This window comes from Bacillus sp. MM09(2025) (genome assembly GCF_050496725.1).
GTDB classification, from domain to species: domain Bacteria; phylum Bacillota; class Bacilli; order Bacillales; family Bacillaceae; genus Bacillus; species Bacillus pumilus.
Window position 1 is genome coordinate 1,727,048 of sequence record NZ_JBNWEN010000004.1, and the last position, 57,671, is coordinate 1,784,718.

33 protein-coding genes (2 of these 33 running past the window's edge) are annotated in these 57,671 nt (G+C 44.4%); 20 read left to right on the forward strand and 13 right to left on the reverse strand.

The features are described from left to right. From ACQYAC_RS15130 to ACQYAC_RS15150, 5 genes are all read left to right on the forward strand, one after another. On the forward strand, positions 1-3,454 hold the 3' end of the coding sequence (locus tag ACQYAC_RS15130) for an amino acid adenylation domain-containing protein (protein WP_429943585.1). Its footprint begins 7,241 nt before the window's first position; 3,454 of the gene's 10,695 nt are visible here — the last part of the coding sequence; the start codon falls outside the window, past its left edge; the stop codon is at positions 3,452-3,454. 44 nt (positions 3,455-3,498) lie between these two features. Beyond that, complete coding sequence (locus ACQYAC_RS15135; RefSeq protein ID WP_429943586.1) at positions 3,499-7,332, forward strand: non-ribosomal peptide synthetase; 3,834 nt, start codon at positions 3,499-3,501, stop codon at positions 7,330-7,332. A gap of 63 nt (positions 7,333-7,395) precedes the next feature. After that, entirely contained in the window at positions 7,396-17,526 is a 10,131-nt protein-coding gene (locus tag ACQYAC_RS15140; RefSeq protein WP_429943587.1) for an amino acid adenylation domain-containing protein, read from the forward strand. Positions 17,527-17,539: 13 nt separating this feature from the next. Then, positions 17,540-25,735: an amino acid adenylation domain-containing protein gene (locus tag ACQYAC_RS15145; RefSeq protein ID WP_429943588.1), complete on the forward strand. Its 8,196-nt coding sequence runs from the start codon at positions 17,540-17,542 to the stop codon at positions 25,733-25,735. Positions 25,736-25,741: 6 nt separating this feature from the next. Beyond that, positions 25,742-26,482 carry a thioesterase II family protein gene (locus ACQYAC_RS15150; protein WP_429943589.1) on the forward strand — a complete coding sequence of 247 codons (741 nt, stop codon included), beginning with the start codon at positions 25,742-25,744 and terminating at the stop codon, positions 26,480-26,482. A 35-nt stretch (positions 26,483-26,517) separates the two neighbouring features. On the opposite strand, the gene ACQYAC_RS15155 is transcribed toward ACQYAC_RS15150, so the two are convergent. Next, positions 26,518-27,432 (reverse strand): DMT family transporter, encoded by a 915-nt coding sequence (locus ACQYAC_RS15155; RefSeq protein ID WP_429943590.1) that lies wholly within the window; start codon positions 27,430-27,432, stop codon positions 26,518-26,520. Between the two features lie 130 nt (positions 27,433-27,562). Here ACQYAC_RS15155 and ACQYAC_RS15160 point away from each other — a divergent pair, with 130 nt between their 5' ends. Continuing rightward, complete coding sequence (locus tag ACQYAC_RS15160; protein ID WP_429943591.1) at positions 27,563-28,900, forward strand: PLP-dependent aminotransferase family protein; 1,338 nt, start codon at positions 27,563-27,565, stop codon at positions 28,898-28,900. On the opposite strand, the gene ACQYAC_RS15165 is transcribed toward ACQYAC_RS15160, so the two are convergent. Continuing rightward, positions 28,897-29,589, reverse strand: a complete 693-nt coding sequence (locus tag ACQYAC_RS15165; protein WP_429943592.1) for a 4'-phosphopantetheinyl transferase family protein — start codon at positions 29,587-29,589, stop codon at positions 28,897-28,899. The two genes, ACQYAC_RS15160 and ACQYAC_RS15165, sit on opposite strands and share 4 nt — an antisense overlap. A gap of 196 nt (positions 29,590-29,785) precedes the next feature. Continuing rightward, the gene (locus ACQYAC_RS15170; protein WP_429943593.1) at positions 29,786-30,430 is read right to left on the reverse strand and encodes a YczE/YyaS/YitT family protein; all 645 of its coding nucleotides are present in this window, start codon (positions 30,428-30,430) and stop codon (positions 29,786-29,788) included. 546 nt (positions 30,431-30,976) lie between these two features. On the opposite strand from ACQYAC_RS15170, the gene ACQYAC_RS15175 reads away from it, so the two are divergent. The 3 genes from ACQYAC_RS15175 (at position 30,977) to ACQYAC_RS15185 (ending at position 35,536) form a co-directional block, all read left to right on the forward strand. Then, positions 30,977-34,579 carry an isopeptide-forming domain-containing fimbrial protein gene (locus ACQYAC_RS15175; protein ID WP_429943594.1) on the forward strand — a complete coding sequence of 1,201 codons (3,603 nt, stop codon included), beginning with the start codon at positions 30,977-30,979 and terminating at the stop codon, positions 34,577-34,579. A gap of 6 nt (positions 34,580-34,585) precedes the next feature. After that, a complete protein-coding gene (locus ACQYAC_RS15180; protein WP_429943595.1) occupies positions 34,586-35,146 on the forward strand; it encodes a class D sortase in 561 nt (186 codons plus the stop codon). 105 nt (positions 35,147-35,251) lie between these two features. After that, positions 35,252-35,536, forward strand: coding sequence for an AbrB/MazE/SpoVT family DNA-binding domain-containing protein (locus ACQYAC_RS15185; protein ID WP_429943596.1), 285 nt, complete (start codon positions 35,252-35,254; stop codon positions 35,534-35,536). Positions 35,537-35,576: 40 nt separating this feature from the next. Here ACQYAC_RS15185 and ACQYAC_RS15190 read toward each other — a convergent pair whose 3' ends face one another. Genes ACQYAC_RS15190 through tcyA form a run of 3 tightly spaced genes read right to left on the reverse strand, consistent with a single transcriptional unit; the run spans position 35,577 to position 37,827 of the window. Further along, positions 35,577-36,320, reverse strand: a complete 744-nt coding sequence (locus tag ACQYAC_RS15190) for an amino acid ABC transporter ATP-binding protein (protein WP_429943597.1) — start codon at positions 36,318-36,320, stop codon at positions 35,577-35,579. A gap of 12 nt (positions 36,321-36,332) precedes the next feature. Beyond that, positions 36,333-37,025, reverse strand: a complete 693-nt coding sequence (locus ACQYAC_RS15195; protein ID WP_034325166.1) for an amino acid ABC transporter permease — start codon at positions 37,023-37,025, stop codon at positions 36,333-36,335. Beyond that, the gene (tcyA, locus tag ACQYAC_RS15200) at positions 37,012-37,827 is read right to left on the reverse strand and encodes a cystine ABC transporter substrate-binding lipoprotein TcyA (RefSeq protein WP_061406740.1); all 816 of its coding nucleotides are present in this window, start codon (positions 37,825-37,827) and stop codon (positions 37,012-37,014) included. The genes ACQYAC_RS15195 and tcyA overlap by 14 nt, the downstream gene beginning before the upstream one ends. A gap of 325 nt (positions 37,828-38,152) precedes the next feature. Here tcyA and ACQYAC_RS15205 point away from each other — a divergent pair, with 325 nt between their 5' ends. Beyond that, the gene (locus ACQYAC_RS15205) at positions 38,153-39,586 is read left to right on the forward strand and encodes an amino acid permease (protein ID WP_373466153.1); all 1,434 of its coding nucleotides are present in this window, start codon (positions 38,153-38,155) and stop codon (positions 39,584-39,586) included. A gap of 45 nt (positions 39,587-39,631) precedes the next feature. On the opposite strand, the gene ACQYAC_RS15210 is transcribed toward ACQYAC_RS15205, so the two are convergent. Next, positions 39,632-41,125 (reverse strand): peptide MFS transporter, encoded by a 1,494-nt coding sequence (locus tag ACQYAC_RS15210; protein WP_429943598.1) that lies wholly within the window; start codon positions 41,123-41,125, stop codon positions 39,632-39,634. A gap of 263 nt (positions 41,126-41,388) precedes the next feature. Between ACQYAC_RS15210 and ACQYAC_RS15215 the strand changes: the two genes are divergently transcribed. The 8 genes from ACQYAC_RS15215 to ACQYAC_RS15250 all read left to right on the forward strand — a co-directional run bounded on the left by ACQYAC_RS15215 (position 41,389) and on the right by ACQYAC_RS15250 (position 50,011). Then, a complete protein-coding gene (locus ACQYAC_RS15215) occupies positions 41,389-43,173 on the forward strand; it encodes a right-handed parallel beta-helix repeat-containing protein (RefSeq protein ID WP_429943599.1) in 1,785 nt (594 codons plus the stop codon). Between the two features lie 200 nt (positions 43,174-43,373). After that, entirely contained in the window at positions 43,374-44,699 is a 1,326-nt protein-coding gene (locus ACQYAC_RS15220) for an LLM class flavin-dependent oxidoreductase (protein ID WP_429943600.1), read from the forward strand. A gap of 17 nt (positions 44,700-44,716) precedes the next feature. Next, the gene (locus tag ACQYAC_RS15225) at positions 44,717-45,220 is read left to right on the forward strand and encodes a GNAT family N-acetyltransferase (RefSeq protein WP_268467728.1); all 504 of its coding nucleotides are present in this window, start codon (positions 44,717-44,719) and stop codon (positions 45,218-45,220) included. A gap of 22 nt (positions 45,221-45,242) precedes the next feature. Then, the gene (locus tag ACQYAC_RS15230; protein WP_429943601.1) at positions 45,243-46,037 is read left to right on the forward strand and encodes a transporter substrate-binding domain-containing protein; all 795 of its coding nucleotides are present in this window, start codon (positions 45,243-45,245) and stop codon (positions 46,035-46,037) included. A 24-nt stretch (positions 46,038-46,061) separates the two neighbouring features. Further along, positions 46,062-46,736 (forward strand): amino acid ABC transporter permease, encoded by a 675-nt coding sequence (locus ACQYAC_RS15235; RefSeq protein ID WP_003214174.1) that lies wholly within the window; start codon positions 46,062-46,064, stop codon positions 46,734-46,736. Between the two features lie 12 nt (positions 46,737-46,748). After that, positions 46,749-47,495, forward strand: a complete 747-nt coding sequence (locus ACQYAC_RS15240; RefSeq protein ID WP_012008912.1) for an amino acid ABC transporter ATP-binding protein — start codon at positions 46,749-46,751, stop codon at positions 47,493-47,495. Positions 47,496-47,528: 33 nt separating this feature from the next. Beyond that, a complete protein-coding gene (locus ACQYAC_RS15245; RefSeq protein WP_429943602.1) occupies positions 47,529-48,686 on the forward strand; it encodes an amidohydrolase in 1,158 nt (385 codons plus the stop codon). After that, positions 48,677-50,011 (forward strand): MmgE/PrpD family protein, encoded by a 1,335-nt coding sequence (locus tag ACQYAC_RS15250; protein WP_429943603.1) that lies wholly within the window; start codon positions 48,677-48,679, stop codon positions 50,009-50,011. The genes ACQYAC_RS15245 and ACQYAC_RS15250 overlap by 10 nt, the downstream gene beginning before the upstream one ends. 56 nt (positions 50,012-50,067) lie before the next feature. Here ACQYAC_RS15250 and ACQYAC_RS15255 read toward each other — a convergent pair whose 3' ends face one another. The 5 genes from ACQYAC_RS15255 to ACQYAC_RS15275 form a co-directional block, all read right to left on the reverse strand. Further along, positions 50,068-50,913: a GAF domain-containing protein gene (locus ACQYAC_RS15255; RefSeq protein ID WP_268497225.1), complete on the reverse strand. Its 846-nt coding sequence runs from the start codon at positions 50,911-50,913 to the stop codon at positions 50,068-50,070. A 164-nt stretch (positions 50,914-51,077) separates the two neighbouring features. Further along, positions 51,078-52,454 carry an aspartate kinase gene (locus ACQYAC_RS15260; protein ID WP_429943604.1) on the reverse strand — a complete coding sequence of 459 codons (1,377 nt, stop codon included), beginning with the start codon at positions 52,452-52,454 and terminating at the stop codon, positions 51,078-51,080. Positions 52,455-52,628: 174 nt separating this feature from the next. Continuing rightward, positions 52,629-54,062 (reverse strand): MDR family MFS transporter, encoded by a 1,434-nt coding sequence (locus ACQYAC_RS15265; protein ID WP_050945497.1) that lies wholly within the window; start codon positions 54,060-54,062, stop codon positions 52,629-52,631. A gap of 16 nt (positions 54,063-54,078) precedes the next feature. Beyond that, entirely contained in the window at positions 54,079-54,945 is an 867-nt protein-coding gene (locus ACQYAC_RS15270) for a TetR/AcrR family transcriptional regulator (RefSeq protein ID WP_429943605.1), read from the reverse strand. A 138-nt stretch (positions 54,946-55,083) separates the two neighbouring features. Beyond that, complete coding sequence (locus ACQYAC_RS15275) at positions 55,084-55,458, reverse strand: hypothetical protein (RefSeq protein ID WP_429943606.1); 375 nt, start codon at positions 55,456-55,458, stop codon at positions 55,084-55,086. 124 nt (positions 55,459-55,582) lie between these two features. Here ACQYAC_RS15275 and ACQYAC_RS15280 point away from each other — a divergent pair, with 124 nt between their 5' ends. Then, positions 55,583-55,894: an ArsR/SmtB family transcription factor gene (locus ACQYAC_RS15280; RefSeq protein ID WP_058015328.1), complete on the forward strand. Its 312-nt coding sequence runs from the start codon at positions 55,583-55,585 to the stop codon at positions 55,892-55,894. 30 nt (positions 55,895-55,924) lie between these two features. Here the strand turns inward: ACQYAC_RS15280 and ACQYAC_RS15285 are convergent, their stop codons facing one another. Continuing rightward, a complete protein-coding gene (locus tag ACQYAC_RS15285; RefSeq protein WP_429943607.1) occupies positions 55,925-57,349 on the reverse strand; it encodes a PLP-dependent aminotransferase family protein in 1,425 nt (474 codons plus the stop codon). Positions 57,350-57,457: 108 nt separating this feature from the next. On the opposite strand from ACQYAC_RS15285, the gene gabT reads away from it, so the two are divergent. Further along, a protein-coding gene (gene gabT / locus ACQYAC_RS15290) for a 4-aminobutyrate--2-oxoglutarate transaminase (protein ID WP_429943608.1) crosses the window boundary here: on the forward strand, positions 57,458-57,671 show its start. Its footprint extends 1,103 nt past the window's final position; 214 of the gene's 1,317 nt are visible here — the first part of the coding sequence; it begins with the start codon at positions 57,458-57,460; the stop codon falls past the right edge of the window.

A 57,671-nucleotide genomic window follows, 5' to 3' on the forward strand; every position in this document is an offset into this window, starting at 1 on the left:
TCCATTGTTTAGTGTCATGCTGACAACGGATGACCGTGATATGACGTTACCGAATCTAAATGGACTCAAGCTTTCGCAAAAACAGCAAGAGACAGCTCATGCAAAATTTGATGTAACGCTCGGTGTATTTGAAGAACAAGATCAAGTGGGCGTACGCTTTGAGTATGCAACGGCGCTGTTTAAAAAGAAGACCATTCAGCGTTGGAGTCGATATTTTGAACAAATCATAGACGAGATGCTGGTGAAGCTAAATGAACCAATTTCATCGCTTTCGATCTTAAATGAAGAGGAAAAACAAGAGCTGATCAATGAATGGTCAGGCCCTGTGCTAAATGTCCTGTCAGATCAAACGGTTCATGCACTGATTGAGGCTAAGGCATACGAGACACCGCACCAAAAAGCGGCAACCTTCCGCGGAACGAGCTGGACGTATGAAGAGCTGAACAATCGGGCAAATACAGTCGCTTCAAAACTCATCTCAAACGGCATAAAACGAGGAGACCGCGTCGGTATTCTGACCCGCCCATCGCTTGATATGACGGCAGCTGTCCTTGGCGTTCTCAAGGCAGGTGCGGCATTCGTTCCAGTTGATGCGGATTATCCGGACCAGCGTATTGCCTATATGCTGGAAGACTGCGGGGCAGAGGTTCTTCTGATGCAAAAAGGGCTGGCTGCACCAACTTCCTTCACAGGTCATGTCCTATTGATAGAAGATGCGGTAGAAGGCGAAGCGCAAGACATTCAGGTTCATGTCAAACCAACTGATCTCGCTTATATGATTTACACGTCTGGAACAACAGGACAGCCGAAGGGTGTCATGGTTGAGCACCAGTCCCTTGTGAATCTTGCGTTCTGGCACAATGATGCCTTCCAAGTGACCAATGCGGATCGAACCGCCAAATATGCCGGCTTTGGCTTTGATGCCTCCATTTGGGAAATGTTCCCGACATGGATCGCCGGCGCAGAGCTGCGCATCATTGATGAAGCGATTCGTCTCGATATGATCAAGCTCAATGCGTATTTCAATGACGAAAATATCACCATTGCATTCCTGCCGACCCAGCTATGCGAGCAGTTTATGTCGATGGACAATCACTCCTTGCGTTACTTACTAACAGGCGGAGACAAGCTGAAACAGGTAAAGCCTGTTCCATATCAACTCGTGAATAACTATGGTCCAACAGAAAACACAGTCGTGGCGACAAGCGGGATCATCAACCCAGATCAAGGCACGCTTCCAATTGGAACAGCGATTGCCAATACCCGTTTTTACATTATGGGTTCGTTATATGACCTCTCGCCGCCAGGCGTACCGGGTGAGCTCGTGATTGCGGGGAAAGGACTGGCAAGAGGGTACTGGAATCTTCCAGAGGAAACAGAGAAAAGCTTTGTCCCAGATCCATTTTATCCAGGTGAGCGTATGTACCTGACAGGCGATTTAGTGAAATGGACAGAGGATGGCGAGCTGATCTATCTCGGCAGAAAAGACCATCAGGTCAACATTCGAGGCTTCCGGATTGAGCTGTCAGAAATTGAAGCGCAGCTTCTTGCACTTTCGGAAGTCAAAGAAGCAGTCGTGACAACGGTCAAAGATGCCAGCGATCAAGACGCGCTTGCCGCATATGTCATCACAGATGAAGAAACGACTGACCTGAAAGAAAGTCTAAAACGCACGCTGCCAGACTATATGGTGCCTTCATGGATTATCAAGTTAGACCAACTGCCGATGACGGCAAATGGCAAAGTCGATCTAAAAGCATTGCCAGCACCCGATATGGAAGCGAACCAAACGGCATACGAAGCGCCAAGAGATGAAGTGGAAACACTTTTATGCGGCATTTGGGAAGACGTGCTTGGCGTCAGCCAAGTCGGCATTCACGATCACTTCTTCTTCCTTGGAGGAGATTCAATTAAAGGCATCCAAATGGCAAGCAGACTCACACAAGCAGGCTGGAAGCTTGATATGAAGCTATTATTCCAGTATCCAACCATTGCTGAGCTGCGCCCATATATCGAAGAAGCTGATCAACTAACAGCCGACCAATCACCTGTCGAAGGGGAAGTCATGTTAACACCGATACAGCGCTGGTTCTTTGAACGGAACTTTACAAGTCGGTACCATTGGAATCTTTCGATGATGCTTCATGCGCCAAATGGGTTTGACCTTTCGATGACAGAACAAGTGATGCAGAAATTACTTTCACATCATGATGCACTGCGTATGGTATACAGGCAAGAAAATGGTAGCATCCTGCAATACAACCAGCGGGAGCTTACAGAGCCGATTGCGATAATTTCTCATGATGTCTCTAAAGAGAACGACGTGAAAAAAGCCATTTCCACCTATGCCAACGAGTATCAGCGTCAGTTGAACCTCGAAACAGGTCCGCTCATGAAAGTGATCTGTTTCCGTGCAAAAGATGGCGATCATTTACTCATCGTGACACACCATCTTGTCATTGACGGTGTCTCATGCCGAATTTTACTAGAGGACTTTATGTCTCTTTATCAACAGGCAGCCCAAGGACAAACGCTCGTCCTGCCGCCCAAAACCCACTCCTTTAAAGAATGGGCAGAGGCGATCGAACGATACGCACAGTCCAAGCCGTTAAAAAGCCAAAGTGAGTACTGGAATGAGATTGACAGGACGCCAATCACCACTTTACCTGTTGATCTTGAAGTAACGAAAAGAAAAGTTGCGCAAACAAAGGCAGTACAGATGCAGCTTTCAGAGTCCGAAACCGAGCATCTTTTGACCGACATTCATCTACCGTACACAACGGAAATGAACGATATTCTTCTATGTGCGCTCGGTCTTGCTGTTCAGGAGTGGACAGGTGAGTCCCATGTACATGTGCAGCTTGAAGGCCATGGAAGAGAGGATATTTTATCAGGACTGGATGTCTCCCGCACGGTTGGATGGTTTACGAGTATGTATCCAGTCGTACTGAAAGCAAAGCCGGATCAGACCATAGCTGAGACTATTAAAGGAACGAAAGAGATGATGCGGCGTGTCCCGAATAAAGGGATCGGCTACGGGATTTTAAAATACCTCACAGCCACTGAATCGTCAGGACAGCATGTACAACCTGAAATCAGCTTGAACTATCTGGGGCAGATTGATCAAGAAGTGACGACAGAACTCTTTAGACCGTCCGCCTATGATATGGGACGACAAGCAAGCCCTGATTCAGAAGCTGTCTATAAGCTGAATCTCAGTGGTCTTGTTCAACACAAACGATTCATGATGTCGTGTTCCTATTGTACAGATGAATATGAAGAACAAACGATACAGCAGTTCATGGCATTGTTGAAAGAAAAAATCCAATCCATCATGACTCATTGTTTAGCGCAGCACGAACGAGAATTTACGCCAAGTGATTTCTCTGCTGGTGACCTTGAAATGGATGAAATGGATGACATTTTTGACATGCTTGAGGAGAAATTGACTTAGCAACATGAGATCAGACATAAAAACGGGAAGGGAGGATGAAATAGATGAGTTCATTTAAAAGGGATCAAGTTCAAGACATGTATTATCTGTCACCGATGCAAGAAGGCATGCTGTTTCATACCCTCCATCACCAAGAAAAGGGCTTTTATGTAGAGCAAATGGATATGAACGTAAAAGGCACACTGCGTCATGACTTACTTGAGAAAAGCATGAATGTCATCGTGGAGCGGTACGATATTTTTCGTACCGTATTTCTCCACGAAAAAGTGAAGCGCCCTGTCCAAGTTGTGCTGAAGAAACGTCCTTTTACGCTTGATGTGGTGGACATGCAGAAGCTTTCTGAAGATGAACAGCTTGTACGTATTGAGACATTTAAACAACAGGATCAGCTGAGAGGATTTGACCTTTCGAAGGATGCGCTCATGCGGGCAACTGTTTTCCAAACGGGCCCTGCCAGCTATCGCTGGATATGGAGCTATCACCATATCCTTCTTGATGGCTGGTGCTTTGGGCTTGTGGTGCAGGAGCTATTTGCGATTTATCATGCCCTTTTGCATGATATCCCTTACAAGCTGGAACCGGTTAAACCGTACAAAGAATATATTCAATGGCTGGAAAAACAAGATAAACAAGCATCACTTCAATACTGGCAGCAATCTTTAGCTGGGTTTGATGGACAATCTACCTTTAAAGAACAGAGAAAGCAAACGAATGAACACGAATTAGGCGAATTGGAATGGTCGATGAGCAAGGGAGAAACGGCTGCTTTATCAGAGTTAGCGTTCCAGCAAAATGCGACGTTAAGCAGTGTCCTTCTATCAGTCTGGTCAATTTTATTGAGCAGATATCAGCGTTCAAATGATGTGCTGTTTGGCACGGTTGTGTCGGGGCGTCCGACAGATTTGGCTGGTGTTGACAGAATGGTTGGCTTGTTCATTAATGTCATCCCAAGAAGAATTCAGCTGACAGATGACATGACATTCCGTTCTCTTCTGTCAGAAACGCAGCAGCAGTCTCTTGCGGCCGAGCCGCACCAATACATTCCAATTTATGATATTCAGGCAAAGACAGGTCATCAGCCACTCATGGATCATATTGTCGTGTTTGAAAATGTCCCAGCCGCAAAGAAGGAAGAGCAAGAGGAGCGGTTAGGATTTACTGTGGAAAACATGAATGTGTATGAAAAATCGAACTATGATCTCAATTTGCTGGCATCACCAGGAGAACAATTGCAATTGAAGCTGGCCTTTAATCAAAAAGCATTTGATCCTCAATTTGTTCAACGGTTAAAGGAACAGCTGAGTCTATTGATGAAGGAGGCGGTCAAACATCCTGATCAATCGGTTCATACACTTACACTTGTCACAAAACAGGAAAAGCAGCTGATTCTTGAGGAATGGAATGCGCCCGAGCTTGAGCATGACCAGCTGTATTTGTCGAAATGGTTTGAGCATAATGTCCGCAAACAGCCGAATGCGGTCGCATTATCAGCAGGTGAGCACACGATGACATATGCGGAGCTGAATGAACAAGCCAACCGATTGGCAAGACATTTGCAAAAAAATGGGGTCACGCATCAAACGGTCATCGCCATTTTAGCGGGCCGCACGCCTGAACTGATTGTCAGTCTGCTTGCTGTCTTAAAAGCAGGTGCAATCTATGTGCCAATTGATCCCGATTATCCAGAAAGCCGCATTCAATACATGCTTAAAGACAGCGCAGCAACGCATCTACTGACTCACTCATCCTTTATCGGTCAAGTGAAGGCACTTGCGTTTGATGGAACGTATCTGTTTGCAGATGATCAAGAAATTTCACTGATGAGCTCAGAGAATCTGCCGCTTGAAGCAGGCTTACACGATACGGCTTACATCATGTATACGTCTGGTACAACAGGTCAGCCAAAAGGCATTATGACGACCCATTCGAATATTGCCCGGGTGGTCAAAAATACAAACTACTTAACCATTTCAGAAACAGATACACTGCTGTCACTATCCAACAGCGTATTTGATGGCTTTACATTTGATGTGTATGGCGCACTTTTAAACGGAGCGAAGCTTGTCTTGCCGAAAAAAGAGACCATTTTAAACATGGGCGAGCTGACGGGATTGATTAAAAGGGAAAATATTTCTGTCATGTTTGTTCCGACAGCATTATTTAATCTCCTCGTTGATGAAGAAACCGACTGGATGCGCAGTGTGCGCAAGGTGCTGTTTGGCGGAGAGCGGGCATCAGTCCAGCATGTGAGGAAAGCCTTTGCTGTTATGGGGAAAGGCAGACTCATCAATGTCTACGGCCCAACCGAATCAACAGTATTCGCCACTTATTATCCAGTCGATGAGGCTCTGCCGATGGAAGCGCGTTCGATTCCAATCGGAAAGCCGCTCAACCAGACGGGTGCTTATATATTGAGTCAGCACGGACAGCTTCAGCCGATTGGAATGGTCGGAGAGCTTTGTCTGAGCGGCAAAGGGCTTGCGAAAGGGTATTTGAATCGTCCTGATCTGACGAAACAAGCCTTTATCACGCATCCATTCGCTACGGGAGAAAGGCTGTATCGTACAGGAGACTTGGCTTATTTTCGAGCGGACGGTTTGATTGAGTATGCGGGCAGAGTGGATGATCAGGTGAAAATTCGCGGTCATCGAATTGAGCTGACAGAAATTGAAGCCCACCTTCTCATGCATCCAGGTGTAAAACAAGCGGTCCTTATAGCTGATCAGCATAACACGCAGCATACAAGGCTGCTCGCCTATATGACGTGTGAGGAGGAGTGGAAGGATAAACTCAATGTGATCAGGTCAGGGCTAAAGGAAAAACTTCCGGCTTACATGCAGCCTCATGAACTGATCAGACTTGAGAAAATGCCACTTACGCCAAATGGAAAGGTTGATAAACGTCAGCTGCCAAAGCCAGAGGTGCCTCAAGGAAACCGTCATGTGAAGCTTCCGGTAAATGAGGTAGAACAAAAGCTGCTTGTGATGTGGCGGGAAGTGCTTGAAAGAGAAGATATCAGCACAGATGACCATTTCTTTGAGCTTGGCGGGCATTCATTAAAAGCGATGTCGCTTTTATCTAAGGTGACAAAGGAATTTGATGTTCAGGTGCCTATTCACTTGCTGTTTGAGACACCTACCATTGAAGCAGTCAGCCGTTATATTCAACAGCAGGATCAGGAAGCTGCAGGCTATCTTGTATTCAATGAATCTCAAACGCCAACAGTCTTTGCTCTACCACCATTACCGGGCTATGGCTTTATCTATCAGGAAGCCGCAAAAACGCTCGATGGTATTCGTTTGATCGCCTTTGACTTTATTGAAGCTGATCACCGAATCACGCAATACGTTCAGCATATCCAGCACCTTCAGCCTGAAGGACCACTGACTTTGATGGGTTACTCTGGCGGGTGCTACCTAGCATTTGAGCTTGTTCAATCGCTCGAACAAGCAGGGCGGACCGTCGAAAAGGTCATCATGATCGATTCGTATAAGAAAATAGGAGAAAGTGATTTAGAAGGACGATCCATTGATGACGATATCGCCGCGATCGTCCATCAGTCGAAGCAAAGTGAACTTGCCCAAGCGGAGCTCATTCAAGACGAGCTTGCTCAAAAAACGAGGGCTTACTATGAGGCTTTTGTTAAGGGGGTGAACCAAGGAGAGATACACGCAGACATTGACTTTATCCAATCCGAAGAGCATATTGCGATACCAGAATGGATGGATAAATGGGAAACTGCGACGACCGGCGCTTATCGAGAATTTCAAGGCTTTGGTCAGCACGCCGACATGTTCAAAAACAAAGAATGTGCCGTCCGAAATGCACAGCTCATTAAAGAAATAGTCCATCATAAAAATAGAGAAACAGTCTTGTAAACTTTAGATGAGGCAGGGGTGCACACTGGCAGCCCTGCCTGACAAAAAAGGGAAGGAACTCATATGAAACCATCAACCATCAATCAATCGAATGTACATGAATCAATGGATACGATTTTACAAGATGTACAGAATACCATTTTACAAACCAACGAAATCGAACGCTTCGCTGTTTTTTCTCGTGAAAAAACCATTCGACCTCGGCCATATCACCTCTCTCATTTATTTCTAGACCATCACATGGAGCAGGAGGCCGCAGCTGAATGGATACAAACGCAAATGGCTTCACCTGCTTTAGCAGACATGCCCCCAGCCATTTCCTATGGAGGGGATATAGATGTTCGTGCAGGAGCTCAAACCTTGCAGGACGCTCTAACTGAGGCAGCCAAATCAACAAATGGGCTGACTTATATCATCAATAGTGAAAATGAGCTCACGCAATCCTACGCGCAGTTGAAGGAGGATGCCGAGCGGGTGCTGACGGGTTTAAGAGCACTAGGCCTTGAGCCGGGAGATCCTGTGTTCTTTCAATTTTCATCGAATCATGCGATGGTCACGGCTTTTTGGGCATGTGTATTAGGCGGATTTGTCCCAACACTTGTATCGGCAGCCCCGACCTATCGGGAAATGAATGCCTCAGTGAAGAAGCTTCATCACGCTTGGAACCTGCTGGACCATCCGCTCATTCTCACGGATGACTCGCTGATTGATGAGGTGCAAGGCTTAGCTTTACTGTGGCATACAGATCAATTACGTGTTGCAGCCGTTGAACCAATGCTTACTTTAGAAAGAGATCTAGAAGCACATCCAGTCACGCCTGATGATTCTGTCTTTTTTATCTTAACGTCTGGAAGTACGGGGATGCCCAAATGCGTAGAGCATTCTCATAGAAGTGTGCTGGCGAATGTCAAAGGAACGGTGGCAACCAATGGGTTTACACAAGAAGATGTCTCGTTAGACTGGATGCCATTAGATCATATTGGCGGCATTGTCATGTTCCATCTTGTCAATGTGTACACAGGCTGTGAGCAGATTCGGGCAAGAACAGATGACTTCATCGCTCAGCCGCTGCGCTGGCTTGACTGGATGGACCGTTATCGTGCAACGAAGACATGGGCACCTAACTTCGCATTTGCGATGATCAATGATTATGAGAAAGAAATCTCTTCAGGGTCTTGGGATCTTTCTTCCATGTCGTGCATGATCAATGGGGCAGAAGCGGTCGTACCGAAGACGATCCACCGGTTTTTACACTTGCTCGCTCCGCACGGCTTAAAAGGAGACGTCATCAGACCGGCTTTCGGCATGTCAGAAATCTCATCAGCCGTTGTCTTCTCTTTTGCGATTGAGCGGGGAGATGAAAACAGCGGGGTTCTGACCTTTGAGGAAACATCGCTGACAGAGCAGCTAAGACCAGCGGATGCACGCGACACTGGAACCGTCAGCTTTACAGAGTTGGGGAAACCGATTCCAGGTATCACGATTCGTATCGTCAACCATGAGCATGAGCTTCTTCCTGAAGATCATATTGGCAGCGTGCAAATCAAAGGGCCGACGACAATGAAGGGCTATTACAAGAATGACGAAGCGAATGAAGAGGTTTTTCAAACAGAGGGCTGGTTCCACACGGGTGATTTAGGTTTTCTGCATGAAGGAAAGCTGACATTAACTGGTAGAGAAAAAGACATGATCATCATCAACGGGAAAAATTATCACAACTATGAAATTGAAGCCATGGCAGAGGAAGTACCCGGCGTAGAAACAAGCTTTGTGGCTGCTTGCTCCGTGCGAATGGAGGCATCTGCATCCGATGAACTGATTCTCTTTTTTACACCGAAGCTGTATGAGCCTGCTTATATCATGAGGGCTAGCCAGCACATAAAAACCCATATTGCAACAAAAATGGGTCTTTCTGCATCGAGGGTTATTCCTGTCCAAAAGCATGCCTTTCCGAAAACAAGCTCTGGAAAAATAGAAAGGGCACAGCTCAAGACAAGGTGGCAGGAAGGAGAATTTGACGAAATCATTAAGGAACTGGACATCAGACTTGAAAATGAACACACCTTGCCTGATTGGAGTTATCAAAAGAAGTGGACACCCGCTCCGCTTCATAAAACTGAAAAGCAAACAGCAGGGGATACAGTGATCTTTGCGGATGCATTAGGGCTGGCAGATCAATTGAAATCCCTATCAAACAATGAACAAACCTATATTACGGTTGAACCGGGTCAAGCATTCACACAACTCACACATACTCACTTCATCATCCACCCGAATCGGCCGTCAGACTACGAACAACTCTTTGAGACGCTCCGTTCGTATGGCGTTTCGGTGAAACAAATCATTCACCTTTGGAACTACACAAACAAGGAAGACACACTTCAAGCAGCAATGGCGAAGGAAGCGCAGAAAATTGGCAGCATGAGTGCATTATATACAACAAAAGCGATTGCCGCCTATGAGGAACCTGTAGAGATCACTTTTGTCTCCGCTCATGCGATGAATCTGCCAGAAGATCAAACACATCATGTGGAAAAAGCAACGACAGCAGGATTGATGACAGCTGTACAGCATGAGTGGCCGTTTCTCAAGGTGCAGTGTCTTGATTTTTCTCTGACAGAATCGGCTGACCGTTCCCATGCATCAGCGATCATGACAGAGCTTACACAGGACATAAGCTGTCATATTGCTGCTTACCGCGAAGGTGTTCGTTATATTCCTCTTTTAACGCCGATTCATCTAGAAAGAGAGCAAAAGAGGAAGACACCACCATTTGAATCAACCGGGCTTTACGTGATGACAGGCGGGCTTGGCGGAATAGGACGGATGCTAAGTGAACATCTTCTGACGTCCTATCAAGCGCATCTTGTTCTGCTTGGAAGAAAGGCACGAGTAGCTTTATCTGTGGAGCAGCAAGACGTATTGACCTCACTTGAGAAACAAGCGGAAAAACGCGGCGGCACTGTTCATTATGAAGAAGTGGACTTGACGGATGCAAAAGCCCTTGAAGCCCTTATCTCAAGACAAGAGGTGGCCCATGGAAAAAGGCTGCATGGCGTGATTCATTTCGCTGGCATCATTCAAGAAGAGCTACTTGCTGACATGACGTCTGTGTCCTTACATGCGATGTACGAAGCAAAGGTATATGGCACGATTGCGCTTCATGAAGCGGCTTCTAAACGGAAGAACGCCTTATTTATTTCTAGCTCATCAGCACGAACATTGAAGGGCGGGATGACAGTAGGCGCTTACTCTGCTGCCAATGAGTTCGTTGAACAATTTGCTCATTATCAGAAGCTGACATCTACCGTGAAGCCATACTGCTTTAGCTTTAGCATGTGGGATGAGATTGGCATGAGCGAGGGTTCGATGATCAAAGGTATGTTAAAAGAAAGAGGCTATCTTCCGATTCCGAAGCGGGCAGGCTTCCAGACGATGCTGGCATGTTTAATGACAGATGCACCTCTCATTTATATGGGATTAGATCGGTCGAAGCAGGACATTCAAGAGATGCTTCATGCGGAGAGCCGAACAGAGAAAGCTGTGTATGTTTTTTACAAAACCGACAAAACAAAAGCCATTGAAGAACGGCTGTATCAGTCCATTTATACATGTTTGCAGACTCATCTATCTAGTGAATATTCCGTCCATCTATTTCCTGAGGAATACTGGAAAGAATCAGAGGATGGCATGCCGGATGAAGCGTATTTCAAAGCACTCATTGAGGAAAGCGGACAGGATGCAGAAGACAGAGCACCTCAAACGGAGACGGAGAAAGTTTTGGCAAGCATTTGGTCCGAACTGCTTGAAGTCTCAAATGTCAGCTGTGGTGATCACTTCTTTCTACTCGGAGGTCATTCGCTCAAGGCAACGCAAATGCTGTCAGCTGTGAGACAAAGAATGGGATTTGATGTGCCGCTCGCTGTTCTTTTTGAGCATACGAGACTTGGGGAATTAGCGACATGGATCGATTCGCATGCAAAAGTGGATGAAGCGGTACAGGTACGGAAAATGGCAAAGGGCCAGGAGATTCCGATGTCCTATGCCCAGCAAAGACAGTGGTTTCTCTATCAATTACAGCCTGATCTGCCATTTTACAATAATACAATTTCCTTTCGGGTGAATGGATCTTTAGATGTGAAGGTACTTCAGCGCAGTCTTCAGCAAATGGTGCAAAGGCATGAGTCGCTTAGAACGTCCTTTACTATGAACGGCGATGAACCGGTGCAGATGATCCATGAGCATATGATCCTTCCAGAGCTTGAAGTGGTGGATCTATCAGATTTGACGTCGCAGGAAGAAAAAGAACAAAAAGCGGCTGAATGGGCAAAAAGAGAGGCAAGCACACCTTTCAGCTTAGAGCATGATCCGCTTTTTCGTGTAAAACTCATTCGGCTGTCAGAAAGAGATCATTTGCTGCTGATGTCCATTCACCACATTGTGTCAGATGGCTGGTCGGTTGGGATTGCCGCAAGAGAGTTGTCTGAATGGTATACAGCAATGATCGACAGGCGGGAGCCTAATCTATCGCCTTTGCCGATTCAATATGCGGATTACGCCCTATGGCAGAAGGAGTATTTGACTGGAGAGACGCTGGAGAAGCAGCTTTCCTATTGGAAGGAGCAATTTGCAGTCCCTGTAGAAGATTTGGTTTTGCCGTATGACTATCCGCGGCCAGCTGTTCAATCCTACAAAGGAAAAACGAAAAAATACCACCTGTCGAAGTCGCTGTCCGACCAGCTGGCTGAGCTTTCTAAAAAAACTGACAGTACCCTTTATATGACGCTGCTGACCGCCTTTTCAACACTGCTGCACCGTTTGTCTTCACAGGATGAGTTTGTGATTGGGTCAGTCATTGCTGGGAGAAATCGGACGGAGATGGAACAACTCATCGGCTTTTTCGTCAATACGCTGGCACTTCGGATCGATCATAGCGGGAATCCTGCTTTCACTGATCTATTAGAACGGGTGAAAGAAACAACAATGGGCGCCTATGCGCATCAGGATGTGCCGTTTGAGATGGTCGTAGATGAGCTGAATATTGTACGTGAGGCTGGCAAACAGCCGCTGTTTCAGGTCATGTTCGTTTTGCAAAATCTGCCGCTTGAGGCTTCTCCAATGGGGGAGGCGACATCTGTTTTAGCTATTGAAGATAACGATACCGCCAAATTCGATCTATCTCTGTTTGTCTTTGAAGGAGCGGAGGGTCTTCAATTAAAACTGGAGTATGATGTGAACTTATTTTCTGACGAAACGATGGACCGGTTCCTTCGGTACTACGAGCAGCTGCTTAGGCGTATTTGTGAAAATCCAGCACAGCCGATCAAACAAATGAATTACCTGCCAGAAAAAGAGAAGCATCAGCTGCTCTATGAATGGAGCGGCAAAATGGATCAGCCGGCAGGCCCGCTTCTCATTACGGAGCGGTTTGAAGCGCAAGTGAGAAAATCACCTGATGCCATCGCTCTCGAATTCGGGGAAGAGCAGTGGACGTATCATGTGTTACAAGAGAAAGTCGACCGGCTGGCGGCTTCTCTACAGCAGCGAGGTGTGACGCCGCATGAACCAGTAGGACTGCTCATGGACAGGTCGCCTGAAATGATTCTTGGGGTGCTGGCGATTGTGAAAGCAGGAGGCGCCTATGTGCCGATTGATCCTGAATATCCAGATGCACGCATTGATTTTATGCTGAGAGATACAGGTATTCAGCTGTTACTGACAAAAAATGAATGGCTGAAAAAGGTGTCCATCAGTCAAACCGAACTCATTTGTCTTGATGAAGGATATGAAGAATTTTTATCAGAAGTAGAACTTATACCTGCTGCCCTAAAACCTGATGGACTCGCTTATATCAATTACACTTCAGGGTCAACTGGACAGCCAAAAGGGGTTTTGATTCCGCATCAAGCAGTCATCCGGCTTGTCTGTGAAACAGACTATGTCACTTTTGATGAACATACGCGCATTTTACAAATGGCCAGCTTCTCCTTTGATGCCTTTACGTATGAAATATGGGGAGCTCTTCTAAACGGGGGAAGGCTGATTCTTACTGATCGAAATACAGTTTTATCAATGGATACACTGGCTGACACGCTGACGTCATACAAGATCACAACAGGATTTCTGACAGTGCCGCTGTTCAACCGATTGACGGAGGAACATCCAGAAGCTTTATCTGGATTCGATGCATTGTTGGTCGGTGGTGATGCGCTATCAGCAGCTCATATTCGCAAGGCACTGCCATATTTACCTGAAGGGCTTTTAAACGGCTATGGACCAACTGAAAATACGACGTTCTCTTGTGTGTATCACATTCGCTCATTAGACGAAGAGCAGACGACCGTCCCTATCGGTCAGCCAATTGCTTATTCACAAGCCTATGTATTAGACGACCAGCTGCAGCCGGTTCCGCAAGGTGTCATTGGAGAGATTTATGTTGGCGGAACAGGGCTGGCACTAGGTTATCTTGGAGATGAAGAAAAAACATCGCAATCATTTATCCCGCATCCTTTCTATAAAGGAGAGCGTTTATATAAAACAGGTGATATGGGCCGCTGGCTCCCAAATGGCATCATCGACTGCCTTGGAAGAATCGATCATCAAGTGAAAATACGCGGACATCGCGTCGAATGCGGCGAAATTGAAGCCGCTATGCTGAGTGTTGAAGACATCATAGAATGTGCGGTCATTCCGCATCAGCATGAGAGTGGTCATAAGCGCCTCATCGGTTACTTTGTCCAAAAAGGTGCATGGACCCAGCAAGACCTTCGCCGCAAGTTAAAAGATCGACTGCCAGATTATATGGTACCGAGCCTATTCATAGAGCTCGAGGAACTGCCGCTCACGCCAAACGGCAAGGTAGATCAAAAGCGTCTCCCGCCGCCAGTGTGGAGACAGGAAGAAGCAGACAAACCAGCAGATCAGGCGCTCAGTGAGGAAGAACAAGTACTTGAAAAGGTGTGGACTCAGCTTCTGGGCATTCCTTCAATCGGTGTTCATGATAACTACTTTGAGCTTGGCGGAGATTCTATTATTGTCATACAAATGGTGGCACGCCTAGCACAGGAAGGCTACATCATACAGCCGAGAGATGTATTTGAAAAACAGACCATTTCACAGCTGGCACGCGCGATGAAAAGAGCAGATGTATCTGTGTCTTATGATCAATCACCTGTTACGGGAAATGTACGTCTGCTTCCAATCCAATCTTGGTTCCTTGAGCAATCGATGACAAACCAAGATTATTGGAATCTATCAGCTCATATTGAAATCAAGCAATCTATACAACCCGAACTGTTAACACAAGTTCTTTCAAAACTTGTCGATCATCACGATATGCTGAGAGCCATTTATACAAAAGCAGCAGACGGCGCATGGATTCAAACCATTCGTGCGCCCGGCATCATTCCTTGTGTCACATTCTTTGATTTGACGGATGTGTCTCACGAGGAAGCGATAGAGCAAATCCGCATGGAGACAAGTGCTTGTCAAGGAACACTGTCATTAGAGAGAGGAGAATTGATCAAATTTATTCTTTTTCAGACAAGTGATCGCACGTCTGAACTCTTCATCGCAGCCCACCATCTTGTGATGGATGGAATATCGTGGCGCATCATACAGGAAGATATCTTAAACGGGTTGAAGCAGGCTGCGTTAGGGCAGGAGATCACGTTTGCTAAGAAAACCGCTTCCTATCAGCAGTGGGCAGAGGCACTCTATGAATATGTACAAACTGATCAATTACAAGAGCAGGTTCCTTTTTGGCAAAAAATCATCGATCAAGAGGAAGAAGGTTCTCCTTTTCAAACACCTGCGCTTTTCAATATAGAAGAACATGCAGAGGTCCTGACTGTTCAACTGACGAAGGATCAAACAGACATTTTACTAAGGCACGCATCACAAGCGTACCGAACAGAAGTGAACGATTTACTCTTATCAGGACTCGCGCAAGCTGTTGGAAAGTCATTACTGATCACGTTAGAAGGGCACGGACGCGAAGATTTATTTGAACAGATGGATTTGTCACGGACAGTCGGCTGGTTTACAAGCTCTTATCCTATTTTTATTCCTTTTATTCAAACCGATGTTGAGAGGCAAATCAAAGATGTCAAAGAAACCTTAAGAGCTGTGCCGCAAAAGGGGATCGGCTATGGCTTACTCCAATACATGACAGCAGCGCGTTTACTTAAAACGGCAGCGCCGCAGGTGAGCTTTAATTACCTTGGACAGTTAGATCAAATAGACGGTGAGGCAAATCTGTATATAGCAGATGAACGAAATGGGCATGTACATGATCCAAAAGCAGAAAGACAGCATTTGATCGATGTGTACGGATACGTTGTCAATGGGCAGCTTCAGATGAATTTTATGATCAATCGTGAACTGCTTCAGGAGGAAGAGGTGCGTCAATTACCTGACCGATTTAAAGAAAAAATGGAGGATATTCTGACGCATTGTGTAGAGACAAAAGGCGGCTTTACGCCATCTGATTTTCCTATGGTCCAGCTGACGCAAAAGCAAATAGATGAGCTCCCAGACAATGTGATAGATGTGTATCCACTATCTCCGATGCAGCAAGGGATGCTGTTTCATGCACTGTTAGATCAAGCGTCACAGGCGTATTTTGGTCAGGTGCATATGACGCTCGAAGGTTTAACGGACGGTGAAGCCTATGAAAAAGCATGGAATCTGCTTGTAGAACGTCATTCGATTTTACGGACAAGATTTGCTTGGGAGGGGCTAAAGGAGCCTGTCCAATTGATTCAATCAGAAGGAGTCATTCACCTCATTCAACACGATGTGCGCCGCCTGAGTGAAATGGATCAGAAGAAAACCATTGAGCAGTATTTACAAACCGATCGTTCAAAGGATTTCGAATTAGAAGATGCGGCTGAACCGCTCATTCGTATCGCTCTATTCCATCGTGATGAGAAAACTTGCACGTTTGTTTTTAGCTTTCATCATATTTTAATTGATGGCTGGAGCCTGTTCGGCTTGATTGAGGAATCCTTTTCAATATATCGCTCGCTTGTGGATGAACGAGAGATGAACCTTCCTGCTGTGCGTCCATATAAAGATTTTATTGAGTGGCTGCAAAAGCAGGATCAAAAGAAGGCGCAAGAATTCTGGAAACATTACATGTCAGGGGTAGAGGAAGCCACACCACTACCAGGAGACGGAGAGCAAGCTTCGGAAAAAGGAGCAGGTATTGATCAAATTAGTATCAAACTGACACCTGACATGCAGCAGAAGCTGGAGAAAATGACAGGGACACAGAAGGTCACGATGAGCACACTGCTTCAGGCGGCGTGGGGTCTGCTCTTGCACCTTCATTCAGGCTCAGAGGATGTTGTGTTCGGTGTCACAGTATCTGGCCGGCCGGCGGACTTACCAGAGGTTGAAAGCATGACAGGTCTCTTTATTAACACTTTGCCGCTCCGTTTGCCGATCACACAAGACAAGACCATTGCCGAGCTGCTGACACAGACGCAGGAAACGGTTTTTCACATGAGAGAATTCGAGTATACCGTACTGCCAGATATTCAGCAGATGACCCAAATTCCGAATGGAGAATCATTGTTTAACAGCATTGTCGTGTTTGAAAACTATCCGATTGAATCTGTAGAACCATATGGTGTACGGATCTTAGACATAGCCAGTCATGAAGAAACAAACTATGACCTGACCCTTGTGGCTGTCCCGGGAGATACGCTGGAGCTTCGGGTCACATACCGCTTCAATCAATATACAGAAAAACAAATACAATCACTGATGCAGCAGCTGGTCCATACACTTGAAGCCATGACAGAACAAGTGGAGACACCACTCTCTTCCTTCACGATCGTGACAAATGAAGAAAAAGAGCGGATGATCACCGATTGGGCGAAAAATGCACAAGTCAGCGTGCTGTATCCAGATCAAGAAGAGGTCTACTCAGGTGTGCATGATCCTTCGTGTGAGACAGAAATCTATGTCCTGAGCGAAGAGCATCAGCTTATGCCAGTAGGATTTCCTGGAGATATTTTTATCGGTGCAGAGGGTATCAAGGCACATTGCGGAGAGCTTGCCGATTGGATGGAGACGCATAAAATTCCGCATCCATTCAAACATCAAACAGGCGAATATCTCTATCCGACAGGGGATGTCGGCGTTTGGACTGAAAAAAACAAGATTCAGATTTTGGATTGGGTGTAGGAGGAGAAGAACGATGTTAATAAGTAGAAGAAAAGGCCATGCAGCAAATCATATCGTCAGAATCAACGGAAAACGAATCGATCTCAAAGCATTAGAACAGATCATGATGCTTCATTTTCCGCTAAAGGAATGTGCATTCATCCCGAAGAAAAATGAAGAAGGCAGCCTCTCGCTTGTGTTATTTGCACAGGCGAAGGACCCTTCGCTGACAAGAGAGGATCTGATGACAGGCGTGCTTCACCCTGATGAAGTGCCAGCCGCTCTCGTCTTATTGCCTTCCTTGCCAAGGGCAGAAAGTGGAGCAGTCGATACAGAAGCACTGCTTTCGATCGACATCATGGATGAAGAGAGTTTGAGAAAGATAGAAGAACGGGCGAAAGCCATAGATGGAGTGGATGAAGCGGCCGCTCTCATTGAAAGCCAGACAGAAAAACAAACGCCTTATCACCTAGATGATCTATTTCCTAATCGGCAGCGTGCGCAAGGGAACGTATCGATCTCGAAGGATGAAGAGGGCGAAATAGTGCAAGCATCTGCCCATGAAAAGCCGCCCGCACTAGTGTATGGCGGGGAAGTCATCAAAAAACCAGGTACACCTGTCACATTGACAGAGGTGTTGATTCGATCAGCCTTTATGTCACCTGACCGCGGGGTGACCTATATCAAAGAAGGCGGGCACACGTTGACCCAAACCTATCCTGAGTTACTCACAAACGCCGAACGGATTCTGTCTGGTTTAAGGAAAGCAGGGCTGACAAACGGTGATCAAGTGTTACTTCAATTGAAAGATCATCAAGATTTCATCACTGTGTTTTGGGGCTGTATTCTCGGTGGCATCATTCCGACCCCAGTCTCTGTACCGCCTGTTTATGATGAAACGAATCAAGCTGTGAACAAGCTGAAAGGTGTGTTTCAGCTTCAAAATGAACCCTTCATTATTACGAATGAAGCAAGTGCTGAGGACATTGCTGGGCTGCGTGAGGCATTTGAAGCAAAAGACATGCCTATTTTAACAATCGAAACATTGCTCTCGTGTGAGCCGGATGAACAGCATTATGAGCCAGAGCCAGATGAGCCTGTGCTTCAGCTGCTCTCTTCAGGAAGTACGGGTGTGCCAAAGTGTATCCGTCACAATCATCAAAGCATTTTATCTAGAATCATCTCCTTTGAGCAGACAAATGGCTTTACGCATGAGGATGTGTCGCTTAACTGGATGCCGCTTGATCATGTAGGAGGCATTGTCATGTTTCATGTGCATGACGTCTACTTTGGCTGCCAGCAGATTAGTCCATCCATCGATCAATTTATCGAACGGCCGATGGTGTGGCTAGATTGGGTAGAAACATACGGCGTCACAAGGACATGGGCACCGAATTTTGCTTTTGCGATGATGAATGAATATGAGGACGACATTCGCAAGGGGAGCTGGGATCTCTCTACACTGACTTATATCATGAATGCAGCCGAAGCAGTTGTACCAAAAGTGACGCAGCGCTTCATGCATATGATGGGTCAGCACGGATTAAGCCGCCATGCGATGGTGCCGGCGTACGGCATGTCTGAAACATCCTCAGCCATTGTTCAATCAAAGAAATTCATGCGGCATGATGATCAGGATGGACAGCTGACGATTGATCAGACCTCGTTAACAGGTGAGATCCAATACGTGGCAGAAGATCATCCGCACAAAATGACATTTACAGAAGTCGGCGCACCGATTCCGTCTGTATGGATTCGGATTGTAGACGAGCATCATCATGTGCTGCCAGAAGATCAGGTCGGGCGCTTGCAGGTGAAGAGTCCGACGATTATGATGGGCTATCATCAAAATGAGGAAGCCAATCAAGAGGTATTTGCGGAAAACGGCTGGTTTCACACGGGAGATTTAGGATTTATTCACGAAGGGCGTCTTGTTCTGACAGGTCGAGAAAAGGACATCATCGTCATCAACGGAGCCAACTATTTGAATTACGAAATTGAAGCAGTTGTGGAAGAGGTGGACGGGGTAGAAGTCACCTTTGCCGCTGCGTACGGCATTTACAATCCTGAATCAAGCAACGACACACTTGCCGTCTTCTTTGTCACACAAAAGGATTCGCTAGAGGAACAAATCACGATGATTCAGCAGATTAGAGCAGCCATCATTCGTAAAATTGGCATAGAGCCTGATCACATCATTCCAGTGGAAAAGAACCAATTTCCGAAAACAGAAAGTGGAAAGATCCAACGTGCTCAGTTAGGTGCGGCGCTAAAAGAAGGGGTATTCCGTGACATTGAAAGGTCACTGGACCTTGCTTCTGAAAATGAACAAACACTGCCAGATTGGTTTTTCAAACGCACTTGGGCAAAGGAGCAAATTGGTCCGTATCAGCCTGCTGCTGATCATGTACTCGTTTTCGAGGATGAAAAAGGGCTTTACCAATCACTTTACGCCCAATTGGAACAAAGAAATCAACCTTATGTTTCTGTGAAAAAAGGACATGAATTTTTGCGTCTGTCCAAAGGGATGTACCAGATGAACCCGAGAATCAAGGGGGATTATGTCAGGCTCGTTGCAGCACTTGAAGCAGATGAATTAAAGACAGGGTGTATTCTCCACCTGTGGAATGTGACAGACAAAGAAGCCATCGTTGAGCCTGCGCAGTTCACAGAAGTGCATGCGAGGTCCAATCAATCTATTTTGTACTTGTATCAAGCATGGAGGCAAGAAAACAAAGAGCCAGTCCGGCTTGTTGTGGTGACAAAGGGTGGTCAATTTGTAAGCCCTGATGACGATCTTCATGTGGAGAAAACGTCGTTTGTTGGTTTGTTAAAAACCATCCCGCAAGAATGGGAAGGAGCAGAGGTGTCCCATATAGACATTGAAGCGGAGCAAGTGGAACAGGATGCAAAGAACATTGCTGATGAGCTGTCGGCGATTCATATAAAAGCAGAGGTATCATACCGAAAAGGGCACAGGCTTGTACCAAAGCTGGAAAAAGTCGATATGATGCAAGCACCTCAAACAGAAGGGTTTTTAGAATATGAAGGACTTTATTTGCTGACTGGAGGACTTGGCGGTATTGGATTTGAACTGTCTAAGCAGATGCTTCAATTTGGCCTAAAGCTTGTATTGATTGGAAGGACTTCTCTGGAAGACAACATTGAAAAGAAAGAAGCGTTCTCACAGCTAAAAGACCTCGGTGATGTCATCTATGTACAAGCAGATGTGACGGATTTAACTGACGTCGAGCAGGCGATTTACAAAGCAGAAAAACATTTTGGTCAATCCATCAGGGGTGTGCTGCATTTAGCTGGAGCGGGCAATGTGTCTGAGCATTTTCAGCAAACGAATAAGTATACATTGGCGCATACGTCAGAAGAGGATTTTACGAAGGAACTGTCAGGGAAAGCAGACGGAGCGTTTGTCCTGCAGGAAGCCTTCAAGCATGACCCGGCAGTACCACTCGTCTTTTTTGGATCAGTGAATGGCTTTTTTGGCGGCACAACATTTGGGGCTTATTCTGCGGCCAACAGCTTTTTAGATGGGCTTGCGCACACGCTCACCTTTCAAGAAGGAAGACGGGCGATCTCTTTGAACTTCAGCATGTGGGATAATCTTGGTTTGTCAAAGGGACATACCGGCGCAGCCCTTACCGTCCGCAAGGGATTTCAATTGATTGGAAAGAAGCAAGGTCTCCATTCATTCTGTCTAGGTGCTCGGCTGAATGAAGCGCATCTATTTATCGGCCTAGATGGAGCCAACCCAGAAATTGCAGCGTATCTTCAGCCAGTGCCAATACCGACTTTTGAGAAAAAGCTTTTTTACACAGTTCAGCCTGGCAAAGAGGTGCACGTTGAAGAAATCGTAGGTGGAACAAAAGGTGACTGGGATATTCAGCAAGTACAAGAAATACCAAAAAAACTAGATGGCACTATTGATCATGAAGCCCTCAAGCTGAATCATCACAAAAATGGACAACCTCTCGAAAAACAATTGCCAGAAACGACAACAGAGCAATTGCTTGCTACCATATGGGAGGACATTTTAGACGTTGATCGTGTGTACAAAGAGGATCAATTCTTTGACCTTGGCGGACATTCATTAAAGGCGACTCAAACCATTTCACGGATCAATCATGAGTTTTCAATCAAGGCGCCTTTAAAAATATTATTTGAAAGCAAGCATTTGGCACATTTGGCGCAAATGGTGGATGACATCAAAGAGGCACCGGCTGTTCAGGAAGCCAATATTCCAAAGCTGGAAAAGCGAACAAGCTATGAGCTGTCACATGCTCAGAAGCGTATTTGGTTCTTATCCACATTAGAAAAGAGCCATCATTACAATATATTAGGTGCTTGGAAGCTGACAGGACAATTGCACATTCAAGCGTTAACAAAAGCGATCGGTCTCTTAACGAAACGTCATGAAGCACTGCGTGCAACTTTTCAATCGCTTGGCGGCAAGCCGGTTCAACTGATACGTGAAGACCTTCCGCCATCCGTCACAGTTGCGAACTTCTCATTATTTAATGAAAAAACAAGAACGAGAAGACTCAAGCAGCTTATTCAGCAAGAAGCGAATCGCATTTATGATTTAGAAAGAGGGCCTCTTGCGCAGTGGACGATTGTAGATATGGGCAATGAAGAATTTTATCTTCTTTGCGCGCAGCACCATATCATTTCAGATGCATGGTCGCTCAGCCTGCTTATTCAGGAATTAGAAGTGGCATATGATGGGCTTCTTGCAGATGAATCGCCGCAGCTCCCAGCGCTGGAAATCGAATGGACAGATTATGTCCATTGGGAAAATGAGCAAGTAACGCATCATCAAGCAGACCAAGCCTATTGGCTCGATCATTTACAAGGTGATCTTCCGGTGTTAGAGCTGCCGTTTGATCGTCCTCGTCCGCCAGTTCAAACATTTAACGGCGCTACAGAGCAAATCGTTTTGGAAGATACGCTTATCCGTCGTTTGCAGGCTTTGTCCAAGCAGCAGGGCACAACGCTGTTTATGACGATGCTGTCGGCGTACTACGTCCTGCTTCACAAGCTGTCTGGACAGACAGATATCATCATTGGCTCACCGATCGCAGGGCGGGATGCCAAGCAATCAGAGAAGCTTGTTGGAATGTTTGTGAATACACTCGCGCTGAGACAGGATATCTCCACATCAGCTACGTTTGCTGATGTCATGGAAAACGTGAAAGAGATGACATTAAAAGCATTTGAGCATCAGCGTTATCCATTTGATAAGCTTGTCGATGATCTTTCGTTAGATAGAGATTTAAGTCGATCACCTATTTTCCAAGTGGCCATGGGGTATGTAACAGATTCTCTCCATGTCAATCTCAAAGGGCTGACAAGTGAACATGTGATGGTTCATCATACAGTGTCTAAATTTGATCTCACCTTGCATGTATTTGAACACGGAGATCAGCTGTCCATCCATGTTGAATACAATACAGATTTATTTGATCAAGAGACCATTCATCGGTATATGAATTATTATCTTCATCTGCTAGATGGTATGACGGCTCAGCCTGAACGTACATTTTCTGATTATTGCTTAATGGATAAAGCGGAACAGGCTGCGATGATTATTGGGAAAAACCAAACGGCTACGCCATATCCAAAACGGACCATTCAAGAGCTGTTTGAAGAACAGGTGCAGCGTGATCCGCACCGCATTGCCTTGTCTTATTTGGAAGAGCACATGACGTATCAAGAGCTGGATGAGAAGGCCACACAGCTTGCTGCTTACTTGCAGTCAAAAGGAGTTGGACCGGGTTCACTTGTACCGATGCTTTTTGATCGTTCCTTTGACATGATTGTCTCAGTGCTAGGCATCGTCAAATCTGGTGCTGCATATGTTCCTATGTCACCAGAATATCCAGATGCGCGAATCCGCCTCATTGTGCGCGATACGCAAAGTGATGTGATCATCACTCAGTCTCATTTAATAGAGCGTCTAGTAGACTTTACAGGTACAAAGATTGACATGGACAAGCCATTACCAGAAACAGATGCAGTGTATCAAAGAGAACAATCAATCATTGGAGAAGACCAGTTAGCCTATGTCAACTACACATCAGGTTCAACAGGTACACCAAAAGGCGTCATGCTCCCTCATGCAGGAGTTGTCCGTCTGGTGAGAGAAACAAATTATATGAAACTAGGTCCAGATGATAAGATGCTTCAGCTCTCAAACTATGCTTTTGATGCCTTTACATTTGAGTTATGGGGCATGCTGCTGAATGGCGGTCAACTCATTCTAATTCCGAAATATGCCGCACTGAATATGGATGAATTATCACGGCTGATCAAAGCATATCAAGTGACAGCCAACTGTCTGCCAACCGCTTTATTCAATCGGCTGGTAGAGCACGATCCAAAAAGTGTAGCAGGCTACCGCACATTACTCGTTGGCGGAGAAGCGATGTCCAGCGAGCATGCACGAAAGGCACTGCCGCATATGGAGGGTGTACTCATCAATGCTTACGGTCCTACAGAAAACACGACCCTAGCCACAACACATCAAGTCACGCACATGCCAGAGGGAGCAAGGTCAGTTCCAATTGGTGTCCCAGTATCGAATTCAACTGTCGTCATACTAGATGATGCGCTCAATCCAGTGCCAGCAGGCGTCAAAGGAGAAATTTACATCGGCGGCACAGGGCTGGCAAAAGGCTACCTTCATGATCCAGAGCGGACGCAGGAACGGTTTATAGACAATCCATTCCCTGAACTAGGGGGAGACAGGCTGTATCGTTCAGGTGATCTTGGTACATGGCGTTCAGATGGCACCATTGAATATCTCGGCCGAAAAGACAACCTCGTGAAAATTAGAGGCTACCGGATTGAATGTGGAGAAATAGAGACAGCTCTCCTCAAGCATCCACAAGTAAAAGAATGTACAGTCATCGCCAAAACGTATGGCAGCTCAAAACGGCTGGCGGCCTATCTTGTCACAGACGGAGAGAATCCTGATCCAGGGTGGAAAGCATTTTTACAGGAAAGCCTGCCAGGCTACATGATTCCAAGTTACTTTATTGTAATGGACGAAATGCCAGTCACAACAAACGGAAAGGTTGATCAAAAAGCACTGCCAGAGCCGACAGAAACGATCTCTCATTCTCAGGGAGATGACAAACCAGTCACTGAAACGCAGGAACAAATTGTAACAGCTTTCAAGGACGTACTTGGTGTTAAACAAGTAGGCATACATGACTCATTCTTTGATTTAGGCGGCGATTCAATTATGAGTATCCAAGCCGTAGCCAAATTAAAAGAAAAGGGGATTCGGGTTGATCCAAAATGGATTTTCATGCATCCAGCACCGGCTCAGCTAGCCGCACATGTGGACGCAATGCCAGAGGACGGGGAGCACGCCGAAAGGTCTCCAAAGGACTATGTGATTGAGCTGAAAAAAGGCGATCCAGCCGAGCCGAGGATTTTCTTTGCACCGCCTGCCGGTGGAACGGTGATGGGCTATATCGATGTGGCTAAGCTGATGACACATCAAGGTGCTGTGTACGCCTTACAGTCTCCTGGCTTATATGAGGATGAAGAACCGCAATTTCTTCATTACACAGAGCTTGTGTCTATATTTGTTGAAGCCATTGAGACCTTCTATCGACCTGGTATTGACTATCTAGCAGGGCATTCAATGGGTGGGCACCTTGCCTACGGAATGAATCAGCGGCTCTGCCATGCAGGAAAAGCGCCGAAAGGACTCATCATTTTAGATACGGTCCCGGTGTTAAGAGATGAGGCTGATCAGGCGCTCCATGCGGATATGAACGAAGAAGAAGTAAAAATGCTTGCACTTGTCCTTGGAATGGGAAATCTCGTCGGTATCCAGCCAGAAGCATTACAAGGGTTGAGCTTCCAAGAAGTGAAGCAAAGAATACTCAAAGAGGCAGAAAAGGATGAAGTGGTTCATCAATTTATGAATGATCAGTATTTAGATAAATATTTGCAAATGCAAACGCACAATACGATCATGTCACAAGCCATTGAATTAGAAAAAGAACCATTCGATGTGCCATTTTATATTGTACAAAGCAGTGATCACGCCATTGATTTCCAGAAGAAGTTCTCAGATTGGGAGGCTTATACGAAAGGATCGTGCTCGTATTATCACATCAAAGGAGACCATGTCACCATGATGAAAAGGCCGCAGGCGGATGAACTGGCACGAATTCTTCAAACGATGATAAAGGGGTAAGAACGTATGAATCATTTATTTAAAACCTTTGAAAAAAAATCAGACCTTATTCAGCTTATTTGTTTTCCTTTTGCAGGTGGTTATTCCGCTTCGTACCGCCCGCTTTTTGAACAGCTAAAAGACACTGCTGAAGTAATAGCAGCAGAACCACCAGGTCATGGAACCAATCTCATGCCGCTCGAAACGAGCATTGACCGATTGGCTGAGCTGTACAAAGAAGGGCTTTCGGGCAACCTGAACCGTCCATTTATCCTGTTCGGACATTCCATGGGAGGACTTGTCGTGTATAGACTGACGCAGTTGTTAGAAAAGGAAGGAATTGATCCTGCAGCAGTCGTGATCTCGGCCATTCAGCCGCCGCAAACAAAACGACAGATCTTGACCCATTTATCGAATGAAGCATTTGTTCAGCATATTGCCGAAATGGGCGGGATACCAAAGGAATTATTAGAGAACAAACCAATGATGGATTACTTTACGCCATCCTTACGTGCAGACTATCAGGCGCTGGAAACCTTCCAGCACAAAGATCAATCCATCATCGAAACACCTGTTTATTTATTCAATGGAACACAAGATGAAAAATGCATGCAAGATGCAAACGGCTGGCTGCCATGGGCAAAAACCATCGAACGCACCAATTTCGAAGGAGGGCACATGTATATCAACACACACCTCGAGCCCTTCGCAGAACAGATGAGACATGTGATCGACCTTGCAGGCAAACCACAATTAATGAAACATTAAAAGAAAGCGGTCCTCTTTAAAGGGACCGCTTTTTCTTATGAATTCCGCTTCTTGATTACATTCCCGCCAATAACTCCGCCAATGACCAGCACACCTCCGATGAGATGATACCAATCGATTGTTTCGTGTAAAATGAGGACCCCAGCGGCGACTGTAATAAACGCAGATAAATTGTTAAAGATGCTGACCTTTGCCGCTTCAAGCTGAGAAAGGGCATAGTTTGATAAATATGCCGTGAGCAGTGAAGAAAGAATGCCTAAAAAGAGCATTGACCATACAAAGGATGGTTGTGTAAATGGGCTGAAAAATTGCAGCGTTGTTCCGTTAACTGAATGCCGGATGAGCGCAGCGGCATTGAAGAAGACAAATCCAAAGAATGTCATCACGAAAGTGAGTTCAATCACATGGAAGCGCCGTGTAATCACCCGGGCAAATACACTGTATGCACTGGAGGATAAGGCTGAAAGTAATATCAGTATATAGCCGATCATGTGTGAATGCTTCACATCAATTCCCTTCATGACAAAGAGAAGCATCACTCCGCACACCGAAAGAATGGTAAACAGCACTTGGATCCATGTTGCGCGTTCCTTTAAAAACCACGCGGCCAGCACCATTGTTAGAATAGGAATCGTTGCCTGAATAATACCAGCCTCTGACGAAGAGGTATACATCAGCCCCCATACTTGAAAAGCAAAAAACAACACAGGATAAAGTAAGGAAAACGGCACGATGTAGAGAAGATCTCGCCATTGAATGGAGAGGCGGATCTTCTTTCGTAAAAATGGATACAGCAATAGTGCGGCTGCAAAAGAAATTGTAAAGCGGTGTGCCAATAAATCAATTGGATTTGCTGATTCTAATGCAATTTTGACAAACAAAAATGAAAAACCAATGATCGTGGCGTAGCCTATCGCGGCAGCATACGCTTTCTGTTTTGAAATGTCCACAATTTGACTCCTTATACGAGCATGCATGCTTCAGATGAATTGACCGGTTCTGTTCTTCTATCGTAATCGGATCATCTAAGGTGTACAATAAGAGAACATGATATCTGTACCGGTACAAGGAGGAAGCGGTGTGAGGAAATATGATCAGCTTGTTCTCAGCTTAAAAGAGAAGATGACATCTGGTGAATATCATGCGGGTATGAAGATCCCTTCCATTCGCCATTTGGCGGCACAATATGCAGTGAGTAAAAGCACAGTCATCAAAGCACTAGATACATTAGAACGAGAACATCTGCTGTATTCTGTAGAAAGAAGCGGATACTATGTCGTGAAAACAAAACAGTCAGCGGGGAAACAGGATAGCACGTGGATTGATTTTGCTTCATCTGCACCTGATCCCGTCGTGTTTCCATATGTCGATTTCCAGCACTGCATCAACCAAGCCATCGATTTGTATCAAAATGACTTGTTTATTTACGGCACAGCCAACGGATTACCATCGCTGCTGCCAGTCATTTCTAAGCGATTAATGGATTATCAAGTGTTTGCAAATCCAGAACAAATCGTCATGACTTCTGGTATTCAGCTGGCGTTATCCATTTTAAGCACCATCCCTTTTCCGAATGGCAAACAGACCATACTAGTCGAACAGCCAGGCTATCACCTATACCTTCAATATTTAGAAAAAAATCAACTGCCTGTGCGGGGGATTCAGCGGACGGAAAAGGGAATTGATCTTCAGGAATTGGAGCGCATCTTTCGAGAAGAGGAGATTCGTTTTTTCTATACGATGCCAAGATTTCAAAACCCGCTTGGAACGAGCTTGTCAAAACAGGAGAAAAGAGCGATTGCAGCTCTTGCAGAGACATATGACGTCTATATCGTTGAAGATGACTATATAGCCGATTTAGAATTCGATGCAAAAAGAGACCCAATCTATTCATACGATCAGGCGGGGAAGGTCATTTATTTAAAAAGCTTCTCCAAAATCATCTTTCCAGGACTTCGAACAGGTGCGGTCGTCTTACCTGAGGAGCTGATTAGACCTTTTAGCGAACACAAACGGCTCATTGACATCGACAGCTCCATGCTGTCACAGGCAGCCTTAGAAATATACTTAAAAAGCGGGATGTTTGAACGGCATCGAGACAGAATGCAGACAACCTATCGTAACCGATCCAAACAGCTAGTGACATGCCTGAAAAGCGATCAAATCGCTTATCAACTAGGAGAAGAGGAGCCAGCTACTCATACACATGTACGTCTCGATCGGTCAATTCCGATGAACCAGCTCATTCAGCAGCTGAAAAAGGCATCTGTTTCCATTCAGTCAATCAACCGCCATTATCTGTCGACCTATCAAAAAGACCCCATTCTTCAGTTGAACATTTGGCATGTAAAAGAAGAAGAAATTACTCGTGGAGTCGATTTGTTAAAGACAGCATTTCAGCAAATTGGGCGATATTAAAGACGAGACAGCACATCACGGCAAGAGAGTATCTCAACACGTTCAGCCGCAGAAGGCTTTCGTGTACACACCGCCATTTGGTAGGCAGGATCAAGTGAGTATGTTTGAACAAAGCAGGGCGCTTCATGATCAGGTAATGTCAACGTCGCCTGTCCATCCTCTGACAGGCGGGCTGTAAAGGACGAAAGGCCATAAGATAATCCCTTTCCAGTCAGCTTGATAAAGGCCTCCTTCATTGACCATAAATGAAAGAAGTAGGCTTCCTGTCGTTCTGCCGGTTGTGAAAGTAAATCCTCATACTCATCTGCTGAAAAAAATCGTTTAGCAATCGCTAGATCAATCGGTTTGATCTCCTCAATATCAATACCTACGGGTGCATCATCTATTGCGCATACGACCCAATCACCAGAGTGAGAAAGATTAAAATGAAAAGAAGGAATGTGCCGCACGACAGGCTTGCCATTGCCCTCTGTTTCAAAAACGATCTGATCAATAGGCAGATCGTACATATCATGGATCCTTTGTCGAACCAGCACCTCACCTAACAAGGTCCTTCTTGCGTCGATTAAAAAACGAAAGCGCTCAGCCGCAGCACGCTTTTCAGGTGAAACAAAGGGTTTCAATTGATCGATTTGTTTTCGTGCATGGATGTCATCTAAATGTTGTAATTGGATAGCGAAAATCTTCATAATGAACCTCTAATTTTTTACATTGATTGTACCATTGGAGAGCGCCGTACAAAAGGGAAACAGACCTCCTTTTCAGTGAAAGCTCAAAATGACAGTAAATGGAAGGTATGGGTTAATTTCCTCTTATGAATATATGAAAAATCTGTTTATTTATTTTGACACAAGAAAAGCCATTCTTTTTGTAGAATGGCTTTTTTTATCGGATAAGTGTCTGAACAGGTTTCTCTGCTGTTTTTGTAATAAGCAGCTGCAGGAGCCGTGTCGATTGCGGCAAGGAGAATCGAAGGACGAGACCTGTGAAAATAGCCGTCAGAATCGTGCCAACGCCAATTGGTCCGCCGAGCATCCATGCAAATAAAAGCACGGTTAACTCAATGCCATTTCGCACCCACTGCACGTTCAATCCTGTTTTCGCTGAGATGAGCAGCATTAATGAATCTCTTGGCCCAGCGCCAAGATTCGCTGAGACATAAATGCCAACGCCATACCCAGACACAATAACGCCCGTAATAAATACATATAAAGCAGGTAAATACCCATGTGGCGCAGGCAATACCGCATTAAAGAAATCTATAAACATACCAATCAGCACCATGTTCAGTAATGCGCCGATCTTTGGAAATGATTTCGTAAAAACAGAAGTCAGTGTCACAATGAGTGCACCAATAATGATGGACCACTGTCCAATCGTCAGTCCAAAATGCTGAAACAGTCCGTAGTGGAAAGCGTCCCAAGGACCAATCCCAAGAATCTTTCCTTTCACTGTCAGCGATAGTCCAAAAGCTAGTACGATCAACCCAACAAAATAAAAAAACCAACGTAAAAGATGTTCCCGCTTCAAAAGCTTTCCCTTCTTTCTTAAACACTCGAATTCAATCGTAACATACTCCCACGCCCCTTTAAATGGCTTTGCTTAATTGTAATCGCTTACTTAAAAAAGAATTTTGTCGAATTGTAAGGGTCAAAACATCAAAACAAGCGGCAAGACTTTCGGCTTGTTTTTTTTAACAAAACAAGCCATTAATTTCCTCCTTTTAAGAGAAAAAGAAAATAATTCAATATATTTTGCCAAAAAAAATAATCTGCAACCAATTAAAGAATATTTATCTTTAAATAGAAGAGATTGTATATAAATCATGTCATTAGACCTGTTTGGAATAAAGAGAAAATGTGAAGGTTTACGATAAAAAAAGATCATTTTATTGGAAAAAACATAAGCAAATCAAACATTGAGAGGTGTATGTTACTAAAGGTCTATTTTTGTCGAAAATAGTCTTTTGGCCATGTTGTTGCTTTTGAAATGTTACTGATATTATTTACCAAAGTGTGGGAGGTGAACTGGTACATACCTTTATGATATGAAGCAGGGAAAAGAGGAGGTCAAAGAATGAATGTATTGAAAAGAACGAGTCAATTATTTCTTATATTGGTGCTGATCGTTGGAAATTTATTAACGGTCTCACCAGCTGTTACAAAAGCCGCTGGGACGGTTGTTGTCAATAACACGGATTCTTATATTATTGGGAGTAGACCACTAGTTCTTCAGCAACTCGATGGAAATAATCCAACAAATGTAAAAGCTAGTGTAGAGGTGAAAGGAATCGATATAGGCGCAGTGAATGGTGTTGCTGTAAGCGATCGAGAAAATGTTGTGTATGCAACTGCAAATAGCACTAACCCTACTCTATATAAAATAAATGCGACATCAGGGCAAGCAGAGAGCGTAACCATATTACCTGAAGGTGCTTCTAATGCTGTTGTGTATCAAGATAAATATATCTATTCTTATTCTTCTAATGGTGAGTATTTCCTTGGAACATACGATTTAGTTTCGGATAAAAAAACGTCCAAAAAAATTGTAGGCTATGACATTGGATCTGGCGTTGGCGGAGACCTTGTCGTTGATAAGGATGGCTATCTTTGGTTCGCATCAAATGGCAGTGGATCCATTGCGCAAATGAACCCTGATACAGCAGAAGTCATTCGTGTCATTCCGATTAAAAATGCGGATGGTAAAACGATTGACGGAGGTGTTCGGGGGATTAGCTTTTTGCCAAATGGACAAATGCTATTACAGTCAGGGTTAAATGACTCCATTGGACATTCAACTCTTTTTACACTTGATGCGAAAACATTAAGTACAACTTACATGGGCACTGTAGGTGATTCATTATCTTTCGACTTAGCTTCACGAGTAAAGCCAGAATTTGATCCATATCCTCCAGAGCTTGAATCAGAAAAAACAGTTGTTTTACAGAAAAAAGCAGAAGGCAACACAGATGAGAAGCATCCAGAAGTAGGCGACACGTTACTTTATACAATTAAAGCAAAAAATACCGTGCAATATGGTATTGTCAAAAATCTTATCATATCAGATAACCTGCCAAGCAGCTTAACGTATGTTTCAGGGTCTCTTAAGGTGGATGGAACGAGCGTAACAGATGCAAAAGATCAAGACAAAGGTGATTATACAAACGGCACTGTTTCAGGTCAAATAGGTGATGTGAAAGATAGCGATTGGCACACAGTGACATTTGAAGCGACGGTAGGCAAAGGTCAGGCAGGCAAAGATATTCAAAATACCGCGAATGTCAAAGGAGAAAACACACCGCCGGATGAACCAACAACAAACATAGAAATTTACCCACGTGATCCAAAACTTGAATCAAAAAAATCAGCGGTCTTGCAGAAAAAAGCAGAAGGTAATACAGATGAGAAGCATCCAGAAGTAGGCGACACATTACTGTATACCATTCAAGCACGTAATGCGGTTGAAGACAGCGTCATTGAAGATCTTGTGATTTCTGACAAGTTACCTCAAGGGTTATCATATGTACCAAATTCACTACAGGTAGATGAAAATCCAGTCACAGATAAACAAGATGATGACAAAGGGGATATGACAGACGGAACTGTCACTGGGACGTTCGGTGAAGTGAAAGATGCGAAATGGCATACAGTGACGTTTGAAGTGACGGTTAACAAAGGTCAGGCAGGCAAAGATATTCAAAATACAGCGAATGTCACAAGCAGTAACACACCACCGGACGATCCGACAACAAAAACAGAAATCTATCCGCGTAACCCAAAGCTGACTTCTGAAAAATCAGCAGTTTTACAGAAAAAAGCAGAAGGTAACACAGATGAGAAGCATCCAGAGGTCGGGGACACCCTTCTTTATACAATTAAAACAAAGAATACGATAGAAGACAGTCTCGTTGAAAACTTAGTGATCTCAGATGAACTGCCGGAAGGTCTGGCGTATGTACCGAATTCACTTCAGATGAATGAAGATGCAGTCACAGACGCAAAGGATGACGATAACGGAGACTTTACAAACGGAACCATTTCAGGACAATTTGGCGACATAAAGGATACAGATTGGCATACAGTGACGTTTGAAGTCACGGTTGAAAAAGGACAATCAGGCAAAGACATTCAAAATACAGCCAATGTCACAGGTGGCAACACACCACCAGATAAGCCGACAACAAAAACAGAAATCTATCCTCGTGACCCTAAGCTCGATTCAGAAAAAACAGCTGTTTTACAGAAAAAAGCAGAAGGGAACACAGATGAAGAGCATCCAGAGGTCGGAGATACGCTCCTTTATACGATTAAAACAAAGAATACGATAGAAGACAGTTTGATTAAAGATTTAGTGATTTCAGATCAATTACCAAAAGGGTTGAAGTATGTCACGGGGTCCCTTCAAATTGATGGAGATTCTGTCACAGATGTGAAAGACGACGATAGCGGTGACTACACAGATGGAAAGGTCACAGGTTATTTTGGTGATGTGAAGGACACGGACTGGCATACAGTGACGTTTGAAGTCACAGTTGAAAAGGGACAGGCTGGTCAAGACATTCAAAACACAGCCGAAGTAACTGGCGAAAACACGCCGCCAGATGATCCAACAACGAAAACAGAAATTTATCCTCGTGAACCAAAACTAGCATCAGAAAAGGTAGCGAGCATTCAGAAAAAGGCAGAAGGCAACAAAGATAAAAAGACACCACAGGTAGGCGATACCCTTCTTTATACGATCAAAACAAAGAATCTTGAAGAAGACAGTGTCATCAAAGATCTAGTCATCACAGATAAGCTGCCAGAAGGTCTTCAATATGTCGAAGGCTCATTAAAAATAGATGGACAAACCGTCACAGATGCAAAAGATGACGACAACGGAGATTACACAAAAGGCACAGTAACCGGTCAATTTGGCGATATCAAAGATACGGACTGGCATACAGTAACGTTTGAAGCGAAGGTCGCTAAAGGCCAATCAGGTAAAAGCATTCAAAACACAGCCAAAGTAACAGGCGATAATACACCGCCAGATGAACCAACAACCGAAACAAACATTGCTCCAAGAGATCCAAAGCTTGAATCAGAAAAAACATCTGAGATTGCTCAAAAAGCAGAAGGCAATACAAATGAAAAACAAGTTCAGGTAGGCGACACTCTCCTTTACACCATCAAAACAAAAAATAGTGTAGAAGACAGTGTCATCAAAGGTCTAGTCATCACGGATCAACTGCCAGAAGGTCTTGAATACGTCGAAGGTTCACTAAAAGTAGATGGACAAGCCGTCACAGATGCAAAAGATGACGACAACGGACACTACACAAAAGGCACAGTCACCGGTCAATTTGGTGATATCAAAGATACGGACTGGCATACCGTGACGTTTGAAGCGAAAGTTGCTAAAGGATCTGAAGGTAAAACCATTCAAAATATCGCAGTTGTGAAGGGTGAGAATGTTGACGAACCAGACAAACCTGAGAACTCAACGACAGTAGAACCGCCGCATGTGCCAGAAGTCCCAGAAAATCCAGATCAACCTTCTGAGCCACAACAGGATACACCTGGACATCATCTTCCGAATACTGCAACTGCGATGTACAACCTTTTACTAGCAGGATTTGCACTCGTACTAATAGGTGCAGCTCTTATCATCTGGAATAGAAGAAAAAGAAACGGATAAACGGTCATGTTTCAAAAATTCATCTCAGCGATATTGATCACAGCAGGTCTTTGTCTCGCAATTGTAGGGTATTTGAATATCGTTGATGGACAAAAAGAAGTAGATCGGTCATTTCAGTCTGCACAAGCAGCCATTCAGCAAAAGGGGCAAAAGGATTCCCCTTTTGCGCCGCAGGCTGGTGAAACGATTGGGCTCTTGCACATCCCAAAACTAAGAGCTGAGTTACCGATTGTAGAAGGAACAGAAGCAGATGATTTAGCAAAAGGCGTTGGTCACTTTCATGAGAGTTTTTTTCCGAATCAACAGGGACAAATCGTTTTATCAGGGCATCGTGATACGGTGTTTAGACGAACAGGAGAACTTATGAAGGGAGATCAACTCATTATTGAGCTTTCATATGGACGTTTTGTCTATGAAATCGAGAAAACAAAGATAGTGAAGAAAGATGATAAAACAATTATTACACTTCAACAGGAAAAGGAAGAACTTGTCCTCACAACATGCTATCCTTTTTCTTTTATTGGTCCTGCACCAAACAGATATATCATATATGGGAAGCGTGTTTAACCACTGGATCAGCCTGCAACTTATCCTTTCCCTAACCGATTGGAGCGCTTCATTCCTTGATAAAAAAGGAATTGCCTATATCTAGAGATGCAGGAGGGGGTCAATTTGTTAAATCAAGACGATGTAAAATATATAGATAACTTTGGAAGAATTGTTCTTCCGACAGATATAAGAAAACGGTTGAAAATTCATCCGCGCGATTTTATGGAGATTTATCGAGAAGAAGACCAAATTGTCATAAAGCCATATTGGCAGGACAAGCCCTGTATTGTCACAGGGGAAGTGACAAACTCCAACAAAGTGCTATCGGGTGGAGTGGTTATTAGTCCAGAGGGAGCGAGGTTACTCTTACAAGATTTACTGGCGCTTCGCTTGCAAAAGGAAATATAAAAAAAGGCTGTCCTCACCACGTGAGAACAGCCTTTTTTTATCATACTGGATTCAAAATCCGGTTTAAGAATTGTTTTGTTCGTTCTTCCTTTGGTCGTTTGAAGATTTCCTCTGGAGGACCTTGTTCGACGATGACGCCGCCATCAATAAAAATCACTTCGTCCGCCACTTCTTGGGCAAACTTGATTTCATGTGTGACCACCGCCATAGTCCAGCCTTCCTTCGCTAGATCCTTCATAACCTTTAAGACTTCCCCGACAAGCTCAGGGTCAAGCGCAGAGGTTGGTTCATCAAAAAGCATGAGCTCTGGCTGAATGGCAAGTGCACGGGCAATCCCGACACGCTGCTTTTGACCGCCTGACAGCTGGAAAGGGTAAAGGTCTTTTTTATCTTCCAGACCGACTTTTTCTAATAGCTGGATGGCTTCTTTTCGAACCGTTTCCTTTGGACGGTGCTGCACCTGAACAGGACCTTCCATCACATTTTCAAGCACGGTGCGGTGTGGAAACAGGTGATAATCCTGAAACACCATTCCCGATTTCCGGCGAAGCTTGAGCAGATCAGCTGATTTATTTTTTTTCGAAAAATCAATTGAGAAATCATCGAAGGTAAAGGAGCCGCCATTTGGTGTTTCAAGTGCATTTAAACAGCGAAGCATTGTTGTTTTTCCTGAACCAGATGGACCGAGAATGGCCACAACCTGTCCTTTGTTGATCGAAAAATCAATCGACTTTAAAATCTCATTTTCCCCAAAGGATTTCTTAAGACCTTTGACTGTTAGCATGTCGTTCCCTCCTTACCTTGCGACATATCGATCAAGTCGTTTTTCAATTTGATGCTGAACGAGCGATAGAATGAAGCAGAATACCCAATAGATCAGGGCTGCTTCCATATAAATGAACAAGATCTGATCCAAGTTGGCCGCAGCAATTTCCTGAGATTTACGGAAAAGCTCTGCCACGAGGATTTGGGAGGCAAGAGATGTATCCTTCACCAAGCTAATGAATGAATTAGATAGCGGAGGAATCGATACACGCACAGCCTGCGGTAAAATCACGCGGACGAGTGTTTTACGATGCGTCATCCCGATGGAATAACCAGCTTCCCATTGTCCTTTAGGAACAGACAGGACGGATGCACGGATAATCTCCGACGCATACGCACCTACGTTTAATGAAAAAGCGATAATGGCACTTGGATATGGATCCAGTGTGATATTAAATGTCGGAAAGAAATAGAAAATAATAAACAATTGCACAAAAAGCGGCGTTCCGCGAACGGCCGACACATAGATGGAAAAAATCCATCTGAGGGCTTTGATTTTAGACATTCTAGCAAGAGCTGTCACAAGCGCGATAAAAATACCAATAATAAAGGCAATGATGGCGAGGGGGATTGTATAATAAATCCCCTGCATCACCATTGGCCAAAAAGATTGCTGAAGAAGATCCCAAGGAATGACGACTCCTAGGGTATTACTTTGTAACATCTTCACCAAACCATTTCTTAGAAATCTTAGCAAGTGTACCGTCTTTTTTCATTTCTTTTAATGCGCCATTCACTTTGTCAACGACTTCGCCGCTGCCTTTTCTGAATGCAAAGTAAGTTTCTTGAGGATCTCCCGTTTCAAATGCAACTTTTAGGTTTTTGTTCCCGCTTGTTTTCAAGTAATTCAATACAGCAAGCTTGTCATTGAATGTCAGATCAGCACGTCCTTGCTGGATCAATTGAATCGATTGTGCAAGACCTTCAACGCCTTCAATTTTAGCACCAGCATCTGTTGCTAGTTTATTGTAGTTACTTGTTAATGATTGTGCTGCTTTTTTGCCTTTTACATCAGATAGTTTCTTGATGTCGTTGTTATCTGATTTTGTCACAACAATGGCTTGAGACGTTGTGTATTTATCAGAGAACTCGTATTGATTTTCACGTCCAGTTTTACCAACTTGGTTCGCTACCACGTCAAAACGTTTTGAATTCAGTCCAGCAAACATGCTGTCCCATTGTGTTTCTTTGAATTCAGGTTTTAAGTCAAGACGTTTTGCTACTTCTGTGATGACTTCTACATCGTAGCCAGTTAATTTATCTGTCTTTTTGTCATGGAATGTGAAAGGAGCATAAGTACCCTCTGTTCCGATCGTCAGAACACCTTTATCCTGAATGGATTTCCAAAGGTCGCCTGATTCCTTAGACCCAGTTTGTTTATTCGCGTTGTCGCTTGCACCAGATCCACATGCAGTGATCAATGCAACACAAACGCCTAACATAATGGCAAAGAACATTTTTTTCATTTTATTCCCCACTTTTCTTGTTGGTATTTACAACATATGATCTTACAGAGAAGCAACCTAAAAGTAAAGCATTTGAAACTAGCTTGAGCGAATCTCACCAACTTTATGCCCGCTGCCCATTTCTTTCAAACCTCTCACGTCTACAAAGCCTTTCATCTTTTATTTGTGCGAACATTACTAAAATAAAGACTTTGAGACAGTGACCATAGAAGGAAGCATATTTATTATAAAAGATGTATAATTAGTAGGTTGTTTTGAAAATGGAATGAATCACATGGAGACATGTTTTGATAACAGAACATCTTAGAAGAAGGAGGGCATCATTGTGGATGTTGGACAAAATCAGCCTGAGCAATTGAAAAGGGCGATGACCTCCCGCCATTTATTTATGATTTCACTTGGCGGTGTCATTGGGACAGGCTTTTTCTTAGGAACGGGCTATACGATTGGACAAGCAGGGCCAGTTGGAGCCGTTCTTTCTTATATTGTGGGCGGATTGATTATGTATTTAACCATGCTGTGTCTTGGAGAGCTGTCGGTCGCACTACCTGTGTCCGGGTCGTTTCATACGTATGCGACGAAATTTGTCAGCCCTGCAGCTGGTTTTGCGGTTGGCTGGATTTATTGGCTTGGCTGGGCAGCAACGGTCGCCCTAGAATTTTTATCAGCAGGACAGCTGATGAGGCGCTGGCTTCCGCAAGTGGATGTGTGGATATGGTGTCTCATATTTGGACTGTGTCTTTTCTTATTAAATGCCCGGTCGGCGAAAGCGTTCGGGGAGTCGGAGTTTTTCTTTTCAACCATTAAAATTATTGCGATTTTACTCTTTATAGGTGTAGGCGGCGCGGCGATGTTTGGTTTTATTGAAACAACGAGCGGTGAACCTGCTCCTTACTTCAGTCATTTTGTGAGTGATGGGTTGTTTCCAAATGGATTGCTCGCTGTGGTGGTCACGATGATCACGGTGAACTTTTCATTCCAAGGAACTGAGCTGATCGGAATTGCAGCAGGAGAAAGTGAAAACCCTGAAAAAACCGTTCCCCGTTCGATTCATCAGACTGTTTGGCGTACACTCGTCTTTTTCGTCCTATCTATCTTCGTCTTAGCAGGTATGGTGCCTTGGAAGGAAGCGAGTGTGCTACAAAGTCCGTTTGTTACTGTATTTGAGAGAACGGGCATTCCTTTTGCGGCAGATATCATGAACTTTGTCATTATCATCGCTTTATTATCTGTTGCCAACTCTGGCTTGTATGCATCGACGAGAATGCTGTATTCCTTATCAAAAGAAGGAATGGCAGGAAAAGCATTTAGACGCGTGAATCAGCGCGGTATTCCGATGAATGCCTTACTGCTCACGTTCCTGTTTACAGGAATTTCGCTATTATCCGGGTTCTTTGCAGAGAAAACTGTATTTGCTTGGATCGTGTCCATTGCCGGCATGAGTGCCCAGACTGGCTGGATCACCATTACCTTATCACAAATGCTTTTCCGCAGAAGATATCTTAAAGCAGGCGGAAAGCTGGAAAACTTAAAATTTAAAACCCCTCTCTATCCGGTTCTGCCGATTATTGCAATTACTCTCAACACCATCGTGTTGGTCAGCCTTGCCTTTGATCAGGAGCAGCGCATCGGATTATATGTCGGCGTCCCTCTCATGATCATTGGGTATGTCGTCTATCACCGCTATGTGAAAAAGCATCAGGCGAAAAGTGAACCGCTTAAGCTGCAAATTCATGGAGATGATGAGATACGGTTTTAAACTAGAAAAAAGAAGCCAACCCAATGGGGAGGCTTCTTTTTTTATTTAATGAATACCTTTCATCGCTTTCTTAATCACTGGTGTTAAGAGCAGCATTACACCGCATAAAACGATGGCGAGCAATCCAATGATACCGAAATAGACGGTTTCTGGCACTTTATCAAACAGTTTGACCACTTGCGCGTTGATCGCCTGTGCCATCGCATTTGAAAGGAACCAAAGGCTCATTGTTTGTGCTGAGAAAGCAGCAGGTGCAAGCTTTGTTGTCGCTGACAGCCCAACTGGTGATAAGCAGAGCTCTCCGATCACGACAAGGAAGAAGCTCAGAACGAGCCATAATGGACTCACAAGTGTATTCGGACCAGACATGTAGGCAGGAATGATCATGATGATAAAGGATAATCCTGCAAACAGAAGGCCAAGTGAGAACTTAATCGGGGTAGACGGCTGTTTCTTTCCAAGTCTAATCCACAACCAAGCAAACACAGGAGACAACAGCACAATAAAGATGGGGTTCAATGATTGGAACCACGAAGAGGCAAGTGTCATCCCAAGGAAATTCAAGTTTGTTCGTTGATCCGCATATGTGGCTAAAATGTTTGCGCCTTGTTCTTGAATTGCCCAGAACATCACGGCAGCAAGGAACAATGGAATATAAGCGAGAACCCTGGATTGCTCCACTGGGCTTGTCTTTTTACTGAAATACATGATGATGAAATAAACAATCGGAATGAGCACACCAAGGACACTGACAAACCAAGTGAATAGGTTAATCGTGAGTGCGCCAGTTCGAATGCCAATGACAGCAAAAACAGCGAGCACAATGATGACCAATGTTCCGAAAATTTTGAAGTTCTTGCGTTCAACAGCTGATAGTGGATTTGTCACATAAGTGCCGGCAAGACCAAGATTTGGTTTTTTCGTGATCACAAATGTAATCAGTCCAACAAGCATCCCTACGGCAGCAAGTGAGAATCCGAGGTGGAAGTTCACTTTTTGACCGAGTGTTCCGACAATTAACGGGGCAATAAAACCACCCATGTTGATCCCCATGTAGAAAATACTAAAACCAGAATCCCTACGAGGGTCTGTTTTTGTATAGAGGTCGCCAACAATGTTTGAAACGTTCGGTTTCAGAAGACCTGTCCCAATAATAATTAGTCCCATACTAATAAAGAGCGCTGTTGCGCCGCTTGGCAAAGCCAAAATGACATGTCCAAGCATAATGAAAACTCCGCCATAAAAGACCGTACTGGACGAACCGAATACCCGGTCGGCAAGCCATCCGCCAATAATGCCTGACATATAGACAAGTGCACCGTAGACAGACATGATCGAATTGGCTGTCGTTTGATCAAAACCAAGACCGCCTTTTGTCACCTCTGTGTACATATAATAAATAAGCAGTGCACGCATGCCGTAATAGGAGAAACGCTCCCAAAATTCAGTGAAAAACAGTGTGTAAAGTCCTTTAGGGTGTCCAAAAAAACCTTTTTGAGGAACACTTTTAACAATTTTATCGTGGTCAATTGTAGACATGGCATAGATCCTTTCTTAAAAAAAGAGATATGAGAAAAATGATATTCTTGTATAGTTCTTGTGTCAATATAAAACTATTCTAAAACAGGAAAATGTTAGTTCAATAGGCGTAAAGGCTCAAAAATATGAAAAATTCTCTCAAGTGAGAATGGTCAGAAAGTTATATCGAAAGAATTTATTTAAAATTTGAAGGATTGTACAAGCAAACCTTTTACACATGCATAGGATGACAAGAGGACATGTGTGAAAAGGAGGGGTTTAGGTTGGGGGAATTGAATAAATCTGATCTAAAAAAGCCTGTTGTCAATGTACAAGATTTTGGTGTAGTGGCGGATGGGAAAACGGACTGTACAGAGAAGCTTAATGAATGCTTAGAATGGACGAAAGCACAGGGGTATTCCCATGTCTGGCTGCCGAGCGGCACGTATCTCATCGATGCAGTGTACAGAGGAGATCAATTTTTTCCTTTCCGGGGTGCGGGTATACGTGTGCCAAGTCATATAACCATTGAGATGGCACAGGATGCCGTCATTAAGGTGAAACCAAATGATTCGTGGGGGTATGCGGCCTTTTATATAGGAAAGGTTCAGCATGTCACCATCCGGGGCGGGCGAATCGAAGGGGATCGTCATGAGCATGTGTATAAATCACTTCCCCCTGAACGAAAAACCCATGAGTGGGGTTTTGGGATATGTATTGAAGGGGCAACTGATGTAGATGTGAATCGTGTGCAAATCAAAAATTGTACGGGAGACGGCATCATTGTCAGTCCCCACGGTTTATTATCACAAGCTGAATCGTACTCGCCTGCTTCGTCGATCCATATTTCTGGCTGTCACATTACAGATTCAAGACGAAACAATATCTCGATCACAGGCTGTGACGGGGTCATTGTAGAGGACTGTCTGCTGGAGAGAGCAGGAGTAAACGGAGTCGAGCCAAGAATGGGCATTGATATTGAAGGCTACGGAGAAAATGCGATCAATATGGAGGAACCGCTGAATATTCAAATTCGAAACAACATTGTGAGAGGTGGCGCCGCAAGCTCCATTTATAACTTTAATGGCTATGGTGTCATCATCGAAGGCAATCATACAGATAGCAGCATCTCCTATGGCTTTGCCACGGAAACAATCATTGCCAACAATTTGATTCGTGCAGTAGGAGGAGGCGTCACAAAAGCAGGAATTACGAGCTTAGGCATCTCTCTTGATCAAACGGAAAACAATGTGATTATTATTGGCAATATGATTGAAGGATTTGAAAAAGGGATTGATGTGAGGGGCGACAGTGTTCACATTACAGGGAATAAGATCAGTCTGTTTGAAGATGCGGCTTTGTCCGTTTATATGGCGAATCGTATTCTAATAGAAGGAAATCATATTGAATCGGGGACGAATACAGGGCAAAGAAGCGCAGCACTGCGTATCTATCAATCGGATAGCGTCGTCTTTTCAAACAATACCATTTATTCGGTGATCGATGGGGCGATGGTGAGAGGAACGAATATCCTGATCCAGCACAATCAGTTCAAAGATTTCAGTAGAGGGATCTGGGTGCAGGAAGGGGAAGCTGGGATCAACGGCAATCACTTTATTCAAGAAGGACACCCAGAGCTTGGGTCTTCGTATACGATCAGTGTCACTGGAAATGCAAAGGCTTTCATTTGGCATAATCGCTTTAAGCACTACCAAAACTACGCCGTATACAGCAACACGACGGGGCCATTAGAAATCAAAGACAATTCCTTTGAAGAATCATCTTTATATGTCGTGATGTATATTAAAAACGGTTCACCACAAATCGGAGATAACCGCTTTTATTTAAATCGTTCATTCGGACAACCGACAGCGATCTTTATTGACCAGGCTGCCTCAGCCCGTGTGCTGCGCAATAACATCATCAATGTATCACCTCAAAAAGCGATTGCCATCCGCACCGCAAACTCCACTCATTCCGTAATCGCCCATAACATGCTGGAACGCAGTCAAATGGTGACACATACTACAGACCGGCTCATCGGAAATATTGAAATCGATACACCGTGATGAATGAGTAAAATCCCTAATTTTGGAGGTTCAGAAGGCGGTTGACAATCCTGTAAAAAGGGCATATAGTAATAATTATTTTTCATTTTTCGCAACATTTGCCCTTTTTTTAATGATAAAACCGATTAATTCAATCAGAAAAATGTATCTTCTGAGGACTTCAGTTTGATACAGCAGGATATAGAAAGGATGAAGAACAAGTGTCACAGCCAAAAAGGAAGCTCAAGCTAGGCGTATTCATCGCAGGAACTGGACATCATGTTGCCTCTTGGAGACATCCGAACGCCGTATCAGATGCAGCCATGAACCTGGATTATTTTAAACAATTAGCGAAAAAAGCAGAGGAAGGAAAGCTGGATTTACTCTTTTTAGCTGACAGCTTATCCATTAACCAAACCTCTCATCCGAATGTACTCACGAGATTTGAACCGCTCACCCTGCTTTCGTCCATTGCTGAGTCTACTTCATCAATTGGTTTAGCAGCAACAGCATCCACTACATATAGTGAGCCTTTCCATATTGCAAGACAGTTTGCCTCCCTTGATCATTTATCAGGCGGAAGAGCGGCATGGAACGTGGTCACATCTTCTATTGAAGAAACAGCGAAAAACTTTAGCGGAGAAGAGCATTTAGCACACGATAAACGATACGAGCGAGCAGAAGAGTTCGTTGAAGTCGTCAAAGGTCTTTGGGATTCTTGGGAAGAAGACGCCCTTGTCAGAAACAAGGAAACGGGAGAATTCTTCGAATCTAGTAAGCTGCATGAGCTCCAGCATAAAGGGGAGTTCTTCTCAGTACGAGGTCCTCTCAACGTATCACGCACGCCTCAAGGGCAGCCAGTGATCATTCAAGCAGGATCATCCGAAGATGGTCAAAAGCTTGCAGCGAAAACAGCTGAACTCATTTTCACAGCACAAAACGATCTCAAAAAAGCGAAGGAATTTTATCAAAGCTTAAAGGAGAAAGTAGAGGGTGCTGGTCGTGCTAGAGAGGACGTCAGCATCATGCCCGGGATCTTCCCGATTATTGCTGATACAGAAGAAGAAGCCAAAGCGAAATATGAAGAATTACAGGAGCTGATTGTTCCTGAGATTGGGCTGAGCATTTTGCAAAACTACTTAGGTGGGATTGATTTGTCTCAGTATCCTTTAGACGGACCACTTCCAGAGATTGATCCAAGCACGTCCAATGCGGTAAAAAGCCGTTTTGATCTCGTGATGAATATGGCGAGAAAGGATAACCTGACCATTCGCCAGCTCTATCAATCGGTTGCAGGCTCTCGTGGTCATAATATTTTCATTGGCACACCGCAGCAGCTCGCAGATGTGATGGAAACTTGGATCAATGAAGAAGCAGCAGACGGCTTTAACGTCATGCCTCCGCTATTGCCAGAAGGGCTGGACATGTTCGTAGACCGCGTCGTCCCAATCCTTCAGGAAAGAGGCTTATTCAAAACAGAATACACAGGAAAAACCTTGCGAGAAAATCTTGGATTAACTGAGCCAAAAAATCGCTACACGACATAAAGGTGAGGTGACTAACTTTGGGATACACGTTTCGTCTGGCAACAGAGGCAGATATAGAGGCACTGCTTGAATTGACAACAAGAGCCTATGAGCCAATTCGTGAGCTCGGCATCCAGTTCCAAGCAGCACATGCTGATTTTGCTCTCGTTCAGAAAAATGTACAAAAGAATCTCTGCTATGTGATGGAAGAAAACGGAGAGCTTCTATCCACCTTGTCGCTCCGTATGCCTTGGGGAGAACAGCCAGGCCCGTTCGGCGTCCCTCACATTTGGTGGTTTGCCTCAGAACCATCCGCCCAAAAAGGGACAGGCTCTGTCTTGCTGGAGTGGGTGGAAACCGAATTGCTAAGGGATACCTTAAAGGTGCCATACGTATCTCTAGGTACAGCTGATAAGCATCCGTGGCTCATAGACATGTATGAGCGCAAAGGCTACGTCAGAGCAGGAGAAAAGGATTTAGGCAAGGGGCACATCACGGTTTATTTGAAAAAACAACTAAGATCAGATATCACACAACCATAAGAGGAAAGAAGGGTATACGAACATGAAAAACAAAAAGTGGCTAGTCGTTCTATTTGCAGCAATGCTGGCAGTTTTAGCAGCTTGCGGCGGAGGCAATCAGAGTGAAGGCAAAGACGAAAAAGTGTTAAAAGTAGGTGCCACAGGGCAAAGCTATCCGTTTGCTTATAAAGACAATGGCAAGCTTGTTGGCTTCGATGTTGAAGTAACTGAAGCTATTGCAAAAAAGCTAGGCTACAAACTAGACTGGCAGCTGAGTGAATTCAGCGGACTAATGGGGCAGCTGACATCTGGTAAGCTGGATACAGTGTCAAACCAAGTCGCAGTCACAGATGAGCGTAAACAAACGTTTAACTTTACTGATACGTACGCATATGCAGGAACACAAATCATCGTGAAAAAGGACAACAATGACATCAAAGGTCTTGATGATTTAAAAGGAAAAACAGTGGCGGCAGTTCTTGGCTCTAACCATGCCAAAAACTTAGAGAGCAAAGATCCGGACAAGAAAATCAATATTAAAACATATGAAACGCAAGATGGTGTCTTAAATGAAGTGGCAAATGGCCGCGTAGATGCTTATGTCAACGGACGCAGTGTATTACTTGCTCAAATTGAAAAAACAGGTCTGCCGCTCAAAATTGTCGGCAATCCAATTGTGTATGAAGAAGTAGGCTACCCATTTGCCAAAGATACAAAGCATGACAAGCTAAGAGAAGAATTTAACAAAGCAATCAAAGAATTAAGAGAAGACGGGACACTGAAGAAATTGTCTGAGAAGTATTTCAAAGACGATGTCACGGAGCCAATTAAAAAATAACGACAGCGGCGGTGAAGAGCAGACATGAACAAAATTGATTGGCAGTATATGGTGACCGTTTTTCCGACATTGATCCAATACTTGCCGATAACGATCTTCATGGCGATTGTCTCCATGGTATTTGCCATTATCATTGGTGTGGTATTCGCTCTCATTACGAAAAACCGGATACCTGTTTTGTACCAATTTGCCAAGCTGTATATTTCTTTTTTCAGAGCGGTTCCAACCTTGGTTCAGCTCTTTCTCATTTATTTTGGTCTTCCGCAGCTATTCCCTGCGATGACCTCAATGGATGCCCTAACAGCGGTCATTATCGGATTAAGTATTAAAAACTCAGCATACTTAGCAGAAATTTTCAGAGCTGCCCTCAACTCTGTAGATGAAGGACAGCTGGAAGCTTGTCTATCTGTCGGCATGACAAGATGGCAGTCTTACGTCAGAATTATTTTCCCGCAGGCAATTCGAAACGCGATTCCAGCGACGGGGAATACCTTTATCGGTCTTTTAAAAGAAACATCTCTTGCCTTTACGATTGGTGTGGCAGAAATGTTTGCACAAGGGAAGATGATTGCGTCGGCGAACTATAAATACTTTGAAACCTATTTAGCCGTAGGGATTGTGTATTGGGTGATGACTATCATTTATAGCTTCCTTCAAGACCTATTCGAACGAAAAATTAGCAAACCTTACCGGAATTAAGGAGGTGTGGACATGATCAAGCTCACCAATTTGAAGAAATCATTCGGCGACCTTGTCGTCTTAGACGGAATCAATCTCGATGTGCAAAAAGGGCAGGTTGTGGCCATTATCGGACCTTCTGGCTCCGGTAAATCCACCTTGCTGCGCTGCTTAAATTTATTAGAAATACCAGATGAAGGCACGATTGAAATTGGCGATGCGAAGCTCGATGCGTCTAAATATACACGAAAAGAAGCCCATCACCTGCGTCAACAAACGGCCATGGTGTTTCAAAACTACAATCTGTTTAAAAACAAGACAGCACTGCAAAATATCACAGAATCACTGCTTGTGACGAAAAAAATGACGAAGCAGCAGGCAAATGAGATTGGAATGAAGCTGCTGAAGCAAGTAGGATTAGAGCAAAAGGCTGACAGCTATCCAGTCACGTTATCTGGCGGACAGCAGCAGCGAATCGGTATTGCCCGCGCATTAGCGGTTGATCCACATGCGATTTTACTCGATGAACCAACGTCAGCACTTGATCCAGAGCTTGTCTCAGGTGTGCTTCAAGTCATTAAGTCCATTGCGATTCAAGAAACAACGATGATCATCGTCACACATGAAATGGCGTTTGCTAGAGAAGTGGCAGACCATGTGATTTTCATGGCGGATGGTCATATTATTGAACAGGGCACACCAACTGAGCTATTTGATGAAACGAAGAATGAACGGACAAAACGATTTATCCAAAAAGAAGCAGCGGCTGAAGAAGCATAAGCTGCTTTTTACTCTTTAGAGGGGTGAGTATCAGTGAAATCATTAGGAAATGAAGCATTAAACAAACGTTTAATTAACATTCGCCGAGCGCTTCATGAGCATCCAGAGCTGGCGTTTGAAGAATATGAAACGACAAAAAAACTGCGCCGCTGGATAGAAGAGGAGGGGATCACCGTACTCGATTTTCCAGCTCTTCAAACAGGTGTTGTCTGTGAAATCAAAGGAGAACAAGAGGGACCAACGATTGCCCTGAGAGCTGATATTGATGCACTTCCGATTGAAGAAGCATCTGGCGAACCATTTTCCTCAAAGGTACCGGGAAAAATGCATGCTTGCGGTCATGATTTCCATACAGCTTCTATCTTTGGAGCAGCTCTTTTATTAAAAGAACGAAAACACGAGCTCAAAGGAACGGTCCGCATTTTGTTCCAGCCGGCTGAGGAAGTCGCGCAAGGAGCGAAACATGTCATAGAGGCAGGCGTTTTAGATGGAGTGGATGCCATTTTTGGTATGCACAACAAACCAGACCTGAAAGTTGGCACTATAGGCATTAGAGAAAAAGCATTGATGGCAAGTGTAGACCGGTTTGAAATCGATATTAAAGGAACGGGTGGTCATGCAGGTATTCCGAATCACACGGTAGACCCGATTGCCATCAGCGGGCAGATCACAAGTGCTCTTCAGCAAATCGTCAGCCGCCGCATCAGCTCTTTGCATCATGCAGTCGTCAGCATTACACGCATTCAAGGCGGTACATCATGGAATGTGATTCCTGATCGTGTTGAGATGGAAGGAACTGTTCGGACGTTTGAGCCTGAAGTGAGAGCGATGATTCCCGAGCTCATGAAACAAATCGTGAGCGGGATTGCCGAAGGGTTTGGGGCAAAAGGCGAAGTGAAATGGCATCCATATCTGCCTTCTGTGTTGAATGACGATCGTTTGACAAAGGTGGTCGAAGAAACGGCAGGTGCGTTGAATCTCACAGTCGTTCAAGCAGAGCAGTCACCGGGCGGAGAAGATTTTGCCCTTTATCAAGAACGCATTCCAGGCTTTTTCGTATGGATGGGGACAAGCGGTACCGAGGAATGGCATCACCCTGCCTTTACATTAAATGAAGACGCACTTCCGGTTGCCGCTGCCTTCTTTGCCGAGCTTGCTGTTCGGGCATTGGAGTCACGATCATGGAATTAACAAAACAATTGGCAGAGGCTGTACTGTCTGCTGATCCACTTCAAGATCAGCGGGCGGTAGAAATGGCTCGAAATGGTCTGTTAGACGCTGCGGCAGCAGCGCTTGCTGCGAAAAAGGATGAAGGAATTCAAAAACTCATGACACTTGTGGAACAAGAAGGTGGATCAGCTCAAATTCCTGTCATTGGACAAGGAAAGAAGGTCAGCCGTCAATCCGCAGCGATGCTGAACGGCTATTTGATCCACGCCCTTGATTATGATGATGTGCATTCAGACGTGAGAGGACACCCAAGTGCAGTCATCATTCCAGCATTGCTTTCACAGCTATCAGACGGCAAAGGGTTTGGCGATCGATTTTTAGCAGCCTACATCACAGGTGTTGAAGTGATGGCAAGGCTTGGTGAATCCATCGGAAAAGCGCATTATGAGCGGGGCTGGCATAATACCGGAACCCTTGGAGCCATTGCGGCAGTATGTGCCATTGGATATTTAAAACAAGTCTCGCAGGAAGAGCTGATGAAGGCAATCGGCTTTGCTGGAGCGCAATCTGCCGGAATGCGAAAGCAGTTCGGCTCTGATATGAAACCATTACAAGCTGGCTTAGCGGCTAAAACAGCCGTCTGGTCTATGGACTTAGCTTGTTCAGGTTTTGGCGGCAATGACTCGGTTCTTGATGGCGCACTTGGTTTCTTTTCACTCTACGGAGATCTGGAACTTGCGGAAAGTCGTTTACTAGAGGGCTATGGTTCTACATGGCGTATCGTTTCACCAGGGCTGTGGTTCAAAGTATATCCATTCTGCTCAGCTGCCCACCATGCAGCAGATGCGATCCAATCCTTAATGAAAGAGCGGGCTTTCTTGCCGGAACAGGTGAAACAAGTAGATGTCCTGTTCCCGCCTGGCGGAGATGCAGCGCTTATTGAGCGGACACCTTCGACTGGAGAAGAAGGACGATTCAGTGTCGAATACGTGATCGCACTTGCCGCGTTTGGACAGTCGCTGACGCTGGATGCCTTTACGAAAAAACACATTCCATCACACATGTGCACTTGGATGAAACGGGTGAAGAGAGAATATGATCAAACGATAGAACCCCATCCAGACGCTGTCCCAAAAGGTCGCTTTACGATTGTGAAGCTCACCTTATCTGATGGCACCATCATTAGCAAACGAGTCGATATTCCGCGAGGCGCACCGGGCCATGCACTATCGACAGAAGACATCATGCAAAAATTAAACAGTGTCACAGACGCATCACATGCACAGAAGATTGTACAAGTTATTGAAGACGGAAACGATTCTTCTTATTTGCAGCTGTTGGCATGATTTAAAAAGAAGAAAAGGGCTAAAATTGATTTAGCCCTTTTTGTGTCTATCATTTCTTATTCCGTTTTGGTAAATGTTAAGCCAATATGAGCAAGTGCCTGCGGCAAGTCTTTCCGAATGGTGATGTCTTTAAATGATATATTCGATTGAATCGCACTTAAAGCAAGATCTTGCTTAATCCCTGTTAAAACAGCCGAAATCCCTAAAAGTCTCAGCGTTTGTGCATAGTTGACCAGATATTGAATGCTCTGTTCATTCAGGCGTTTTGTTCCTGATACATCAATGACCAAATGAGAGAGCGACAGCCTGTAGCTTTCCTGTAAAATGGTTTCTAATATATGCTGAGCACGTGTCTCTTCGATATCACCAAGTAGAGGAAGCACGGCGACACCGTCAACAACTGGGACGATCGGTACAGATAATTGCTGAATCTGCCGGTTGGCACGGTCTAGTTCAAGGACGTAGCTTAATAGAGAAGCCATCGTTTCAAACATATGCACATGCTCTTCTGTGAATTGCTGCGGCCTTAGATCAAGCCCGCAGATCGTTCCGTAGTTCGTACCATCTGTAAAATCAATCGGCACTCCGATGAATGATCCGCCTTGAAGACGTTTCGTGACTTCTAAGTATTTAGAACGATCATCCAGTGATATATCAGGGATCACAAGCGTATCGTGATGATCGACCGCCAGCTTGCAAAATGTCTTCTCGTAAGGAATTTCTTCCCCTTCTTCAAGAAGCTGCTCGTCATGATTTAACACCTTTACAATCTGATTGGTGGTTTGATCGTTTTTAGCAATAAACAGTGTATTCACATCAGTGAATTGACTCATCATATTTAGAATACTCGTAGAAGCATCATGAAAGTTGCGAAACTGTTTTAATAGTTGTTGACGAGGCATTGTTTTAGGACTCCTTGTAGCTCCGCTCATAGGCCGGAACAATAGTTGGTTTGTCTCTATCATACAAAATCAAACGAGAAATAGATACACTTTAATGCGTAAATCCATGTGAATCGGGTGAGAACAAAAAAGACTGCCGATCCCGAGATCTGGCAGCCTGCTGATTAAAGAGAGACAGGGACGGTAGACATAGAGAAAAATTCCTCATACAACGCTTGAACGGCTTCTTTTTCTTGAGCCGCTTTGACGCCAAACATCATGCTGACCTCTGAAGATCCTTGATTGATCATTTCAATATTGACCTTCGCTTTTGACAGCGCTTTTGCTGCTCTTGCTGTGGTGCCAACATTGTGGCGCATCGCTTCTCCTACAACCATAATGAGGGAGAGATGCGGCTCTAACACGACCTCATCTGCATCAAGCACATCCTTCAAGCGGTCGAGCAGCTCTTGTTCAATATGCTGCTCCTCCAGCTGATCCTGCCTTAAAATAATGTTCATATCATCAATGCCAGAAGGGACGTGCTCATACGTAAGCCCATATTCCTCTAACGTTTGCAGCACTTTGCGTCCAAAACCGACTTCTCGGTTCATCAAATATTTACTAATATAAATGCTGCAAAATCCGCTGTCTGAAGCGATTCCGACAACAGGTCCATTTGTATGATCCCGCTGGTTCACAATTTTGGTGCCTTTTGCCGAAGGATTATTGGTGTTTTTAATCTGTACTGGAATGCCTGCACGGAAGGCCGGAATGAGTGCTTCATCATGGAACACAGAAAAACCAGCATAGGATAGCTCGCGCATTTCCCGGTACGTAAGCTCTGTAATCTCCTTTGGCTCATGAACGATCGTTGGATTGACAGCATAAACAGCATCCACATCTGTAAAGTTCTCGTACACATCTGCCTTCAAACCGTTTGCCAAAATGGAACCGGTAATATCGGAGCCGCTGCGAGAAAAGGTGACAATGTCCCCCGATAGACTAAAGCCAAAAAAGCCAGGGAATATGATGATGCCAGAGCGCTCTCTTAATTTATACAAATGATCATATGATTCCGGAAGAACTTGCGCTTGACCAGGCTCATCGCTCACAAATAAACCAGCTTCCTTTGGGTTCACATAGTGAGCTTCGACACCTTGATAGCGGAAATAGGCGGCAATGAGTTTTGCGTTATTGTCTTCACCGCTTGCTTTGATGGCATCAAGATATCGCTCAGGAAGAGACGTATCAGCCTGTAAGAGGGCATCTAGATCTTGCCGGATGGTGTCAATCACGTCATGACTTAATCCGAGTTCATCCGCAATGGACGCATACCGTTCAATGACGGCTTCCTGTAAATCGTGTGCTTCGCCTAAGCGTAAATATTGCTCACCACAGCTAATTAATAGATCGGTGACCTTCGTATCCGTTGAATGCCGTTTTCCTGGTGCGGAAACAACGACTGCTTTTCGAGCTGGATCTGCTGTTACAATGTCAAATACCTTTTGCAGCTGCTTGCCAGAAGCAAGTGAACTGCCACCAAATTTAACGACCTTCAATGCATACATCTCCTATAGTAAAAATTTTCTCACAAATTGAATAGTTCCTATTATCAACTCTTTTCTTCAAATTATCAAGGTTTTTCTTCACTAGAAATACAAATGTATTTTCAGGGAGGACGGTATAGCGTGAGTATATGAAAAAAGAGCCGGCCATATGCCGAGCTCTTTTTCTTATGAAGAAGATGAGGAGGAAGATAGCTCCTGCTTCATCACTTTATTATTGCGTTTTTCCTTTAAGAAAAAGGAGAGGACAAGCCCAATGACCGCAATCAGACCAGAAATGAAGAATGACGTATTCATTCCATGAACGGCTGATTTTAATGGGCTGGCCAATTCTGCATTTGCAGCAGAGCTGCTCATGATGGAGACAAGCACTGCTGTCCCAATGGAACCGCCCATTTGTCTCATCGTGTTATTCATCGCTGTCCCATGCGGGATCAAATGAGGTGGTAAAGAGTTAATACCTGCTGTTGTCAGCGGCATCATGATCATCCCAACCCCGATTAAGCGAAGCGTGTACGCGACCGTAATGAGGGCGATGGATGAATCAAGGGTGAGCAGCATAAATGGCAAGGTCGTCACGGTAAGTATCGTAAACCCGCCTAATGCCAGCCCTTTTCCGCCGACTTTATCAAAAATCCGTCCAATAATTGGTGAGAGGAGCCCCATAAAGAGAGCACCTGGCAATAAGATCAGTCCTGTATCAAGAGCAGACAACCCTCTCACATTCTGCGTATAGAGCGGCAGAATCGTCTCTGTCCCAATCAATAAAGCAAAGACAAGCATCCCAAGAAAGGTCGTCAAGCTGAAGATTGCAAACTTAAAGACACCAAATTCAAGCATCGGTCTTGTCAAATTCGACTGGCGCAGAATAAAGAAGAACAAGCTCACAGCGCCGACAATCAGCGAAATGAGGACAGTGGCACTTGTCCAGCCGTATGTGCCAACACTAGAAAATCCGTAAAGCAGTCCGCCGAAACCGAAGGACGACAAGATGACAGATAAAACATCAATACGTGTCTCTCTTTGCTGCGTTACATTTTTCATTAAGAAGAAAGCAAGAATAAGATCAATAATACCTATAGGAAGAACAATATAGAACAGGAACTTCCAGCTGAAGGAATCAACAATCCAGCCGCCAAGTGTCGGCCCAAGAGCTGGTGCGAAAGATATGACAAGTCCGACCATGCCCATTGCCTGCCCGCGTTTTTCTTTCGGGAAAATGGTTAAAAAGATCGTTTGCATCAGCGGCATTAAAATCCCTGCGCCGGCTGCCTGCACAATACGCGCTGCAAGTAATACAGGGAAATTCGTTGCAAATGAAGCAAGAATTGTACCGGCTGTAAAGATGCTAAGCGCCGTTAAAACTAAAGAACGGCTTGAAAATTTCTCGATTAAGAAAGCCGTGATCGGGATGAGAATCCCGTTTGTCAGCATAAAGGCTGTGGTGAGCCACTGCCCTTTGCTGACATCAATATTGAATTCCTCCATGATATGTGGGATCGCTGGAATGAGCAGTGTTTGGTTTAAAATTGCGACAAATGCCCCAACGAGGAAAATCCCCACAATCACAGATCGATTATACGATGTTGTAGATTGGTTCATGTTATCCCTTCTTTATCTATAAGATGATGCTTTTCAGCTGTGACACATTTTGTGATAAAACGTTGTTTTTCCCTAAATAATCGAGTAGTGAACTAATTAAAAAGGTTCTCGGTTGGTCCTTTGATAATTCTTCACTTAGCAGTTCAAACGCAGAGAGGAAATCGTCCTTTTCTTCCCCGTTTGACAGTGTGTGAAGCTCTTGTTTGATCTTCGTTAAGTACGAGATGACAAGCTTTTCTTCATCGTATTCGTCCTGTGTGGAAAGCAAATAAGAGTCCATCAGCTGATCTGTTAGCACAGGCTCAATAGAGCAAGGCTTTTTCGACACACGGTCCATCACGCCGATAATCATTTCGGCGGCATTTTCTAATTGGATGTTCTTGCGCTCAATCGCCAGCATTAAAATGAATTCTCTCATTAATCCGTTGAGGACAATGACAAGATCCCAAACGTAAGGCGCAACAGATTCACCATATGTGCTTAAAATAATGTCTCTGTGCCGCTGCATGATAATGGAGCGTGTCTCTCGTAAATGCTTAATGACAATGGGCGAATGCTGTGAAAAAGCTTCAAAGGATAGCATATTCAAAAATTTATGATTCTCTTTAAACTCTTCAAGCTCAAGCTTGATCTTCTTTGTGAATTTTTCCTTTTTGGACAGCGTCGTTTCTGAATGAATGATTTGAGAAATCTCTCTCATTTTGCACTGATTGTATTTAATCAGTTCTAATAGAAGAGCTTCTTTTGAATCAAACAGTTTATAAATAGACGCTTTTGATATTTTACAGGCATCGGCAATTGACTGCATGGAGACACTCATATAGCCTTTTTGAGAAAATAATTTCTTTGAAACCCGCAAAATCTCTTCTTGCTTTTCGTTCATCTTCATAAGTCCTTTCCGAATCGGCAAAACCATATGGTCACAATGGAAACCGAGTGGTCACTTTTGCTATGATAACAAAACCAATGACCTATGACAAGAAAAGAAACTTAAAAAAACACCTATCTGATGACAGGTATTTTATCCTTCCGCATGTGCGGCATATATGATGATCTGTCCGTTAAGTTCGGCGATTAAAAGGTCTTCTCGCTCCTTTACAGAGTAAATCACTGTCCCTTTTTTCAACTTGGAAGCTGTGCCGTGATTAAAATGTTCGGCAGCTGTTTTCTGAATCACACCTACTTGCTGATCTTTAGTGACGGTTAGTTGATGGGCCCAATCTACATTTGCTTCATAGACCGTTTCTTCCCATTGAAATAAATCTGCCTGTTCATCGAGAGCTAATACCTCTTCTGCACTAGGTGGTTTAGATTCGGCATAACGGACGGATTGGCATCCACATAAGCAAATGGTGAGTAACATTAAACATAAGTAAGTCCAACATTTTCGTGTCAAATGAGATCCTCCCCTTCACAAGAAAGTTATTATATAGTCATAGTCGATTCCGAAGGATGTATCGTTACTTTGTGAGGCGGGTAAGGAGATTGTATGTTGGCACGAAATACGATACATTTATCGTATGAATAATCCAATCCATCCAACCCAAGAAGACATGAGACTGATTTCGGTGCTACACGCATTGGCCGATCCCATCCGGTTAGAAATTGTCCGCTGCTTAGCTGAAGCAGGCGAGAGGACATGCGGCACGTATGAGATGAATATTGCCAAATCCACGCTGTCACATCACTTCAAAGTGTTGAGGGAGGCAGGCATCGTGAAAGTGAGAATTGACGGAAAACACCGCTATTATTCTTTAAGAAAAGAAGACATTGAGACCGCTTTTCCTGGACTCGTGTCATCCATTTTAGCCGTAGATAAAGAGCGGTGGTAAGCCAGCTGTCTAGAAAAGCAGCTGGCTGTTTTATTTTCCATAAATCGAGTCATACAGTCTTTTTACCGCTGGCTCTATATCCTCTGGCCGCATATGAGAGAAGCCAAGAACGAGTGGAACAAAGCCTTCCTGATGCCCCGGTAATTGCTCATCAAGGGTAAAACGGTCCATCCCATACATTTTCAGCTTTCTTTCTTTGGCACGCTGTAAAATCTCATGCTGCGTGCGGTTTGAACGGAACTCTGCGATAAAATGAAGTCCAGCATTTTCCCCAATAATCCGCACATTGTCAGCAAAAACCGTATTGAGCTCTCCAATGAGCTGCTTCCGTTTTTCCTCATATAAACCATTCATTCTTTTAATATGCCGTTGATATGCTCCATCTTTTATAAAATGAAGAAGGGTGTATTGTGTAAAGAGGTTGGCTGTTTGAATGAAGAAGTGTTGTTCTTCCTTATAGCGTCTCAATAAATGCTGCGGGAGCACCATGTAGCTCAGCCTTAAGCCTGGCAGCAATGATTTTGAAAAGGTCCCCATATAAATGACTTTGTCATATCGATCCAAACTTTGTAGCGCTGGAATGCTGTCAGTCCCATACTTGAATTCACTGTCATAATCATCCTCAATGATATAACGGTCTTGCTCATCGGCTGCCCAGTTTAAGAGCTGAATCCGCCGGGAAATTGGCATAATCACCCCTGTAGGGAATTGATGTGAAGGGGTAATGATCAACACATTCGGCTCCTTCTTCTGAATGTCACTCATCCGTACTCCTTTTTGATCAATGCCAATCGTTTCAATTTGGTGATGATTGTTTTTTAGCATTTGATAGAGCCGGCGATATCCAGGGTTTTCTAACCCGTATACTTGATCGGCTGGAAGAATGCTTGATAGCGAATGGATAAGTGACTGCGTGCCTGCACTTAAAATGAGCTGTTCTGGATAGCATTTGACTCCCCGTGCAAGCCCGATTAACCGGGCAATTGTTTCCCGAAGCTCGTACACGCCTTGTGGATGCGGAAGCTCACCAAATGCTTCTTGGTGGAGACTGATCGCCTTTTGTTCACTTTTCAGCCAGCTTTTAAACGGAAAATTGGCTGTATCAACAGAGATATGTGAAAAGGAATACCAATCGTCTCGTGCAATCGGCTCTTCCTTTAAATCTGCTGGGAGAGTAGAGGGTTTCAGCTGACCTGATTCATGAAACGTTTCGAGTGATTCCACGAAAAAACCTTTGCGTTCAACCGAATATAAATATCCCTCGGCAAGCAGCTGCTGATATGCGCCATTCACTGAATTGACGCTGACATTTAATGTATCGGCTAACTCTCGTTTGGACGGTAATTGATCGTGCGGCTGAAGGTTTCGATTTAAAATTTCACCTTTAATTTTCGAGTAAATTTGATGATAAATAAATCCGTTTGCCCCTGTTTGATCTAGTTGAATTGTCAGCATCTTGTCATTCCTTCCTCTCTGGTACCATGAAAAAAATGATATTGGTACTTTCTATCATACCAAAAAATATTCAGAATAATAAAAAAGACATAAAGGGGATGGATGACAATGAGTCAAACGACAACAAACCGTTTTTCAACTGAGGAATGGCAGGGGAAAAGAGATCAATACGTCGCAAGAGGCGTGAGTAATGGCAACCGTCATCTTGCAGCAAAGGGGAAAGGTGCCGAGCTGTTCGATATCGATGGGAAACGTTTTATCGATTTTGCTGGCGCGATCGGTACGTTAAATGTAGGCCATTCACATCCAAAGGTTGTGGAAG

Excerpts from the sequence above, each read along its gene's own strand:
- ACQYAC_RS15230 (WP_429943601.1), top strand. The coding sequence starts at position 45,243 with ATGAAAAACAAAAAGTGGCTAGTCGTTCTATTTGCAGCAATGCTGGCA.
- ACQYAC_RS15175 (WP_429943594.1), top strand. The coding sequence starts at position 30,977 with ATGAATGTATTGAAAAGAACGAGTCAATTATTTCTTATATTGGTGCTG.
- ACQYAC_RS15145 (WP_429943588.1), top strand. The coding sequence starts at position 17,540 with ATGTTAATAAGTAGAAGAAAAGGCCATGCAGCAAATCATATCGTCAGA.
- ACQYAC_RS15135 (WP_429943586.1), top strand. The coding sequence starts at position 3,499 with ATGAGTTCATTTAAAAGGGATCAAGTTCAAGACATGTATTATCTGTCA.
- ACQYAC_RS15265 (WP_050945497.1), bottom strand. The coding sequence starts at position 54,062 with ATGAACCAATCTACAACATCGTATAATCGATCTGTGATTGTGGGGATT.
- ACQYAC_RS15165 (WP_429943592.1), bottom strand. The coding sequence starts at position 29,589 with ATGAAGATTTTCGCTATCCAATTACAACATTTAGATGACATCCATGCA.
- ACQYAC_RS15140 (WP_429943587.1), top strand. The coding sequence starts at position 7,396 with ATGAAACCATCAACCATCAATCAATCGAATGTACATGAATCAATGGAT.
- ACQYAC_RS15240 (WP_012008912.1), top strand. The coding sequence starts at position 46,749 with ATGATCAAGCTCACCAATTTGAAGAAATCATTCGGCGACCTTGTCGTC.
- ACQYAC_RS15250 (WP_429943603.1), top strand. The coding sequence starts at position 48,677 with ATGGAATTAACAAAACAATTGGCAGAGGCTGTACTGTCTGCTGATCCA.
- ACQYAC_RS15280 (WP_058015328.1), top strand. The coding sequence starts at position 55,583 with ATGAATAATCCAATCCATCCAACCCAAGAAGACATGAGACTGATTTCG.
- ACQYAC_RS15195 (WP_034325166.1), bottom strand. The coding sequence starts at position 37,025 with ATGTTACAAAGTAATACCCTAGGAGTCGTCATTCCTTGGGATCTTCTT.
- ACQYAC_RS15190 (WP_429943597.1), bottom strand. The coding sequence starts at position 36,320 with ATGCTAACAGTCAAAGGTCTTAAGAAATCCTTTGGGGAAAATGAGATT.
- tcyA (WP_061406740.1), bottom strand. The coding sequence starts at position 37,827 with ATGAAAAAAATGTTCTTTGCCATTATGTTAGGCGTTTGTGTTGCATTG.
- ACQYAC_RS15150 (WP_429943589.1), top strand. The coding sequence starts at position 25,742 with ATGAATCATTTATTTAAAACCTTTGAAAAAAAATCAGACCTTATTCAG.
- ACQYAC_RS15285 (WP_429943607.1), bottom strand. The coding sequence starts at position 57,349 with ATGCTGACAATTCAACTAGATCAAACAGGGGCAAACGGATTTATTTAT.
- ACQYAC_RS15235 (WP_003214174.1), top strand. The coding sequence starts at position 46,062 with ATGAACAAAATTGATTGGCAGTATATGGTGACCGTTTTTCCGACATTG.
- ACQYAC_RS15210 (WP_429943598.1), bottom strand. The coding sequence starts at position 41,125 with ATGTCTACAATTGACCACGATAAAATTGTTAAAAGTGTTCCTCAAAAA.
- ACQYAC_RS15270 (WP_429943605.1), bottom strand. The coding sequence starts at position 54,945 with ATGAACGAAAAGCAAGAAGAGATTTTGCGGGTTTCAAAGAAATTATTT.
- ACQYAC_RS15180 (WP_429943595.1), top strand. The coding sequence starts at position 34,586 with ATGTTTCAAAAATTCATCTCAGCGATATTGATCACAGCAGGTCTTTGT.
- ACQYAC_RS15255 (WP_268497225.1), bottom strand. The coding sequence starts at position 50,913 with ATGCCTCGTCAACAACTATTAAAACAGTTTCGCAACTTTCATGATGCT.